Below are 57,042 nucleotides of genomic sequence, written 5' to 3'. Positions count from 1 at the left end.
TCAAACCAATGTTTGGACCTTCCGGCGTTTCGATAGGACATACACGACCATAATGGGTCGGATGTACATCTCGAACTTCAAAACCAGCACGTTCACGCGTCAAACCACCTGGGCCTAATGCGGAGATACGACGTTTATGCGTCACTTCTGATAACGGGTTGTTTTGATCCATAAACTGTGACAATTGTGAAGAACCGAAAAATTCTTTCACAGCCGCAGAGATAGGCTTAGCGTTGATTAGGTCTTGTGGCATGATAGCGTCTAAGTCACCAAGACTTAAACGTTCACGTACAGCACGTTCAACACGTACTAGACCAACACGGAATTGGTTTTCTGCCATTTCGCCAACAGAGCGAATACGACGGTTACCTAAGTGATCGATATCATCAGTCTCGCCTTTACCGTCACGAATGGCGATTAAGGTTCTCATTACTGAAATAATGTCATCGTTAGATAAAATGCCACTTCCAACATCGTCTGAATTGCCAACACGACGGTTGAACTTCATTCGACCAACGGTTGATAAATCATAGCGTTCTGGAGCAAAAAACAAGTTAGTAAATAACGTTTCTGCTGCATCTTTTGTTGGTGGCTCGCCTGGGCGCATCATGCGGTATATTTCAACTAAAGCTTCTAGCTTGTTTGAAGTACCATCAACACGAATAGTGTCAGACATGTATGAACCAACATCGAATTCATTCATATATAAAGTAGAAAGAACTTTATGGCCAGCTTGGCTTAGCTCTGCTAATAACTCTAATGTTATTTCAGCATTGGCTTCAGCAATAACTTCACCAGTAGACTCATCGATGTAAGCTTTAGATAAAACTTTACCTACGATGTACTCAGCTGGGACTTCTAGCTTTTCAAGATTTTCTTTCGACAATGAACGAATATGACGTGCAGTAATGCGACGACCTTGTTCTACTAATACATCACCATTTTTCAAACAAATGTCAAACGTTGCCGTTTCACCGCGTAAGCGCTCAGGGATTAAATCCATGATCAACTTATCGCCTTTGATTGAAAAGTCAGTGGTGTCATAGAACATGTCTAGAATTTCTTCAGTAGAATACTCTAAGGCACGTAAAATGATTGACGCCGGTAATTTACGACGACGGTCAATACGTACAAATAAATTATCTTTAGGATCAAACTCAAAATCTAACCAAGAACCACGGTAAGGAATAACGCGTGCGTTATATAATACTTTACCAGATGAGTGTGTTTTACCTTTATCATGATCGAAAAACACACCTGGAGAACGATGTAATTGCGAAACAATAACACGCTCAGTACCATTAATAACAAACGTACCGTTGTCTGTCATTAATGGGATTTCACCCATGTATACTTCTTGTTCTTTGATATCTTTAACTGTGCCTGCTGGCGCTTCTTTATCGTAAACTACTAAACGTAATTTAACGCGAAGCGGCGCAGAATAGGTTACACCGCGGATTTGACATTCTTTGACATCAAATAACGGTTCGCCAAGTCTGTAGCTCACATATTGTAACTCTGAGCTACCAGAGTAAGCTTTAATTGGGAAAATAGAATGAAACGCAGCCTCTAGGCCTGTTTCACCTGTTGGATCAATATCAATAAACTTACGGAAAGATTCGAGTTGGATTGATAACAAGAATGGATAATCCATTACTTGTATGCTTTTACCAAAGTCCTTGCGAATACGTTTCTTTTCGGAGTAAGAGTAAACCATGGGGTTCCTCAGCTTGCTGGTTATGGCCGATCTGCCTTTAAAATACCAATTGGACTAGACAACTTCAGTATAGCTTCATACTTTGTGTTAGCTAATCCAATTGGTATCAGACAGGATATTGCAATGATACTTAATACATTTAGTACCAATTATGCACTTTTTGGTTTAAAAAAAACCACTTTCTTTAGCGCAAAAAGGCCGGTGACTTTAAAGTCACCAGCCATTGCCTTTTCAGGCAAATAATCTGTTTAAAAACAGATTATTTGATCTCAACAGAAGCGCCAGCTTCTTCAAGAAGAGTCTTAAGAGCTTCAGCTTCAGCTTTGTCAACGCCTTCTTTAACAACGCCAAGAGCTTCAACTAAGTCTTTAGCTTCTTTAAGGCCTAAACCTGTAGCGCCACGAACTGCTTTGATTACTGCAACTTTCTTCTCACCGAAGCTAGTCATAACAACGTTGAATTCGCTTTGCTCTTCAACAGCTTCAGCTGGTCCAGCAGCGGCAACAGCAGCTGATGCAGATACGCCAAATTTTTCTTCCATTGCTTCGATTAAAGCAACAACGTCCATTACTGACATGTCAGCAACTGCGTTTAGGATATCGTCTTTAGAAATAGACATTTTAAATTTCCTGTTTTTTAATAAACAGCCTTTGGCTGTTTGAAATAACTATAAATACAAAAAGTGCGAATTGTGCTCTGCCTATGTTTAAGTAATAGCAGAGGTAAACAATTATTAAGCGGCTTCTTGTTCTTTCTGATCGCGTACTGCAGCAATCGTGCGGACTAATTTGCCTGCAGATGCTTCTTTCATTGCGCTCATTAAACGTGCAATCGCTTCGTCGTAAGTAGGTAGCTTAGCTAACACATTTACGTCTACTGAATTACCTTCAAATGCAGCTGCTTTTAAATCAAAGGCTTCGTTAGATTTAGCGAAGGCTGTGAATAAACGTGCAGCGGCACCTGGGTGATCAGATGAAAAAGCAATTAATGAAGGTCCTTTGAATACGTCAGAAACACATTCAAATTGAGTACCTTTTACTGCACGACGTGCTAATGTGTTACGGACAACTTTCATCCATACACCACTTTCACGTGCTTGCTTACGCAATGCAGTAATTGCTTCCACTCCAACACCACGGGCATCCGCGATTACAACTGAGTGAGCGCCACTAGCAGCTTCTTGAACTTCAGCAACAATTGCCTTTTTGTCATCAAGATTGATAGCCATTGGCTTTAACTCCTGGTTCACCGGTTAAATAAACCGGTATTTACTATCCCTAGTTTATATTCTTTCAAAGAAAGTAAACTAGGCCGTTACGGCGAGGACCAGAATTAGGAAATACTGGGTAATCACCATCTACGTAGGAAAAATTAAGTCTATTAAAGTAAATAATTACCTCATAAACTCCTACGGTCTTTGACGGGGTTGTTTAAACTTCTAAAAGAATAAAACAACACCTACCAAAATTTTTAAGGGCGAAATTATAGTCTATAATTTAACCCTTGTAAAGTGCAAAAAATGTGACTTTACTTAGAAACTGCTGTCAAACTAGCTTGGTTTACCGATACACCGGCGCCCATAGTAGTTGAGATAGAAAGTTTCTTAATGTACTGACCTTTAGCATTTGCTGGTTTAGCTTTCTTTAAAGCTTCCAATAAAAACTCTAGGTTTTCTTGTAATTTAGCATCGTCGAAATCAGCCTTACCAATAGTAGTATGGATGATACCGTTTTTATCATTGCGGTAACGGATCTGGCCCGATTTTGCATTGTTAATAGCGGTTACAACGTCTGGTGTTACAGTACCAACTTTAGGGTTAGGCATTAAACCACGTGGGCCTAAAATCTGACCAAGTTGACCAACAACACGCATAGCATCTGGAGAAGCGATTACAACATCAAAGTTCATCTCGCCTTTTTTAACTAATTCAGCTAAATCTTCCATACCTACGATGTCAGCACCAGCTTCTTTCGCTTTCTCAGCATTTGCGCCCTGTGTAAATACAGCAACACGAACATCACGGCCAGTACCATTTGGTAATACAGCTGCGCCACGTACGTTTTGGTCTGATTTACGAGCATCGATGCCAAGGTTTACAGCAACATCTACACTTTCACGGAAGTTTGCAGTAGCAAGTTCTTTTAATAAAGAAATGGCTTCAGCAATATCATAATCTTTTAATACGTCTACTTTTTCACGGATTAGACGAGCGCGTTTCGTTAATTTAGTCATTGATTAGTCCTCTACCACTAAACCCATTGAACGAGCAGAACCCGCAATGGTACGCACTGCAGCTTCCATAGAACCAGCAGTTAAGTCAGCTTCTTTTGTCTTAACAATTTCTTCAAGTTGAGCTGTAGTAACAGTACCCACTTTGTCAGTGTTAGGACGGCCAGAACCGCTTTTGATGCCAGCTGCTTTTTTCAATAAGTAAGAAGCAGGTGGTGTTTTTGTTTCAAATGTAAAAGAACGATCGCTGTATACAGTAATAACTACTGGTACTGGAGCGCCTTTTTCTAAAGATTCTGTTTTTGCGTTGAACGCCTTACAAAATTCCATGATATTCACACCGTGTTGACCTAAAGCAGGACCAACTGGCGGTGACGGGTTTGCTGCACCAGCAGCAACTTGTAGCTTGATTAGAGCTTGGACTTTCTTAGCCATTTTTCAATACCTTTAGTTTGGGTGTTAACGCTAAAATTTAATTCAGCTCCCCGTTGTTCGATTATCCTTACTTTTTCCTAAACGACGAAGTCACTTAAAAAAAATAGGCAGCGGATTATATATTAAAAAAGCCCTTTTACACAAGACTTTAATGAAATTCTTATTTATATGACTTTAGGGGAGTTGAACGGATTATATTGATATAACAAAAAAGGCTAGAGATTCACATCTCTAGCCTTTTCGAATTAATATTTATTACTGAGTGGTTAGCCTTTTTCGACTTGTCCGAACTCTAAATCTACTGGGGTTGAACGACCAAAGATTAATACCGATACTTTAATACGGTTTTTATCGTAATCTAATTCTTCAACAACACCGTTAAAGTCAGCAAATGGGCCATCAATAACACGAACCACTTCGCCGGGCTCAAACAATGTTTTAGGACGAGGCTTGTCGGTATCTTCTAGTCTTTGTAAAATACGGTCAGCTTCTTTTTGTGAAATAGGTGCTGGGCGATCACTGGTACCACCGATAAAACCTAAAACTCGTGGCACACTTTTAACTAAATGCCAGGCTTCAACATCCATTTCCATTTGTACTAATACATAGCCAGGGAAAAACTTACGTGAACTCTTACGCTTTTGACCAGCACGCATTTCAACGACTTCTTCGGTAGGCACAAGAATTTGACCAAACTTTTCATGCAATCCTTGAATTTCGATATGCTCAACCAATGTTTTTTGCACGCGTCCTTCATAGCCAGAAAAAGCTTGTACAACATACCAACGTAATTTCGGGTTTGTGTTAATTGCTTTTTCTTCGTTTTGTTCATTCTCTTCAGGAGATAAAATTTCTTCAGTCATGATTACACCTTCAAACCTGTAATAAAGCCAACTACCCAAAATAGCGTAGAATCAAGTCCCCACATCACTAAAGACATAATAAAAGTAGCGAACAATACGATACCTGTAGTTTGTATCGCTTCTTGGCGTGTTGGCCAAACAACTTTACGAATTTCAGTACGTGATTCTTTCGCAAATGCAACGGCGTTGTGACCTTTAACAGTTTGCATGGCGATTACACCAGCAATAACGATACCGACAACGGCACCTATCGCACGGTATAAAACGGATTCATCACCGTAAAAATAATTGGCGAAAACGACTCCGGCTAAAAGCAGGATAACGATCATCCATTTTAGCGAATCAAGAGATCCGTTTGGCTGGCTTTCTGTACTTGCATTCATAATATTGACCTGTAAATATTTGCCTATGGCATGTTAACTTCATCACTGAAGTTACTTCAAAAGTATTAAAAAATACTTTATAAAATATGGCAGGGGTAGAGAGATTCGAACTCCCAACCGTCGGTTTTGGAGACCGCTGTTCTACCAATTGGAACTATACCCCTAGTTTACTTTCCATCTAAGATGAAGAGTTACACTTCTCTGGTGAATCTTAGTTTGTTTGGGAATTTAAAGAGACTCAAGAAGTGAGGCGCCATTATACTAATGATATTACTTTTCTCAAGTGATATTTTCTTTTGTCTGCTGTTTGTTGGCTTCAAGGTTCTTTTTCTGATTATCTAGATGAAGCACTAGTAAATTTCAGCCGATGCACGTTAATATATTACCCATTAATAAGTAGATATAAGGTCTAACAATGAAAGCAAGTGTAAAATGGATGGGTGAAGAGTTATTCATGGGTACTTCGCAAAATGGTCATACGATTGTTTTGGACGCTGACGCCGGTGCATCTGCCCCTAGCCCGCTAGAGAATGTATTGATTTCATTGGGGGCTTGTTCCTCAGTAGATGTTGTCAGTATTCTTGATAAATCTAGGCAAAACGTCAGTGGTTGTAAAGTGGATATTGAAGCTAAGCGTGTAGACTCAGTGCCGAAACTGTTTTCTGATATTCATCTGCACTTTGTGATAACAGGTCAGGAAGTTTCAACAAAACACGTCGAGCGCGCCGTTAAACTCTCTGCTGACAAATACTGTTCAGTAGCATTGATGCTACATAACACTGTACGAATCACTCATGACTTTGAAATAGTCGAAGAGTAATACACGATGTGCTGTAATTTACTTTACAGCACAATTTACTACAAATCAGTCATCCAATCTAATTGCTTATTGGCGCGGTGCTTTTTCTCCATTAAATCTCTGATCAATGGTGTTAACAGTAATTCCATGGCAAGCCCCATTTTCCCACCCGGCACAACTAAGGTATTGATACGTGACATAAAGGCACCGTCAATCATCGATAAATAGTAAGGAAAGTCAACCCCGGTAGCTTCGCGAAAGCGTATCACCACAAAACTCTCATCAAGGCTTGGTATCGCTTTAGCACTAAAAGGGTTCGAGGTATCTACTGTCGGTACACGCTGGAAGTTGATATGTGTCTTTGAAAACTGTGGTGTTATGTAAGAGATATAGTCTTCCATACTACGCACTATACTTGCTGTTACCGCTTCTCGGCTATGTCCACGTTGATTAGTATCGCGTATTATTTTCTGTATCCACTCTAAGTTGACTATCGGTACCATACCAATTAGCAAGTCGACATGTTTTGCTACGTCATTTTTTTCAGTGACCACGCCGCCATGTAACCCTTCATAGAAGAGTAAGTCAGTGCCATCACCGAGTTTTTCCCAGGGTGTAAACGTACCCGGCATTTGGTTGTAGGGAACGGCTTCATCAAATGTGTGTAGGTATCGACGCATCTCGCCTTTACCCGTTTCAGAATAAGTGCTGAAAAGTTTTTCTAAGGCGTCGAAATCGTTAGCTTCATCACCAAAATAACTAATGTTTCTTCTGTCTTCTCTCGCCTTACGCTTTTCGAGGTCCATTTCTTGTCGAGAGTACCGATGAAAACTATCTCCTTCAACCGTAGCTGGAGTGATACCCAATGAACGAAATATATGTGCAAACGACTCTATCGTTGTCGATGTACCTGCTCCTGATGATCCGGTTACAGCAATGATAGGATTACGTGATGACATAATTGATTCTCTTAAGAGTGGGGGTAAATGTTATACGGAGAATTTGAAGGTTGGTCAAGTTTACACTAGGGTTGATTATCATTATTTTTAAAAACAAAAACGGAGCCGAAGCTCCGTTTTTAATTTTAAAGCAAATTTAGCTAGGCTAAATTAAGCTTCTGCTGACTCTTCAACTTCTTCTGCAACAACATCTGATGCAGGACGGTCTACTAATTCAACATAAGCCATAGGCGCTTTATCACCAGTACGGAAACCACATTTTAAAATGCGAGTATATCCACCTGGACGTTCTTGGTAACGTGCACCAAGTTCGTTAAATAAAATACCTACTACTTCTTTATCTTGTGTACGAGCAAACGCTAAACGGCGATTTGCAACACTGTCGGTCTTGGCCAATGTAATCAGTGGCTCTACAACGCGACGTAGTTCTTTAGCTTTAGCTACAGTCGTTTTAATAACGCCGTGCTTAACTAGTGAACTTGCCATATTACGGAACATCGCTTGACGATGACTGCTATTACGGTTTAACTGGCGACCGCTTTGACGATGGCGCATAAGTTAATCCTTCTCTCAAACTATTAAAAAACGATAAACGAATTAGTCGTTATCAGCGATGCTTTCAGGCGGCCAATTTTCAAGGCGCATACCTAAAGATAAACCACGAGACGCCAAAACGTCTTTGATTTCTGTTAAAGACTTCTTACCTAAATTAGGTGTTTTAAGAAGCTCAACTTCTGCACGCTGTACTAAATCGCCAATGTATTGAATTGCTTCTGCTTTTAAGCAGTTTGCTGAACGAACTGTTAATTCAAGATCATCAACTGGACGAAGCAAAATAGGGTCAAATAAAGGTTTCTCTTCTTTTGGCTCTACTTCTTTAATATCACGCAATTCTACAAACGCATCTAGCTGTTCAGCTAAAATTGTTGAAGCACGACGAATAGCTTCTTCTGGATCCAATGTACCATTGGTTTCCATATCAAGTACAAGTTTGTCTAAATCAGTACGCTGTTCTACTCGGGCAGAGTCAACATCGTAGGCAATTCTTACAACTGGACTGAACGAAGCATCAACTAACAAACGTCCGATTGCACGATCTTCATCCTCGGCATCGCGTCTAACTGAAGCAGGAACATAACCACGTCCCATTTCAATTTTGATGCGCATGCTGATAGAACCTTCACCTGTTAAATTACAGATTACATGATTAGGATTTGCGATTGTTACATCTCCGTCATGTTGGATATCAGCTGCCGTTACAGGGCCTTCACCGGATTTAGTTAAAGTAATAACAGCTTCGTTTTTACCTTCTAAACTTATAGCTAATCCCTTAAGGTTCAACAATATTTCGATGATGTCTTCTTGCACACCCTCTTTACTACTGTATTCGTGTAGAACGCCGTCAATCTCAACTTCAGTTACAGCACAACCTGGCATTGAAGATAGAAGAATGCGACGTAAAGCATTACCTAAAGTATGACCAAAACCACGCTCTAATGGCTCTAAAGTTACCTTAGCACGAGTCGCGCTAATGGTTTCAATACCAACCAATCGCGGTCTAAGGAATTCGGTTACAGAACCCTGCATATATTTCCTCTCTTAAGTGCTACTTTACTTAGAGTAAAGTTCAACAATTAACTGTTCATTAATTTCGGCAGACAAGTCAGAACGATCAGGAACACGTTTGAAAACGCCTTCAAGTTTCTTGTTATCTACTTCAACCCAGACTGGCTTCTCACGTTGCTCAGCTAATTCTAAAGCAGCGATGATACGCGCTTGAGTTTTAGATTTCTCACGAATAGAAACTGCATCTTCAGCTTTAACATTGAAAGATGGAATATTAACAACTACGCCGTTTACTACGATAGCTTTATGGCTAACTAGTTGACGAGCTTCAGCACGAGTGCTTGCATAGCCCATACGGTATACTACGTTATCAAGACGAATCTCTAAAAGTTGTAACAAGTTTTCACCTGTATTACCTTTCAAACGAGCCGCTTCTTTGTAGTAATTACGGAATTGCTTTTCTAGTACGCCATAAATACGACGAACTTTTTGTTTTTCACGAAGTTGAATACCGTAATCAGACAAACGACCGCGACGTGCGCCGTGCTGACCTGGTATTGTTTCGATTTTACATTTAGTGTCAATTGCTCTAACACCGCTTTTAAGGAACAAATCTGTTCCTTCGCGACGACTAAGCTTTAACTTAGGACCTAAATATCTAGCCATTTTCTTTCTCCAACTATCCTAAAAAAAGTACGATTAAACGCGACGTTTCTTAGGAGGACGACAACCATTATGAGGAATAGGCGTAACGTCAGTAATGTTGGTGATTTTAAAACCAGCAGCATTTAGGGCACGGATTGCAGACTCACGTCCTGGTCCAGGGCCTTTAACGAAAACTTCAATATTCTTCAAACCAAACTCTTTTGCAGCGGCGCCAGCGCGGTCTGCAGCTACCTGAGCAGCAAATGGGGTAGATTTACGTGAACCACGGAAACCTGAACCACCTGCAGTTGCCCAAGATAAAGCATTACCTTGACGATCTGTAAGAGTTACGATTGTGTTGTTGAAAGAGGCGTGGATATGAGCCATGCCATCAGCAACTTGTTTTTTAACGCGTTTACGCGTACGTACAGGTGTTTTAGCCATTGTCTAGTTCCTCTTACTTCTTAATTGGCTTACGAGGACCTTTACGGGTGCGCGCATTAGTTTTAGTGCGTTGACCACGTAATGGAAGACTGCGACGATGGCGTATGCCACGGTAACAACCTAAATCCATAAGACGTTTAATATTCATTGAAACTTCACGGCGTAAATCACCTTCTACGGTGTATTTATCCACTTCAGCACGTAGCAAATCTATTTTTGCTTCGTCTAATTCACTGATCTTCGTTGATTCTGCGATACCTGCTGCTGCACAAATTGCTTTTGCGCGAGTCGCTCCGATACCGAAAATCGCAGTAATGGCGATTACTGCATGCTTACGATCAGGGATGTTAATGCCAGCGATACGGGCCACTAACACATCTCCTATTTAAGGTTAAAATTATCAGGTTGGAAAGCCCGTTAGGATACCCAACCCGTCTTCTTTTCTGCAAATCGAAGCGGCATTATACAGAAATCTCTGCACAATGCTACTTCTAAAAGATATTGCTGTCAGCTTAGATGAATCTAAGCTTAACCTTGTCTTTGTTTGTGCTTTGGTTCTACACAAAGAATGCGTACTACGCCTTTGCGTTTAACCACTTTACAATTACGACAAATCTTTTTTACGGATGCACGTACTTTCATTTTATACTCCGTTTACCTATTGAGTTAAGTCTAACGACCTAACCTTTTAAGTTAGCTTTCTTAAGCACATTGTCATATTGATGAGACATCATATGCGTTTGTACTTGTGCCATAAAGTCCATAATAACCACTACTATAATAAGTAATGATGTACCACCGAAGTAGAACTGAACGTCCCATGCGATGATCATGAACTGAGGTACCAAACAGATAAAGGTAATATACAACGCACCCGCTAAGGTTAAGCGTGTCATCACTTTATCTATATATTTAGACGTTTGCTCACCAGGACGAATCCCAGGAATAAACGCACCTGATTTTTTTAGGTTATCTGCTGTTTCACGCGGATTGAAAACAAGAGCCGTGTAGAAGAAACAGAAAAATATTATCGCTGCGGCAAGTAACATAACGTACAACGGCTGACCTGGAGAAATAGCAATAGATACTTCTTGTAGAAAGTCAGCAACTGCACCTTCACCTTGTCCAAACCAACTCGCTAGAGTGCCGGGGAACAAGATAATACTTGATGCAAAGATAGGTGGTATAACACCAGCCATATTAACTTTAAGCGGTAAATGCGTGCTTTGCGCGGCGAAAACCTTACGGCCTTGCTGACGCTTAGCATAGTTAACAACAATACGTCGTTGACCACGTTCTACAAATACTACAAAAAAGGTTACAGCGAATACTATGACACACATCAGCAATAATACTAATAAGTGCAATTCACCTTGACGCGCCATCTCTGCTGTTTGTGCAACAGCTGAAGGCATGCCAGCAACAATACCTGCAAATATTAAGATAGATATACCGTTACCAATACCACGTTCAGTAATTTGTTCACCTAACCACATTAAAAACATGGTACCGGTTACTAAACTTACTACAGCGGCAAAGTAGAAACCAAAACCTGCGTCCATTACTAGACCCGGCATCATTCCTGGTAAACTTCTTGCAATTGCAATTGATTGTACTGTCGCTAGAACTAACGTGCCGTAGCGGGTGTATTGACTGATCTTACGACGTCCAGCTTCACCTTCTTTTTTCAGCTCTGCCATTGCGGGATGAACCACAGTAAGCAATTGCATGATAATTGAAGCTGAGATGTACGGCATAATACCAAGTGCCAATACAGAGGCTCGCTCAAGTGCACCACCAGAGAACATGTTAAACATTTCTACGATGGTGCCCTTTTGTTGTTCAAACAACTGAGCTAATACAGCGGCGTCAATACCAGGGATTGGCACAAATGATCCTAAACGAAACACAATTAGTGCGCCGAGAACAAACCATAATCTTTGCTTGAGCTCAGACATTCCGCCTGCGCCTTTACTACCTTTTGAAGGAGCCATTCCTGGTGTAGCCATGCTGTACTATTCCTCGATTTTTCCGCCAGCAGCTTCAATAGCTGCACGTGCGCCTTTAGTAACACCTAAACCACGAACCGTAATTGGACGGTTAATATCACCAGACAACATAATTTTTGCTGTTTTGATGTTACGTGTAATTAGGTTTGCATCTTTAAGAGCAAAGATATCGACAACATCACCTGTGATGTTGTTTAGTTCATGTAAACGTACTTCAGCGCGAACTAAAGATTTACGTGACGTGAAACCAAACTTAGGTAAACGTTGTTTCAATGGCATTTGACCACCTTCGAAACCTGGACGTACACTACCGCCAGAACGAGACTTCTGACCTTTGTGGCCACGTCCGCCTGTTTTACCAATGCCAGAACCAATACCACGCCCACAGCGCTTCTTAGCTTTCTTTGCACCTGGTGCAGGAGATAAAGTATTTAAATGCATAATTAATCCTCCACCTTAACCATATAAGATACTGTGTTAATCATACCGCGTACAGATGGAGTGTCTTCTAACTCGACTGTATGACGGATACGACGTAATCCAAGACCTCTTAATGTAGCTCTATGCTTCGGTAAACGACCGATAGAACTTTTCATTTGAGTTACTTTTACTGTTTTAGCCATGCTCAATTACCCCAGTATGTCTGCAACGGTTTTGCCACGCTTAGCTGCAACACCTGCCGGCGATTTCATATTCGCAAGAGCTGAAACAGTAGCACGAACTACGTTGATCGGGTTAGTAGAACCGTATGCTTTTGACAATACGTTCTGAACACCTGCAACTTCTAGTACTGCACGCATCGCGCCACCGGCGATGATACCTGTACCTTCAGAAGCTGGTTGCATGTAAACTTTAGAACCAGAATGCTTGCCAATAATGACATGCTGAAGAGTAGTACCCTTCAAATCTACGGTTACTATGTTACGGCGTGCTTTTTCCATTGCTTTCTGGATTGCAGCAGGCACTTCACGTGCTTTACCGTATCCAAAACCAACGCGTCCAGCACCATCACCAACTACTGTAAGTGCAGTGAAACTGAATATGCGACCACCTTTAACCACTTTTGAAACGCGGTTAACGGCAATTAGCTTTTCAGCCATATCACTTTGTTGTGAGTTTTCTTGATTATGATTAGCCATTATCAACTCCTAGAACTGCAGACCAGCTTCACGAGCTGCTTCTGCTAACGCTTTTACGCGACCATGATAACGGAAACCAGAGCGATCAAAAGCAATGCTAGTGATCCCTTTAGCTACTGCACGTTCAGCAATTGCTGTACCGACTGCAGTTGCTGCGGCAACGTTACCTGTTTTATCTAACTGAGCACTGATTTCTTTGTCTAAAGTAGACGCAGATGCGATAACTTCAGAACCCGTTGGAGCGATCAATTGCGCGTAAATATGGCGAGGAGTACGAAATACAACTAAACGATTCGCACCCAACTCGCTAATTTTTGCACGAGCGCGTTTAGCGCGGCGCAAACGAGATGTTTTCTTATCCATAGTATTATCCTACTTCTTCTTAGCTTCTTTACGGCGAACATGCTCGTCACTATAACGTATACCTTTACCTTTATAAGGCTCTGGCTTACGGTAAGAACGAATGTCTGCAGCAACTTGACCAACCAACTGTTTATCAGCACCTTTCAGTATGACTTCAGTTTGACTAGGAGTTTCAACAGTAATCCCATCAGGGATTGCGTGGTTAACTGGGTGTGATAAACCTAAAGATAAGTTTAAAGACTTACCATCAGCTTTTGCACGATAACCAACACCGTTTAATAACAATGTTTTTACATAACCTGTACTTACACCTTCAACCATATTCTGGATTAAAGCACGTGTAGTACCGGCTTGAGCCCAAGCGCCTTTAACATCGGCAACGATATTAGTAATGATGCTATTTTCTTCTTGAGAAATAACAACGTCACTATGGATCGTGCGAGATAATTCGCCCATTGGACCTTTAACTATAATGTCTTGACCTGATAACGTAACAGTAACGCCAGCAGGAACAACGACAGGTGCTTTTGCAACACGAGACATATATTTCTCCTTACGCTACGAAACCGATGATTTCACCGCCGATACCCGCAGAGCGAGCAGCGCGATCAGTCATCAGACCTTTAGAAGTAGATACGATCGCAATACCCATACCTGCAAGAACTTTAGGAAGTTCATCACAGCTTTTGTATATACGAAGACCAGGACGTGAAACACGCTTGATCGTTTCAATTACTTCTTTACCTTCAAAATATTTCAAAGTTACAGATAACTCAGGCTTAACTTCGCCTGATACTGAAAACTCTGATACATAACCTTCTTCTTTAAGCAAGTTTGCGATAGCAACTTTTACTTTAGAAGATGGCATTGTAACTGCAACTTTTGCTGCAGATTGACCGTTGCGAATGCGTGTAAACATATCCGCGATAGGATCAGTCATCATAACAATTTACTCCCGTGAATTACCAACTAGCTTTCTTAAGACCTGGAACTTCACCACGCATCATTGCTTCACGCAATTTGATTCGGCTTAAACCGAATTTACGTAAGAAACCATGAGGACGACCAGTAATGTTACAACGGTTACGTTGACGACTACTTGATGAATCACGAGGTAAACTTTGAAGTTTCAATACAGCATCCCAACGATCTTCTTCAGAAGAATTATCGTTAGAGATGATTGCTTTTAATGCACTACGCTTTTCAGCGTACTGTGCTACTAATTTGGTTCTTTTAGCTTCACGAGCTTTCATTGACGTTTTAGCCATAACTCTACACCTTGTTCTTAAACGGGAAGCTAAAGGCAGACAACAATGCGTGTCCTTCTTCATTATTCTTCGCGCTAGTAGTGATAGTAATATCCATCCCACGAATTTTATCGATTTTATCGTAATCGATTTCAGGGAAGATTATTTGCTCACGTACGCCCATGCTGTAGTTACCACGGCCATCGAATGACTTAGGGTTTAAGCCACGGAAATCGCGGATACGAGGAATAGAGATCGAAATTAAACGCTCTAAAAATTCCCACATACGTTCGCCACGTAGAGTTACTTTTGTACCAATAGGATAACCTTCACGAATCTTAAAGCCCGCAACAGATTTGCGTGCTACAGTCGTAACTGGTTTTTGACCTGAGATTGCAGTAAGATCATTTGTGGCATGGTCTAATACTTTTTTATCAGCAATAGCTTCACCAACACCCATGTTAAGGGTGATCTTTTCAATCCGAGGGACTTGCATGACACTTTTGTATTCGAACTTCTTCTGAAGGTCGTTTACAACAGTATCTTTGTAAAAATCATGCAGTTTCGCCATCGTTTACTCCAATAATTAAACTAGTTCGTTGTTAGATTTGAAGAAACGAACTTTTTTGCCGTCTTCAATTCTAAAGCCTACACGATCTGCTTTACCCGTTTTAGGGTTAACAATCGCTACGTTTGAAACTTGTAAAGAAGCTTCTTTTTCAATAATCCCACCAGGCTGCTGTAACTGAGGTACAGGCTTAGTGTGTTTCTTGATCAAGTTTATGCCTTCTACAAATACTTTGCCGTCATCAACAAGAACTTTAGTGACTTTACCAGTCTTACCCTTGTCTTTGCCAGCTAGTACAATAACTTCATCATCACGACGAATCTTAGATGCCATTATCGTGACTCCTTATAGTACTTCAGGTGCAAGTGAAACGATTTTCATGAACTTTTCATTACGAAGTTCACGCGTCACTGGACCGAAAATACGAGTACCAATTGGTTGTAAGTTAGCATTTAACATTACAGCCGCGTTTTCATCAAAACGGATGGTTGAACCATCTGAACGACGAACACCTTTCTTAGTGCGCACAACTACCGCAGTCAGAACATCACCTTTTTTAACTTTGCCGCGAGGATTTGATTCCTTCACTGCAATTTTAATGATATCACCGATACGCGCGTAGCGACGGTGCGAACCACCAAGAACCTTTATACACTGTACACGTCGAGCGCCGCTGTTATCAGCTACGTTCAGTTGTGATTGCATTTGGATCATTGAGTTTTACTCCGCTATTTATCTAAACAAACTTAGATATAATTTAAGGCCAGAAATTTGACCCGTCACTGCCTTCTACTGCCCCCATAAAAACGTCAGACGAATTCGGAGGGCGCGAGATTATAACACCACCAAAATGAAAGTGATACCTTATTTAGTTAAAAAATAAACAATTGCTAAGCATTCACCCTAGTAAAATATCCTTTAACACCATTGGCATCTCATCATCAAGCCATTAGTTGTCGGCAATATTTTAAGCAAAAAAAAACCCTATCACACTGTGATAGGGTTTTTATTTAACACGTTCGTTAAAACAAATTTACAAAAAGTAAATTATGCTTTTGTAATTACAGCAACTAAAGTCCAGTTTTTAGACTTTGAAATTGGTGCAACTTCACGAATTGTTACTAAATCACCAGCATTACATTGGTTAGTCTCATCATGCACTTTCAACTTAGTTGAACGTGTAAGGTACTTACCGTAAATAGGGTGCTTAACACGACGTTCAATTAATACAGTGATAGACTTATCCATTTTATCACTGACAACACGACCTTGTAGTGTGCGGATTTTAGCTTCGCTCATTACTTACCTGCCTTTTCAGTTATGATAGTCTTTACACGTGCAATATTGCGACGTACCGTTCTTAGCAAATGAGTTTGTGCTAATTGTCCTGTGCTTGCTTGCATGCGATAGTTAAACTGTTCGCGTAATAATGCAAGCATTTCAGTATTTAGCTCTTCAATGCTTTTATCTTTTAATTCACTAGCTTTCATTACATCACCGTTCTAGTTACGAAAGATGTTTTGAACGGAAGTTTAGCCGCTGCTAAAGCAAATGCTTCGCGTGCGATTTCTTCCGATACACCTTCCATTTCATAAAGAACACGGCCAGGTAGAATTTGGCATACCCAATATTCCACTGAACCTTTACCTTTACCCATACGAACCTCAAGAGGCTTTTTAGTAATTGGCTTATCAGGGAATACACGTATCCAGATTTTACCTTGACGCTTTACGTGACGAGTCATTGCTCGACGTGCCGCTTCAATCTGACGCGCAGTCATACGACCACGTTCCATTGATTTTAAACCGAAAGTACCGAAGCTAACTGAGCTACCGACGTGTGCAAGACCACGGTTGCGCATTTTAAATTGCTTACGGAATTTAGTACGTTTTGGTTGTAACATTACTTAGCTCCTACTTAGGCTTGCGGTTGTTTTTTCTTTTAGGTTTAGCCGCTGGTACTTCTGCCTGTAGAGGCATGTTACCAATGATTTCACCTTTAAAGATCCACACTTTGATACCAATAACACCATAAGTTGTGTTACCGCGTGCAATAGCGTAATCGATGTCAGCACGTAAAGTGTGTAGTGGTACACGACCTTCACGATACCATTCAGCACGTGCAATATCTGCACCGCCTAAACGACCACTTACTTGTACTTTAATACCCTTTGCGCCTAGACGCATAGCATTTTGTACAGCACGTTTCATAGCGCGACGAAACATCACACGACGTTCTAATTGACTAGCAATACTGTCAGCAACAAGCTGCGCATCCATTTCTGGCTTACGTACTTCAGCAATGTTGATTTGAGCAGGAACACCAGCAATTTTAGAAACTGCTAAGCGTAGTTTCTCAACATCTTCGCCTTTCTTACCGATAACAACACCCGGACGAGCCGTATGAATTGTTACGCGGATAGATTTAGCTGGACGCTCAATAACTACTTTTGATAATGATGCACGAACAAGCTTCTCTTTCAAATATTCGCGAACCAAATGGTCACCGCGTAAATTTTCAGCGAAGTCTTTGTTACTTGCAAACCACGTAGACGCGAAAGGTTTCGTGATACCTAAGCGAATACCGTTAGGATGAACTTTTTGACCCATACTAATATACTCCTAAGAATCAGACACGATCACAGTAATGTGACTTGTGCGCTTAATTATACGATCCGCGCGGCCTTTTGCACGAGGACGAATACGTTTCATTGTAGGACCATCGTCAACTGTAATAGTTTTTACGATAAGTTCATCAATGTCTGCACCTTCGTTATGTTCAGCGTTAGCAATTGCAGAGTTAAGTACTTTTTTAACTAATTCAGCAGCTGATTTGTTGCTAAAAGTTAAAATTTCAAGTGCTTTCTCTACATGTAAGCCGCGGATTTGATCCACAACTAAACGTGCTTTCTGAGCAGAACCGCGGGCAAATTTATGTATAGCGATAGCTTCCATTCAATTTCCCCTATTTCTTCGCTTTCTTATCAGCGATATGACCGCGATAAGTACGAGTTGGTGCAAATTCTCCTAATTTGTGACCGATCATTTCATCAGTTACAAATACAGGTACGTGTTGACGGCCATTATGGACAGCTATGGTCAATCCGATCATCGTTGGGATGATCATTGAACGACGGGACCAAGTCTTAATTGGCTTTTTATTCCCGCTTTCCAGAGCTTTCTCTACCTTCGTCAGCAAGTGTAGGTCTATAAATGGACCTTTCTTGAGAGAACGTGGCATGGTGAATCCTCTTTATTTACCCTTCATGTTGAACTTAACTTTACCGAAGTAAACCAAGCTCAAACAATCAGAGTATTAATTAAATGTACTATTTAGTACGACGACGCACGATAAATTTATCAGTACGTTTGTTTGAACGAGTCTTGTAACCCTTAGTTGGTACGCCCCAAGGGGATACCGGGTGACGACCGCCAGACGTTTTACCTTCACCACCACCGTGTGGGTGATCAACTGGGTTCATGGCAACACCACGAACAGTTGGGCGAACACCGCGCCATCTTGAAGCACCAGCTTTACCCAAAGAGCGAAGCATGTGTTCAGAATTGCCGATTTCACCTAAAGTAGCACGACAGTCAGACTCAATTTTACGCATTTCGCCAGAGCGAAGACGTAAAGTGACATATGCACCGTCTTTAGCAACTAGTTGAGCGTAAGTACCAGCAGCACGTGCTATTTGAGCACCTTTACCTGGTTTAAGTTCGATTGCATGCACAACACTACCTAATGGTGTGTTGCGTAAAGCCATAGTATTACCAGCTTTGATTGGAGCGTCAACACCTGACTGGACTGTATCTCCAGCGCTTAAGCCTTTAGGGGCTAGGATGTAACGACGTTCACCATCAGCATATAATACTAGTGCAATATTAGCAGAACGGTTTGGATCATATTCCAAACGTTCAACTTTTGCAGGGATACCATCTTTATTACGTTTAAAATCGATCATGCGGTAATGTTGTTTGTGACCACCACCAATATGACGAACTGTAATACGACCGTTATTATTACGACCACCAGACTTAGACTTAGTGTCTAGTAATGGTGCGTAAGGCTTACCTTTATGCAACTCCGTGTTTACCACTTTAACTACGTGGCGACGACCCGGAGAAGTAGGTTTACATTTAACTATAGCCATTTTCGTAAACTCCTATGATTCCGCGCCGACGAAGTCGATGTCGCTGCCTTCAGCAAGAGTAACGTATGCTTTTTTCCAGTCGCTTCTGCGACCAAAACGAGCACCAGTACGTTTCACTTTACCTTTAACATTTAATGTGCGAACACCGTCTACTGAAACTTCAAAAAGTTTCTCAACAGCAGCTTTGATTTCAGCTTTAGTAGCAGTAGTAACAACTTTGAAAACAACAGTGTTGTTTGCTTCAGATGCCATAGTGCTTTTCTCAGAAATGTTCGGTGCTAAAAGCACTTTTAACAAACGTTCTTCGCTTATCATCCTAACATCTCCTCAAGTTGTTTAACTGCAGTAGCAGTCATCAAAACTTTTTCGAAACCAACCAAGCTAACTGGGTCAATACCGTCTACGTCACGAACGTCAACTTTGTACAAGTTGCGTGCTGATAAGAACAAGTTCTCATCAACTTCTGGAGTGATGATTAATACATCTTTTAACTCCAAGCCGTTTAGTTTAGCTACTAATTCTTTAGTTTTTGGTGTTTCAACAGTAAAGTTTTCTACCACTACTAAGCGATCTTGACGAACAAGCTCAGATAGGATGCTTTTAATCGCACCACGGTACATTTTACGGTTTACTTTCTGGCTGTGGTCTTGAGGTTTAGCAGCGAATGTTACGCCACCAGAACGCCAAATTGGACCACGGCTAGTACCAGCACGAGCACGGCCAGTACCTTTTTGACGCCAAGGTTTTGCACCACCGCCACTTACTTCTGAACGAGTCTTTTGAGCACGAGTACCTTGACGAGCGCCAGCTGCATATGCAACTACTACCTGATGTACTAATGCTTCGTTAAACTCAAGTCCAAAAGTTGCTTCAGAAACTTCAAGAGCACCTGCAGCGTCTTTTAATGATAATTCCATCACGAATCTCCTGGACTAAGCTTTAACAGCTGGTTTGATGATTACGTTACCGTTGATAGCACCCGGAACCGCACCTTTAATAAGGAGCAAGTTACGTTCTGCGTCAACGCGAACCAATTCAAGGTTTTGTGTAGTACAGCGCACAGAACCCATGTGACCAGACATTTTTTTGCCTTTGAAAACGCGACCTGGTGTTTGACACTGACCTAACGAACCGTTTGAACGGTGAGAGACAGAGTTACCATGAGTAGCATCTTGCATAGTAAAGTTCCAGCGTTTAATACCGCCTTGGAAGCCTTTACCTTTAGATGTACCGGTTACGTCTACTAATTTAGTGTCATTAAAAATTGAAACAGTGATTTCACCGCCCAATTCTAAACCTTCGCCTTCATTTTCGTTTAAGCGGAATTCCCACAGGCCACGGCCTGCTTGAACGCCAGCTTTAGCGAAATGCCCAGCTGCTGGTTTTGTAACACGGCTAGCCTTACGGCTACCTGTTGTAACTTGAAGCGCCGAGTAACCGTCAGTTTCTAAAGTTTTCACTTGAGAAATACGGTTGGCTTCAACTTCTAGAACGGTTACAGGTGTTGAAACGCCATCTTCAGTGAAGATACGAGTCATGCCTACTTTACGTCCAACTAGACCAATAGTCATTGTTAAAACCCCTTAACCCAAGCTGATTTGAACGTCAACGCCAGCTGCTAGATCTAAACGCATTAATGCGTCTACAGTCTTTTCAGTTGGCTCTACGATATCAATCATGCGTTTGTGAGTACGAATTTCATACTGATCACGCGCATCTTTGTTAACGTGTGGAGAAGTCAAGATAGTAAAACGCTCTTTACGTGTAGGAAGTGGAATTGGACCACGAACCTGAGCACCAGTGCGCTTTGCAGTATCTACGATTTCAGCTGTTGATTGATCAATCAAACGATGATCGAACGCTTTCAAACGAATGCGAATTCTTTGATTTGACATTAATCAAATCCCCATTTTTAAAGAACAACAAAATACATCCCATCACCTTTTATATGTAAAAGGGGGGTGTATCGCTAATAACATTCAACTCCCTATCGGAGCTGCTGTAAACCTTAACCGTAAAGGCTAAGGTGAAAATCCGCACAAAGCGTGAGCGATGTGCGGATGCGTATTATACATAACTGATAATATTTATCAAGCCTAAATATTTTTTATCACTAAAGCTCAGATGCGGTGGCGATCAGACTAAATTGATCCCGACTCACATTGTTCAGTTCTCAATGATTTTTCAATAAGCAAGGGTCTAAGGAGTTCAGTGGTAATAATTTCTGAAACAATATTTTTAGACTGTTCTTCTTCGATCCAAATGGAAATATTATTATCATCATCAAAAGAGCGGTTCAATTTATAACTCAGGCCTGCTTTTAACGTTACGTCAAATTTAACGAAGGCATTCTTTTCACGAATGCTCATGCCATTTTGATAAATTTGCGCTTTTACCCATAATTGGTGATTACCTGCTTGATACTGCTTAGGTAGATTCCATTCAATTGGCCTTTTATACAGACACATAAGATGGATATACTCAAATTGCTTACCCCGTTCTTTTTCAAAGTTAACAAAGCGAAATTTACCTTCATCAACATCCGCTTTGATTTGATAAGCGCTACATCCAGCCAGTATTAATGATAACGCGGTTATAATTGTAAATTTATTCATCAGTTGTCTCCGTTATTGATTGTTAATATAGGTTATCTGCTTTTTAGTACAAATGGCTTTCCCTATTATCAGCTTAGTTTGAACTGTTTATCCGATCCAAAGCCTGTTGGGCTTGTGCTACAGAGCTCATATCTACTGACAAGAAGAAAGCAGGAAGATCTTTTTCTTGGTAAACCGCAACGAACTCACGTTGTTCATTTTCTCTTAAAATAAGTAATGTATAGACTTCATCCGCTTTTAGCTTTGCTATACCGGCTAAAAATTCACTTGGCCTGTTATCAATAAAAATGGTGTTGTTCAAAGCCAATATTTTATCTCCCGCCAACAAACCTGCCCGACTTGCCATGCTATTACTACTGACTTGTTTAACTAACAAGGCATAACCTGCTTGATAATCAGTCATCTTACCAATAAGGCCATACTTATTATCGAGCTTTTTCTCGCGGTAAATATCAACAATACCGGTGTTAATACCACTGACCTGATAATAAGAGGCCACTTCTAACAACAATTGATCTAACTCGTACTGAAGTGAAGGCGTTAAGGTCTGACTATTTATTAAGGACTGCGTTGTTAATGGCGGCGATAAAATTGCCGATAAGACAGTTTCAGCACAATCTATTTCACTTAACGTAGCTGTTGACGTAATTTCATAAATCGACTGTTTAGAATCAGTAGATTCCTGTGCTAGCGTTAATTTATATTGCTTAGCCTGTTCAACATTTAGGGTAACATTCAGTAATGGCCGCCCCATCATTGGCTCAATGATATAATCGTCGACTATCGTACCATTGGTTCTGGCTGAATTACGATCAGTAGGATTACCGAACCAACCATTAATCGAACCTGTTCTTGTACGGATTAAGGTTTTAATACCCGCTTCACCCGCTCGGCTACCGCCCGATATTCTTGGGGCAATATCAAGGGTACTCGCCATTTGAGTATTAATGGCACTAGTAGGTCGAGGAGAAAATACCGCTTGAAATCGATGAACGCCTGGCGACAGGCTTAACCTTGTTGGAGCTGAATTTCCATAAAGCTCACTCAGTGACTGACCATTGTGGCTAATTATCTTATAGCCTTTTATCCCCGTGAAGTATCGACTTAACGATGCACATTGCTTATCGTCGAATGAATCTACAATGGCAGTACCATTTATTTTATAGTGGCTTTCAGGCAATATTTTTGGCTGGTAATGACCTTTTAATAGCCGTTCTTTATTATCTCGTCGAACGGTAATCTCTATATCCTCGCCAATAGCTAAACGGTTAACATAGTGTTGAAACTTCTGATTGGGTGAAGCTTTTACCGTTAAGTCACTTTTATTGTTTAGATTTACAATCACATCACCACTGGCTAATTTTAAGGTATGGGCGACTGAGAAAGGATGAACGGTTAATACCTTCAACGTGTCATTGTTGGTATCATTACCTTGGTCAAACGTCAGACCAAAACTCCCCATTAATCTAAGCGGCACTATATTACTTGTTGCTACTGAACCCTTAATACTTGATGAGTTCTCAAGCGCTAACTTTCCCATTAAATTATATAAGCGTATCTCAAGATCTCCAGGTAAGGAGACCGAATTTATCATCTGGGATGTTAATGGCTGATGCTTAGCTACTAACACGCTGCGAGTGTCTGGATGACAATTTTGCAGATTTTTTTCTAAGACGAGTAAAGTTCCATCCTCTTTGTTTATCGGTAACAGTTGATAGTTAGCGTCGGCAACCACGGTTATTAAGAGCTGGTGGTCAACAGTTTTTTTAATCAATGCCTGCTGTTTATTTACATCAATACCATTGTGGTAACTGAGATAATCGGCTGTCCGCCAAGCCCTTACCTTTAAGCTATGTTGTCCTGGAGCGACAAACACGGTTTGGTAGCTATTATCTAAATAGGCGTTGTTATCAATCGCACTATTGTTATGTGACAACAGCTGGTAGGTTATCGCCTGGTTTTGTTGATTATTAGCGGTCAGCGCTAGCGTTGCACATTCATGAGTTGGTGGCGTTGCGGCGAATAAGGGCTTTGATAAAAGCAGCACTAATAACACACCACTATACTTATTAGTGAATAAGGCCTTAAATACTAAACTCATCGTTACCTCCTTGTTGATACTCGAGCACTTGTTGCATTAATGCGCTCCTGTATTTTAATATCGCTACCTTAACTTTCAAAGATGGTTCGTTAAGCAGCTTGGCTTCCACTGCAGAGATTTCTTGCAATAGATAGTATTGATTTACTTGTAGCTGGCTATATTCAGCGAGTTGTAATTCCATGCTTTGGTTTGTTTTTAATGCCATAACTAACTGTTGTTGTAATTGATAGTTATACCAACTCAAGCCACCTATAAATATAAATGACAGCGACGCAGCCATAGCGAGTAACGGTTTTTTCTCTGTAAATATATTTGTAGATTTACCCTGCCCCCTTGTACGATGAGTTGAAGCGGCTAAACGATGATTAATTTTCTGCCAATTGAGTTCATCGGGTGTTTCTAGCGCTATTTCATCTGCCGACTGTTGCAATGCAGTTATTTCTTTACGTACCGAATCAAGGGTTAAATATGAATCAAGCTGACGCGTTTGCTCAGTTAAGTCATCACCATTTATTTTGCTAATTAGCATACTTTTTTACCTCTGCATTCGCCCTTAACTTTTGTAAACATCGACAGACAACTGATTTTGAATAACTTGGCGTTTTTCCAATAACTTCCGCTATTTCGCTATGCTTATATTGCTCTGCTATATATAGCCACATAATCAAACACTCCATTTCGGACAAACGCTCGAACAAGTAAAGTAATAAATTGCGGTTCTCATAGTCGCTTTCCATACTATTTTCTAAAGACACCGCTTCGGATAAATGCTCAATGCCAATCGTTAAGCGTTTAATTTTTTTTAAAAAATTAAAGGTATTATTAAAGGCTATTCTTTTTAGCCAAGCAATAAAAGGCACCTGTTGATGAAAAGAAGCTAAATTGTCAAAAGCATCTACAAAGGTATCTTGTAATAGGTCATTAGCATCATGGCGGTTTTTACAAATCTTAAGAATTGCAGTAAAGATAATAGGAGAGAGTAACCGGTAACATTGTTCTAATGCCACCTCATCACCCTGCTTCATACTTTCCAGTAGCTTGTCATTCCATTTCGTCAAAACTGATCCCTTTTTAGCTGTCTTAATAAGTATAACAATTGGGGCGTGTAAAAGGTCGCAATTATGTTAGTTAAGGTATCATTAAAAACAGCTATCGCACCTTATCAAACAAGCTATTAAAGTCTTGGCCGTCGACAACTCGCTATAATTCGATAATTAATGCCATAAATTCACGATAAAACACCGTCAGATCAGCCCAACTTTTTATCACTGTTATTAATTAATTTTCATTTTTTATTTTTGTTTGAACTTACTAATGGTATACTCGCGCGCAAATTTTCAACAATTCCGCTTTTTTAGTAGCGACTTAAATAGAGTAAAGTAATGGCAGATTTATCTAAATATAGAAATATTGGTATCTTCGCTCACGTTGATGCTGGTAAAACCACAACAACTGAACGTATCCTTAAATTAACCGGTCAGATCCATAAAACTGGTGAAGTACATGATGGTGAATCTACCACTGACTTCATGGAACAAGAAGCTGAGCGCGGTATTACCATACAGTCTGCTGCGGTAAGCTGTTTTTGGAACGATCACCGTTTCAATGTCATCGATACTCCTGGTCACGTTGACTTCACTGTTGAAGTTTACCGTTCACTTAAAGTACTTGATGGTGGTATCGGCGTATTCTGTGGTTCTGGTGGTGTTGAACCACAATCAGAAACTAACTGGCGTTACGCGAACGACTCAAAAGTTGCTCGTATTATCATGATCAACAAACTTGACCGTTTAGGCGCTGATTTCTACCGTGTTTGTAAGCAAGTTAAAAACGTTTTAGGTGCTACGCCACTTATTATGACTTTGCCAATTGGCGAAGAAGATGACTTTGTTGGTGTTGTTGACCTTCTTAGCGAAAAAGCTTACATCTGGGATGACACAGGTCTTCCAGAAAACTATGAAATTACTGATATTCCAGCGGATATGGTAGAAAAAGCTGCTGAGTACCGTATACAGTTAATCGAAACAGCTTTAGAAGTTGATGAAGATATGTTGATGGAGTTCTTAGAAGGGGAAATGGTTCCTACTACAGAACAAATCAAAGCGTGTATCCGTACTGGTACTCGTGATATGACTTTCTTCCCAACTTACGGTGCATCTGCATTTAAAAACAAAGGTATTCAATTAATTCTTGATGCTGTTGTTGATTACTTGCCTTCACCTACGGATGTTAATCCTCAACCACTTACTGATGAAGAAGGCACGCCTAATGGCGAATTCGCAATCGTTTCTGCAGAAGAAACATTCAAAGCGTTAGCATTCAAAATCACTGATGACCGTTTTGGTACATTAACTTTCGTACGTATCTATTCAGGTACATTGAAGAAAGGCGATACCATTCTTAACGCTGCTACAGGTAAAACTGAGCGTGTTGGACGTATGTGTGAAATGCAAGCTGATGACCGTAACGAACTTACTTCAGCACAAGCTGGTGATATCATCGCGATTGTTGGTATGAAGAGCAATGTTCAGACGGGCCACACATTATGTGATCCTAAGCACCCTATCGTTCTAGAAGCTATGGTATTTCCTAAGCCGGTAATTTCAATCTCTGTAACACCTAAAGATAAAGGTTCAACTGAGAAGATGGGTCTAGCTATCGGTAAAATGGTTGCAGAAGATCCTACTTTTAAAGTTGAAACTGATATCGATTCAGGTGAAACGATTTTATCTGGTATGGGTGAGCTTCACTTAGATATCAAAGTAGATATTTTAAAACGTACTTACGGTGTTGAATTAGAAGTTGGTAAGCCACAAGTTGCGTACCGTGAAACAATCACTACCGCAATTGAAGATTCTTACACACATAAGAAACAATCTGGTGGTTCTGGTCAGTTTGGTAAAATTGATTACCGTATTAAGCCCGGCGAACCTGGTACTGGTTTCGTATTCAGCTCTGTTGTTGTTGGTGGTAATGTTCCTAAGGAATTCTTCCCAGCAATCGAGAAAGGCTTCAAAGGCATGATGGATACTGGTGTTCTTGCTGGCTTCCCTGTACTTGACGTTGAAATTGAATTATACGATGGTGGTTTCCACGCGGTTGATTCATCTGCTGTTGCCTTTGAACTTGCTGCTCGTGGTGCTTTCCGTCAGTCAATTCCAAAAGCTGGTGCACAGTTAATCGAACCTATCATGAAAGTTGATGTGTTTACGCCTGATGATCACGTTGGTGATGTTATTGGTGATTTAAACCGTCGTCGTGGCATGATCGCAGGTCAAGACGCAGGTGTTTCTGGTGTTCGTATTAAAGCTGACGTACCTCTTTCAGAAATGTTTGGTTACATCGGAACATTACGTACAATGACATCAGGTCGTGGTCAATTCTCAATGGAATTCTCTCACTACATGCCTTGTCCTAATAACGTAGCAGAAGTTGTTATCGCTGAAGTTAAAGCAGCTAAAGAAGCAAAAGATGCTGCTAGAAAATAGTAAGCATTAAAGTAAGAAAACAAAAAAAGGACGCTTAGGCGTCCTTTTTTATTGTCTTAAAAACCAAACGTAATTAACGTTTAGTATCACTAAGCTTTATTTTTTAACATCATTTTCTATGTCTGTTACTGCAATAACGGTTGCCCATGGATCACCCGATTCATCGATTTCTTTTGGTAAAGCTGTTTTCGTCGACGTGGCTACCGCTGCATTAATTTCAACCATTTCCGCTGTGGTTAAGTCTCGCCATTGTCCTGGTCGTAAATCACCCAGCTCGACACTCATAATACGCGAACGTTTCAGCTGTAAAACCTCGTAATCTAAATATTCACACATCCGACGAATTTGACGATTTAAGCCTTGCGTTAAGATAATACGAAAAACAAATTTACTTTCTACTTTAACAAGACAGGGTTTAGTGATGGTTCCCAGTATAGGTACACCTTTTGACATCCGTTGGATAAAGCGCTCACTGATGGGTTTATCAACCGTGACAATATACTCTTTGTCATGGGCATTTTCAGCGCGCAAAATTTTATTAACGATATCACCATCACTGGTCAAGAAAATTAATCCTTCTGAAGGCTTATCTAAGCGCCCTATCGGAAAGATCCTTTCTTTGTGACCAATAGCGTCAATAATATTACCTCTAACATGTAACTCGGTCGTACAGGTAATACCCACTGGCTTGTTATAAGCAATGTAAACCCGGTCAGATTTATTAGCCGGCATAGCACCAATTTGCTTACCATCAACAAAAACCACATCACCCGCTTGTACCTTAGTACCTAACTCAGGGGTTTTACCATTGATCGTAACTCGACTTTCTTCAATCAACTTATCAGCAGCTCGGCGCGAGCAGTAACCTGATTCACTGATAAATTTATTCAGTCTTTTTTCTTGATCGCTCACGAGATATTCCAAAGTTATGCAAAGTAATAAACGCCATTTTACCTGAACTTTAACAGACAGTGAAAAAGCATTATGGTTATTTAGCCTTATTTGACAGTTTTTGATTAATATTTACTGTAAATATCCCTCTTTGGTAACAACAACAGGGTAAGTCTACTTACTTAACTTGCTAAGTGTTTTCACTATGGCGTTATAAAAGCAAAGACTTTAACGTTATTTAGCTTTGTTCCACAGCTTTTGATTAATATTTACTGTAAATATCCCTCTTTGGTAACAACAACAGGGTAAGTCTACTTACTTAACTTGCTAAGTGTTTTCATTATGGCGTTATAAAAGCAAAGACTTTAACGTTATTTAGCTTTGTTCCACAGCTTTTGATTAATATTGACTGTAAATATCCCTCTTTGATAACAACAACAGGGTAAGTCTAATTACTTAACTTGCTAAGTGTTTTCACTATGGCGTTATAAAAGCAAAGACTTTAACGTTATTTAGCTTTGTTCCACAGCTTTTGATTAATATTGACTGAAAAGAATTCTCCTGGCTGCCAACAGCGAGGAAGTAGATCTAGTTGTTTACGCTCATGGGAGTTTGACACTAACAACTCTAAGATTTCATGGAGGCGCTCTTTACTGATAGTAGAGAAACTTTTAGCGGTTTCAGTAAAATATAAATTAGCAGATTTTTTAATGACTATCTCTTGTCCATGACTTATGAAGGCTAAGTTGCGTGTTGCCGTTCGGCAAATAGGATAATCAGCATTTGCAGGATAAAGCTGGCTAACGATGGCATATTCATAGCGGTCGTTAATATCTTGCTCATACGGGACATAGGTAACACCATAACCTTGTGGAAAATGGCCAGTAATTTTTGTCAGTGCATTAACCACTGCTTGACAACAAGCTCCCCGCTCCGCGTTTTGATTAAGAACATAATAAACTTTCGGTAATAATTTGTAGTTATAGCTATCTTTTGTCGACAAGATAATAGAACTGTATATTTGTGGTACTTTAAGAAGGTTGCCAATACCCTTTTTTGGGTTGACGGCACTTTTGAGTAAATGCTTAATGAACAATAATTTTTTATGCTCAACGACATTGTGCTCGTCGCGATCTTTTTTTGAATTACCAATATATATACCGGCGCCAATACCATCAATAAGATACTTAACCGTTTCTCGATAATTTATTTGTAAGAGTGCTTTACGCTCTTCAATAGGTAAGGTTCGATGAGGATCTTTTTGATAATCTGCACCACGCAAAATGGCTAGCGACTCGGGGTGGCTATTACCGATATCTTGTAATAGCGCCGCCATGACCAGTGGAATTTTTACTTTCTCTACAAAGGCTTGATAGGCCTCGGGATTATCTTCAGCCAACGTTTGATATTGCTCTGCGTTGATATCCCCCAAAGCACTTTTGATATAGGGCTCAACAATATGTTGATCCATGCATAGTCGGTCAAGTAAACGCAAACATAACACGCTTTTATAAAGCGGTTTATGTTGCTCGTTGGTTAAAGCAATTTTTCGCCCCTGGGTGGGGCTCACTAATTGTATGGTACCTAAAAGCTGGCTAGATTTACGATTACTGTCTTCAAAGCAATCACCCTCAGACAACTTGATGATCTCTTTACAGAGTTTATAGAGGTGTTGATGACGCTCATTACGTTCAAAGCGCAATTCCTCGTAATAATTGCGTTGTTCACGTTCGAGTCTTACCCGTAAAGCTTTAGCTTTATCCGTGGCTGTTTGCCGACTAACTTTTTCAATATTTTGCTTGAGCTCATCTAACTTATGCTCAATAAAAGATTGTTTTTCATAGTACTCAATCGCACGCTCAAGAACGGAATCATTTAATTGGCTGTGGCCATAAATTCTGCTTAAAAGACTTTTTACTTGGCTGGTAAAATAGCTGTCGCTATAGGTTTTATTTTCCATGTAAATACAACTTGGTGCCTGTGCTAAGTAGCTACTTTTTTTAATTATCTAAATGCTAGTTAATAATGCGATAACAGACAAGTGTTTATTAGTATCGATTGAGAAAAAGCACAACCTACAAGTTGTGCTTTTTCTCATTTAGCGTATTAATGCCTTAGTGTAGTAATAATGATGATAGCTAGATTATGCTAATTTAACTTAGACCTTTGATTTTAACTTGGTGTTTTTTACCGGCCAGTTGCTGGCAAATACTCACTAAGTCTGAATGTAGGCCACCCGCGGTAACATCACGACCCGCGCCTGGTCCACGAATAATAAGGGGGTTATCTTGATACCAATGGCTCTTAATTAAAAAGATATTATCACCCGGAGTTAAAGAGGCAAAAGGATCATTCTTAGCAAGCGTCGCAAGATAAACCTTAGCGCTCAATTGGCCTTGTTCGTTGACACAGAATTTTGCAATATAACGAATACAGGCTTGCTGTTTAGATGCGCTAGTGAGTTGTTCAGCAAAGTAACTGTCCAAGTCTGCTGACTTTGCTAAAAATTCTGTCGTTGATAACCCTTGTAAGGATTCTGGCACTAAATTTTCGCATTCAATATCATCAAGTGATAATTCAAAACCTGCCATACGCGCTAAGATCAGTAATTTTCGTTGCACGTCTCGCCCAGACAGATCTTCTCGTGGATCGGGTTCAGTGATCCCTTGAGATAAGGCATCCATTAATAAGGTTGAAAACGGTACACTGGCATCATAGGTTTCAAATAGCCAAGAAAGCGTGCCTGAAAAAATTCCTGATATTTCCGTTATCTTATCGCCACTTTTCAATAAATCGTTAATGGCAAAGTTAACCGGTAAACCGGCGCCAACAGTAGTACTGCCTAACCATAAGCTTTTATTTTCAGCCGCGGTTAATACTAAGTCATTATAACGAGCGGTACTGGCAGAAGCCGCCCATTTATTGGCACCAATAACATGAATACCTTCTTTAAAGAACTCACTGTATAAATCACTAAAATGTTCGCTAGGGGTGATATCGACAACAATTAATTCGTCGTAAGGATGGTTCGTTAACCACGACATCAATAAGACATTATCACAAGGCGTAGCATCTCTTTCATAAAGCGACATTGCTTGATTAACATCGATACCATCGGTATTAAGCAGTGCTTTTTTAGAAGTGACTAAACCGACTAAATGAACGTTCTCTAACACAGAGACTCGATTGAGTTGCGCGGGTAACAAGTCTAAAAATCGTTGACCTATATTACCAAGCCCTGAAACAACAACACCTATGTGTCGAGCGTCTTTAGTCATATCATAATGAACATTATTAAGTAACTCACCGGTACAACTCTGCTGAAGAATGGCGATAATACTATGCTCACTTAACGAGTTCACCACCTGCAGTACATGAGTATGTTTAAGGGCACGTTTAAAACGCGCTTGGATATTACCTTGATTTACCACACTATGACCAACAATCGCTATAATCGACACCGGTGTGAATGATACTTCGGTATCATGACTCGCCAGCCACTGACTCACTAATTTTTGTTGTGTTTGGTGGATAACCATAAAGCCTTGCTGAACATCACTACATATCGCAGAAAACTCATTACTGGCTTGTTCACCAAACGAACCGGCTAAACTGGTCGATTTTACCAGTAACAGATCGTTAAGCGAGGTAACCGACAATTCCTGTTTAGCAATTTGACCAAATTTTCCTATCTCTGTACCAGAAATTTCAGGATCAAAGCTACTTGCTACATGAAGGTGTGTGCTGTGGTTAGTGAGCGGCTGTAAGGTTTTTGCATGCAGAACCGGGTTACCTAAGCGGCCTAATTCTTTCGCGACACCATTAGGTAAGCGATGTAATTTACGGGCAAGTGGTACAATACGAGGATCGGCACTATAAATGCCATCAACGTCAGTCCATAGGGTAACATTCAGCGCGCCCGACAGTGATGCAATAATTGTTGCTGAATAGTCACTACCATTACGACCTAAAGTACAGGTTTCACCTTGAGAATTTTTAGTGATATAGCCAGTAATAACCGCCAACTTTCCTTTTTGTAAGTTCTGCTGAAAATTTTGACTACTTTGCTGATTGTCGACTGCACAGTCTTTATCATTATTGATAACCAGAAAGTCACGCGCATCAATAGCATAACTTGGACAAACTTTTTCACTTAACACCGCCGATAATAAACGCGCCGACCACAGCTCACCAAATGCCAGCATATCTGCATGGTGTTGGCTTGGCTGATCAGATAACCAAGCCGTTAATTGTGTTATATCATCAGACAAAACCTTGATAAGGTCTGCTGCACTGCTAGGGTTCAATAACTCACCAATTAATGTGCTTTGTGATTTCTCTAGTGTTTCAATAGCCAAAAACAGCTCGTCACTTTCTTCAAGTGCGAGTTTATAAATATTGAATAAGTCATCCGTAGTGTTTCCATTTGCCGAAACAACAACTAAATCATTTAATTGACAGTTTTGACGAATAATATCAACCACACGTTCAATACATTGGGTAGTTGCTAAGCTACTGCCACCAAATTTATGTACATGAATAGCATGCTTCGCCAGTTGATTATTCCCTGATGATAATTGTTCTACTGTATTTGACTGTGTCATTTTCACTCATTAATTCTTCTACTAAAAATAGTCTACAACTTTAAATTTGGCTTGCCGATAAAGCTTGTTCTAAGTCATTAATAATATCACTAACATCTTCAATACCGACAGAAATTCGGATTAAAGATTGAGTAATACCCGCTGCAATTTGTGCTTCAATTTCCATACCTGCATGGGTCATCGTTGATGGATGACTGATTAAACTTTCAACGCCACCTAATGACTGTGCCAAGGTAAAGAGTGATAAGTTGTCAAAGAGTACTTTAACCGCTTCAACACCACCTTTTATTTCGAAACTCATCATAGCGCCAAAATCTTTTTGCTGACGCTTAGCAATTTCGTGTCCCGGGTGATTTTTTAAACCAGGAAAGTATACCGCGTTAATTGCTCGATGATTTTCTAAGTATTTTGCAACAGCATTAGCATTTTCTTGATGCTGTTTCATGCGCAGTGGTAAGGTTTTTAAGCCACGTAATGCCAGATAACTGTCGAAAGGTGAACCCGTAATACCAATACAATTTGCCCACCACGCTAGCTCTTCACCCAGTTCTTTTTCTTTTGTTACTAACACCCCACCCACAACATCACTATGACCATTAATATATTTAGTTGTCGAGTGAAAAACAATATCAGCACCTAATAATAGCGGTTGCTGTAACAAGGGAGAAAGAAACGTATTATCTACTGCCACTAAAGCACCAACAGCATGACTGGCTTGAGTAACCTTTTTTATATCAACCAGCCGTAATAATGGGTTACTGGGTGACTCAATCAAAACTAATCTTGGCTTTTGTTCAAGCGCTTGCGCTAACGCTTGATCATCGTTTTGATCAACAACAAGCACATTAAATAAGCCACGTTTTGCTAGGTGGGTAAACAAGCGATAACTTCCACCATAGCAATCATGTGGAATAACAACCGTATCTTTTGTTGTCAGTAACTGACAAATTAAGTGCACCGCTGACATTCCTGTGCTGGTAACAATGCCTACAGCACCCTGCTCTAAATCAGCGATAGCTTGTGCAAACGTGCTTCGAGTGGGGTTGCCTGTTCTGGAATAATCAAATTGGCGCTTATTGTTGAAGCCTTTTAAAGCATAAGTACTCGATAAATGAATGGCAGGAACAACCGCACCGTGATGTTCATCACTATTAATGCCGGCTCTAACAGCTAATGTTGCTGGTTTTTTGCTTGTCATTTTTTGCTCCAATCGGGCAGTAAAATCAAATAGATGTTTGGACGTCTATAACTCTAAACGCTTTACTTTTGTCGGTCAAGAACTTTAGACTTCTAAACTTCTACACATTCGTTATTGACTCAACGCCAACAACCAGTAAAATCTAACTTATAAAAAGTAATTTAGCTAAACAAAGGTAATTAAATGGCAAAGTGGAATGGCGATTATATAAAACCATACGCCGAACATGGTAAAAAAAGTGAGCAAGTTAAAAAAATCACGGTCTCAATCCCGTTGCGGGTACTGAAAGTGTTAACGGATGAACGTACTCGTCGGCAAGTTAACAACTTACGCCATGCAACTAACAGCGAATTGTTATGTGAAGCTTTTCTGCATGCTTTTACCGGACAGCCTCTTCCTGATGATGGCGATTTAACAAAAGACAATACAGAGATGCTACCTAAAAGTGTGCGCGAAGCCTTAATAGCAAAAGGTATTACCGACTTCAGTCAATTTGAAATTGAAGACGAGTAGCTAAGGGTCTTAATACACTTCCTCAAAAAGACGCTCTGGCGTCTTTTTTTATGCCCATACGGTAAGCATCTACAATAGCCAATAACCAACAAGTTAGTAGTGTATAGGTTAATATACTCATTAAGATAGGGTCAACAATAATGGGATTTTTTGACATCTCTGCGATCAGTGCTTGGCTATTGAGCGCAACGTCACCTGATTTAACTTTATTAATAAGTGGCTGATATTGCCTCATCACTTCTTCAATATACAAATATACTGTCACAGAAAAACTTAAAATAAATAACGTAGCCCGTCGATAAGCGTGACACATTAGTTGGCCAATACCCGGGTAAACAAGTGCTGAGAGTAAAACGGCTTTCGTTGAAGTTTTCATTGTTATTCGTCCTACTCAATATTGTTATGCTTTGCCATCGGTGACATTATCTACAGAGGTGCAAGTATTAATGATTTGTCAGGAATATAGATGACGTACAAGAGGTAACTGCTCCTGCGTTACCCTATTTCTTAATTCCTACTTTCTGCGTCCATGTAGTCACTGCACCATGACCTACTATTTGTCATAAATAAAAAAAGGAGAGTCGAGCTCTCCTTTTACAGCGTTATTAATAAATACTACTGATTATTCCATATAGTTTTCAGGTAATTCTAGGGCTGCCACTCCAGACTCAACCGCCGCTTTAGCAACGGCAAGCGCTACTCGACCACACAAACGTGGATCCATCGGCTTAGGAATAATATACTCCTTACCAAAGGTCAAACTTTTCTCACCACTAGCATCTAACACTTCTTGCGAAACAGGTTCCTTTGCTAATTCACGAATTGCATGGACAGCGGCAATTTTCATCTCATCGTTAATCGTTCTAGCGCGAACATCTAAAGCGCCACGAAAAATAAAAGGAAAACATAACACATTATTGACCTGGTTAGGGTAATCAGAGCGACCTGTAGCAATAATAAGATCATCACGAACAGCAAGCGCTAATGAGGGTTTTATTTCAGGATCTGGGTTTGAACAAGCAAAGATAATTGGATTGGGTGCCATTAATTTTACATGCTCAGCAGAAAGTAGATTAGGTCCAGAAACACCAACAAATACATCTGCGCCATCGATAACATCTTCAAGGGTACGTTTATCAGTATTATTAGCAAACATACGCTTATATTCGTTAAGATCATCACGTCGGGTGTGAATGACACCTTTAGTATCAAGCATGTAGATTTTTTCGCGCTGAGCGCCACATTTGATTAATAGTTCCATACAAGCAATCGCTGCTGCGCCTGCGCCAAGACAAATAATGTTGGCATCTTTAATACTTTTACCTTGGATTTCCAAGGCATTGATCATTCCAGCAGCGGTAACAATAGCTGTACCATGTTGGTCATCGTGAAATACCGGTATTTTACAACGTTCAATAAGTGCTTTTTCAATAGCAAAACACTCTGGTGCTTTAATATCTTCTAAATTAATACCACCAAAACTGTCAGCGATATTGGCGACCGTATTTATAAATTCTTCAACTGTCTTATGTTTAACTTCGATATCAAATGAATTAATACCTGCAAATCGCTTAAATAATAATGCTTTGCCTTCCATTACCGGCTTAGCCGCCATACCACCTAGATTACCTAACCCTAAAATAGCGGTACCATTGGTAATAACAGCGACGGTATTGCCTTTGCCCGTATATTTGTAAACATCATCGGGATTTGCCGCAATTGCGCGAACCGGTTCAGCAACACCTGGGCTATAGGCGAGTGCTAAATCACGGCTAGTTTCAGCGGCCGTGGTTAATTCAACACTTATTTTTCCAGGTGTTGGGAATTGATGGTAATCAAGTGCTTGTTGGCGAAAGTCAGTCATGATTGATCCTATGCGTTAGGTGAATTTATTGTCTTATATATGCCATTTTTCACGTTTTATTTTGTTTATATACAGCATAGTTTTATAGACTCGTTATCAATCAAGATACACCTTTGTCTGTGATCTTTAAAAAGTAACGGGTATATACTATTGTAATCTTACATTTTGTTCCAACGTTATTCTTATATAAAAAAGTGCTAGAAGCTATAACAAACATACCCTTAGCCCTTTTGTATTGCACATCATAAAACTAAATATTCGCTATACAGCTTAATCTATTCACCGTATTTTATGACCACTTTTATAAACTTCTTTGACTTAAAAAATTTAGCCATCGATTTTTCTTTTTTTCAATACACAACAACGAATTTATCGGTTAAGTTATCCAATTAATAATTAATCTTCATCAACGTTGTCACTATCGCTTATAACCTTGATTAATTGCTTTTGAATTTATATTCAATAATGGCCATTGAAATAATTTATTTTAGGTAAAAAAAAACCACCTCAGGGGTGGTTTTATTCGTCTTATTTTAGAAAAAAATTATTCGCTCTAATTACTCAGCAAACGGGTTTACTAAAATAATGGTTTCATTACGATCTGGGCCTGTTGAAATAATATCAACCGGTACACCTGTTAATTCTTCAATACGCTTAATGTAAGCGATCGCATTAGCAGGTAAAGCGTCACGAGAAGTTGCGCCAACAGTAACTTCAGACCAACCTGGCATTTCTTCATAAACAGGTGTAATTCTGTCATAACCTTCAGCAGCTGTAGGCGGTACAGTAATAATGTCGCCAGCTTCAGTGCGGTAACCTGTACATATTTTAAGGGTTTTTAAACCGTCTAAAACATCAAGTTTAGTTAAACAAAATCCTGTTACGCTGTTAACTTGAATGGCACGGTGCATAGCAACCGCGTCAAACCAACCACATCGACGTTCACGTCCAGTAGTCGCGCCAAATTCATGGCCTACAGTACCTAAATGTTCACCGATTTCGTCATCTAATTCTGTAGGGAAAGGACCAGAGCCAACACGTGTTGTGTATGCTTTAGTAATACCTAAAATATAATCTAAATGACGAGGTCCAAAACCACAACCAGTAGCAACGCCACCTGCAGTAGTGTTTGAAGAAGTTACATAAGGATAAGTACCGTGATCAATATCAAGTAAAGTACCTTGAGCACCTTCAAACATAATTGATTCGCCGTTTTTACGGGCTTGATCAAGAATTTCAGCGACATCGGCAACCATTTTAAGAATAACGTCACGAACTGATAAAGCATCAGCAAGCACAGTGTCATAACAAACGGGTGCAACTTTGTAGTAATGCTCTAAAGAGAAATTATGGTAATCAACAATTTCTTTTAATTTAATCGCAAATGACTCAGCACAAACTAAATCGCCAACACGTAAACCACGGCGAGCAACTTTGTCTTCATAAGCTGGACCAATACCACGCCCTGTCGTACCAATAGGCTTATTACCGCGAGCGATTTCTCGCGCAGCATCTAGAGCATTATGATAAGGAAGAATTAACGGACAAGCGTCACTAATAAGTAAACGTTCACGTACAGGAACGCCTTTGGCTTCTAACATTGCGATTTCTGTCATCAAGGCTTTCGGGCATAAAACTACGCCGTTGCCGATTAAACATTTCACATTGTCACGTAATACGCCCGATGGAATTAAATGAAGTACGGTTTTTTCACCGTCTATTACCAAAGTATGACCTGCATTATGGCCTCCTTGATAACGTACGACGTACTTAGCTTTATCTGTGAGTAAATCAACAATCTTACCCTTACCTTCGTCACCCCATTGGGTGCCTAGAACTACGACGTTTTTGCCCATGTTTTCAATTTCGATAAAAAATTAGGCGGGGATTTTATCAAAAATCAAATAGTAGTCCAAGTAATAAATGATGATTTTTAATGCAATTTAAAAATATTCAATTAACTAAAGGGGTTATGAAAAACTTTTATGTCATTCTTTAGTCTAATAACTCAGTAACCATAAAATAAATGTGCCTACGACGAGTAAGCTAATGCCAATATTACGAATAGATAAGCTTGATTGTTGCGCTAACTTTTCCATAGTGTCGCGCCACTTATTTGGAAAAAGTGCAGGAATAAGCCCCTCAATAATCAGTACCAAAGCAAATACCGTTAATAGTGTCTCTACCATGTTATTACTCCTCAATTACTTCTATAGGTAACTAGCAGATACGAAAAAGCCATGACAAGTCATGGCTTTTTTATCAAAAAAGTAGCTTACTTTTTAATTGTAGCGCCTTCTTTTAAGTAGTTAAAGAAATCACTATCGGGTTTAACCACCAAGATATCACTTTTACTACTAAAACTTTTTTCATATGCTTCAAGACTACGGTAAAAACTGAAAAACTCAGGATCTTGTCCATATGAATCAGCATAAACTTTAGCCGCTAACGCATCGCCTTCACCACGCATTTCTTGTGCTTCTTTTTGTGCTGTCGCTAACATAACAGTTACTTTAGAATCTATCGTAGCACGGATAATTTCCGCTTGCTCTTGACCTTTAGAACGATGCTCTTTTGCTACAGCTGTTCGCTCTGCTCGCATACGGTCATAGATAGAAGCACTGACTTCAGCGGGTAAGTTAATCGCTTTAATACGTACATCAATAACCTCAATACCTAAGTCTTCACGACTACTTGAGGCACTTGCTAACGCTTTAGCCATAATGCCGTCACGGTCACCTGAAACAATTTCTTTAATGGTGCGCGTACCAAACTCAGTACGTAAACCATTATTTACTTTTTGTTTCAATAACGCACGAGCATTTTCTACTGAGCCAGAAGTACGTAAGTAGAACGTTGAAAAGTCAACAATACGCCACTTAACAAATGAGTCGACCATTAAATCTTTTTTCTCAGATGTTACAAAGCGATCAGGCGCTTCATCGAGCGTTTGAATACGAGCATCAAGTCTGCGAACGTTGTTAATAAAGGGTATTTTAAAGTGTAAACCCGGTTCATAAACAAGCATTTCACCTGAATTAGCATCACGTTTAATTTTTGTAAACTGAAAAACGATACCACGTTGTCCTTCAAAAACAATGAAAACAGAAGAGACGGTTAATACTGAGAATAATACAATTAGGGCAATAATAAAGTTTTTCATTGCTTAATTTCTCCCTTCGTTAAATCTGTCTGCACGACCTGATAAATCAGGCGCAGTACTTTGGGTATTAATCGATTGCGTCGCTCGCGTTTGACTCTCAGGTAAAGTACGTTGACCAGAAGACTGATTTTGCATCATTTTATCTAATGGTAAATACATCATGTTATTGCCACCTTCAACATCAACCATAACCTTACTGGTATTGGCATAAACATTTTCCATTGTTGATAAATACATACGCTGGCGAGTAACTTCTGGAGCAGCAAGGTATTCTGGAAGTAATTTATTGAATTTAGCAACTTCACCTTCGGCATCTAATACCGTTTGTTGTTTATAAGCGATGGCCTCTTGTTCCATACGTTTCACTCGGCCACGTGCTCTTGGTTCAATACCACGGGCATAGGCTTCGGCTTCACGTAAAAAACGAACTTCATCTTCTTGTGCTGAAATAGCATCGTCAAAAGCATCTTTGACTTCTTCAGGAGGACGAGCATCTTTAAAGTTAACATCGACAACAATTAAACCAAGATTATACGGGGCAATAATGTCATCTAATTCTTTCCAGACATCTTGACGCACTTTTTCACGGCCACTTGTTAAAATATCATCCATTTTAGAGTCACCAATAACGAAGCGTAAAGCACTGTCTAGTGACTGGCTTAAACTGTCGTCAGCATTAGTAACACTGAAAATATAATCACGGGCATCAACAACACGATACTGTATCTGCATTTCAACACGTACCACGTTCTCATCTTTGGTTAGCATAAAACCAGATGCAGGTAAGTCGCGTGTTGTTTGCATATCAACAGGAATAATACGTTCGGCGAATGTCCATTTCCAGCGTAAACCTGGTTCAACTGTGCCATCGTATTGCCCGAAACGTAATACGATACCTTTTTCAGCTTCTTTAATGGTGTAGAAACCACTAAAAGCATAAACAAGAATACCCACGATTAGCGCAATAGCGATACCAACATTCGATGCGCCTTTCTTGCTGCCATCTTTTGATGATTTTCCGCCAAAAATACCGCCAAACTTATTACCAATATCTTTTAGTAAATCGTCTAAATCTGGTGGGCCTTGATTCTTATCATCTTTCTTTTTCCAGGGGTCTTTATCATTATTCCCCGGTTCATTCCACGCCATGGTCTTCTCCACTAACTATAAATTTAAATAAGTGCTAAAACTACTATTTACCCATTACGGTAATATATCAGTCTGTTTACGTTCAATAAAGCCTTCTATATCAGCTTCACTCTGTTTAATTAATCTATCCCACTCTCTTGCAGGTAATTTAATTTTCAATAAACAATTTCCATCTTCGTCATACCGTTCATCAACAATAGAATTTAATTGATAAAACACACCACGTAGTTTACCTTCGCTAGGAGGTAAGCATAAGTTATGCTTGACTATTTTCTTGCCGAGTCGTTCAGCTAGCGCTTGAAAAAGTAATTCAATCCCTATGCCTTTTTGTGCAGATAACCATACTCGTATAGGTAGACCTGTATCGTCTCTGTCAATGCGTGGTTCAATATCTTCCAAAGCATCTATTTTGTTACAAATTAATAATTGCGGAACATCGCCCGCTTCGATCTCTTTTAAAACCGTTTCAACTTGTTCAATATTTTCAGTTCGCCTATCATCTGAAATATCAATGACATGCAATAATAGTTCAGCTTCACGGGTTTCAGTCAATGTTGCTTTAAAAGCGGCGACTAAATCATGAGGTAAATGACGAATAAAGCCAACGGTGTCAGCTAAAATTGCTCGGCCAACATCCTCAATTTCAATTTTTCGTAATGTGGGATCTAAGGTTGCAAATAATTGATCTGCTGCGTAAACGTCTGCCTGAGTAATAATATTAAACAGCGTCGATTTACCTGCGTTGGTATAACCCACTAAAGAAATTGTCGGTATTTCAGCGCGTGTTCTTGCTCTTCTACCTTGCTGGCGTTGCTTTTCCACACGTTCTAAGCGTTTACGAATATTTACCATACGGTCGCGAAGTAAACGACGATCAGTTTCTAACTGAGTTTCACCAGGCCCGCGGAGGCCAATACCACCTTTTTGCCTTTCAAGGTGTGTCCAGCCACGGATCAAACGCGTACTCATATGACGTAATTGCGCAAGTTCTACTTGCATCTTACCTTCATGTGTTCGAGCGCGCTGGGCAAAAATATCTAGGATGAGTGTTGTTCGGTCAACAACGCGGCACTCACACAATGCTTCAATATTTTTTTCTTGTGAAGGAGAAAGTGCATGATTAAAAAGTACCACATTGGCTTGATGTAACTTTACCGCCTCGGCAACTTCTTCAGCTTTACCACTACCAACAAAGAATTTAGTATGAGGTGTAGTACGTTTACCTGTAACAATTGCAAGCGCGTTAACGCCCGCAGAGCTAACAAGCATTTCAAATTCTTGTAAGTCTTCGCGCGCATTTTCATCAGGGAAATCGAGGTGAACAAGAATAGCTTGTTCACCTGCTTGATAACGATCAAACAATTGAGTATTACCTATAAACTAAATAGTTAAACCAAAAGAAACTTTTGGACACGTAATATTTGGTGTACAACCAAACTCAACGAAATCATTAATCTTGCTGTTCCTGACTATAATCACCAGTTTGTGGTGCTGGCATCGTAGAAACTGCCCGTGAAGGAACAACAGTAGAAATGGCGTGTTTATAGACCATTTGACTCACTGTATTTTTAAGTAAAATAACAAATTGATCAAAGGACTCTACTTGTCCTTGTAGTTTAATGCCATTAACTAAATATATTGCTACCGGAATGCGATCACGTCGTAAAGCATTCAAAAATGGGTCTTGTAAAGATTGCCCCTTTGCCATTGTTTGGCCCCTTTTTTGTTATTTTTAATAAATGTATGTAAGAGTTTTTTCTCTAGAAAACTAGTTACTTACTATGCAACTGTTTTTATTATACATCAAGGTTTAAAGTTTGCTTACTGAAGACATAATTAGTTTTAAATTATTTTCGTCTTCCATATGCAACCATTGTAAATTTGGCCAATTTCTCAACCAAGTTAACTGTCGTTTAGCCAGTTGTCGCGTCGCACAAATGCCTTTGAAAACCATTTCATCATGGTCGACTTCACCATCTAAATATTCCCACATCTGTCGATAACCCACACAACGAATAGCGGGTAAATTTTCATGCAAATCGTCACGCTGCTTTAACTTAACAACTTCTGATTCAAAATTTTGTTCAATCATCTGTTCAAACCTAAGCGCAATACGACCATGTAAATCTTTACGCTCTTTCGGTGAGATAGCAAATTGTAAAACATCACCACTGAGTCGTTCACCCTTAACTTTCGTTAAGTCGGTGATACTTTTGCCCGTTAGGCGGTAAACTTCTAATGCCCGCATTAATCGTTGCGGATCATTTTTGTGAATACGTTCGGCAGAAACCGGGTCTACGCTAGCAAGTTGTTGATGGATGTTCTCCCAGCCAAATTGTTCAGCTTCGTCAGCTATGCCTTGGCGAATTTTTACATCGGCCGCCGGCAGAGGCGAAATACCATCAATCAGGCTTTTAAAATACATCATAGTACCGCCAACCAATAAAGGTATGCGGTTATTCGCCCTAATTTTCTCAATTTCTAGTAAAGCGTCACGGCAAAAATCAGCGGCAGAGTAACTTTCACTGGCATCAATTAAATTAATTAATCGATGCGGATACTTTGCTAATTCTTCTGCTGTTGGTTTTGCAGTACCAATGTCCATATCACGATAAACAAGCGCAGAATCAACACTGATAATATCGCATGGCAAGGCATCATGTAATGCCATTGCTAACGCTGTTTTACCTGATGCAGTAGGCCCCATCAAACAAATGACTGGCGGTAATTTACGGTTTTTACTGTCAATATTGTTTGTTGATAAAGCGTCAGGCATCAATTTAAGTAGCATTCGTTAACATTCTTATTGATGATGTGAGGTCTATCAATACCGAATTCAAGCGTAGCTGCTGCTCAAAGGTAGGATTTAATTGTTGCTGACTCAAACGGAGTAGGCTTTTAGCTTGTTGGTTATCGTAAGAATCAGCGGATAATAAACTTGCAAAGGCTTGTTGCCAATCACTATTTGTTAATTCTTGTCCATCTTCTAAACACAAATGTGTTAAGAGCTTATTAACACTTAAATTTACATCTTTATTTCTTAACAAGGCCGGAAACTCTCGTACTTGTATGCTGCTCTTAGATAAAACACTCGCGACAATACCTATTTTTTTCAGTGCATCAGTCTGCGCTTCAACAAAAGTGACTTGTGCATGCGTTAACGATATCTTAATTGGCAATAGTAACGGCTGGCTAACAAAATTATGCTGCCATCTGTTTTTTACTTCGAAGAATTTAACCGCTTGCTCTATTTTGTTTAATGCCAATAAACGTAGTTCATTGTCTAACGTTATCACCGCATATTTTTCATCAATAATCTTGGTTAACACTAAGTGCTCATTTTCATTCACCTCGTGTATTGGCAGAGCGGCACTGTCTTCATCTGACTTTCCACTAGACAAAGGCGTCATCAATGTTTGATAAGCTTGCGCAGCATTTCTGCTCACTTGGTTATTACTGTGCGTATAAGATGAATAATTCTTTTGACTACTTGGCTTGCTACCTTGATAGGGTTCGCTTTGAACATCGGTAACTTTCGTCAATGGCTTAATATAATCACGCGTTAATTGCTGCCCGGTTTCATCTGACTCAAGCTGATTGTCTTGTCTATAATTTACCGCATGGCTTTCAGGCTGAAGTGGTAAAGTAGCCGAGGGTTGATCTTCTGATTCAGGCAATAAGCCAACATTAGCATTTTCGCTTAACGCGTTATGACAAACCGAATAAATAAAATCATGAATATAACGCCCTTGATGAAACCGTACTTCATGTTTTGCTGGATGAACATTTACATCGACTTCTCGGACATCAAGCACCAGAAACAGCACAAAAGCCGGATAAGTATCCGCAGGTAACAGATGACTATAAGCTTGACGAATGGCGTGATTAATTAACTTATCTCGCATCATACGGCCATTTACGTAACTAAAGCATAAATCATTTTGGTTACGGGCAAAGCTTGGTAGCCCTACCCAACCTGATAATTGTAAATCGCCATGCTGGCAGTCAATTTCCAGTGAATGCTCAATAAACTTTTGACCACAAATTTGTGCTACCCGTTTTGCGTATAAGCTTTTATTATTGACTGATTTAAAATGCTTAATCACTTTCTGATTATGTGACAAAATAAAACTAACATCAAAGCGCGCCAAAGCGATACGCTTAATAACCTCTTCAATATGAGTGAACTCTGTTTTTTCAGTACGAAGGAATTTTCGTCTCGCGGGGGTATTAAAAAACAAGTCGACAACATCAATGGTCGTGCCATTAGGATGTGCAGCGGGTTGTAAGGCTACCGCCATATCTCGCCCTTCGGCAATGGCTTGCCAAGCTGATTCTTGCTCAGCAGGTTTTGACGTCAACGTTAAACGTGAGACTGAGCTAATACTTGCCAGTGCTTCGCCACGAAACCCTAAACTACAAATACCTTCTAAATCATTTAAATCTTTAATTTTACTGGTCGCATGACGACTTAGCGCTAACGTTAGTTCATCTTTAACAATACCCGAGCCATTATCACTAATACGAATACGTTTAGCGCCACCTTTTTCAATGTCTATTTTAATGGTCGTTGCGCCAGCATCTAAGCTGTTTTCAACTAACTCTTTCACCACTGATGAAGGACGTTCTACGACTTCACCGGCAGCAATTTGGTTAGCTAGGCGTGCTGGAAGGATTTCTATGGTCATAAATTTTGATCTGTTAACTATTTATAATAAATTAATCGGCGCGAGGTATGGTTAAGGTTTGACCTATGCGAACGGTATTCGAGGTTAAACTATTTGCCATTTTTAATTCTCGTACTGAAACACTATAGCGTTGTGCAACCACAGATAAAGATTCACCGCGAGTAATTTTATGTTGTCGTGTTTCAATAGAGGCATAATAACTGCCCATCGGCGGTTGAATCATAAAATGGTCTTTAATACCTTTAAAAATACCTTTAGCGAGCTTGCGCTGATGAGCACTAGAGTTTAAATTCTGTTCTTCTCTATGGTTAGAAATAAAACCTGTTTCAACTAAAATCGAAGGGATATCTGAAGATTTTAACACACCAAAATTACCATGTTGGGGAACTTTCTTGTGCATTTTAGTAATTTTTTTCAGTTGTTTTAGTACGCTATTCGCCATGCTAATACTGACACCCTGCGAATGCTCTTTATTCATATCTGCTAAGGTTTTTGCCAAGTTATCATCGCGGGTATTTTTAATAACACCACCGCCACCACCTAAAAGCTCGGAGTTGTTCGAGCGGTTACGCAGCCATTTGGCCATTTCTGACTCAACCCGTTTGTGCGATACAATCCAGACTGAGGCTCCGTTAGGTTGAGGTGTTCTAAAGGCATCGGCATGAATTGACACTAAAAAATCCACTTGGTTTTTTCTGGCTATTTCACTACGTCGACCGACCGAAACATAATAGTCTCCATCGCGCACCATTACCGCCTTCATGCCTTTTTCATTATTAATATAGGTAGCAAGTTTTTTAGCAATCGCTAACGTAACACGTTTTTCATAGCTGCCTTTACCCCCTATAGAACCAGGATCCTCACCACCGTGGCCAGCATCAATGGCAATAAGAATATCTCGATGATCGTTTTTGGGGGTATGGTCGCCTTGGTTGATTTTTTCTTCATCGAATAAATCAATCACTAAACGGTTACCGTATTGTCCAGCTGGTGCAAGCGGAAAAACAGCCAAAGAGTAATTATCCGCTAATTCTAATACTAAACGTGTTGTGCCTTTAATACGCGATTTACTGGTGCGGATCAGTTTTATGCGTTTATCCTTTTTAAGGATATTCTTAAACGAAACATGATTCTTACTGTTGTTAAAATCTATGACTAAACGCTGAGGATTCTGTAAACTGAAATACTTATAATCAGGCTGTTCACTGAGATCAAAAACAATACGGGTATTTTCCGGGGCTGGCCAGACACGAACGCCATCGATGCTATTACCCTGCGCTTCAAAGAAAACACTAACGGTTAATAACATAGCTAATAATAACGATCGAATATTCATTTACTGCTGCCCTTTCCTTTTGCGTCTATTAGCGCACATTAACTAAGCGCATTTACTACGAGCTCACCCAAAGGGGTCTTTGCTTGTATGTTGATGGTTCTTTGCTCTTCACTATACGCTAAGTCGATACGCAAATCAGGTGCCTTGATCATACCTAGCCCCTTTTCTGGCCACTCAATAAAGCAACAGCAGTTATCTGCAAAATAATCTCGAATGCCCATATATTCTAGTTCTTCAGGATCTGACAAGCGATATAAATCAAAATGATAAACTAACCAGTCATGTAATTCATAAGGTTCAACGAGAGTATAGGTTGGGCTTTTTACGTGGCCAATATGCCCCATACCTTGCACAAAACCTCGAGTTAAGGTGGTTTTTCCCGCACCTAAATCACCGTAAAGATATACAACAATACCTTGTTTTAGTTCTTTTTTTACAATATCAGCTAATTTATTACCCATAGCTATAGTTGCTGATTCATCAGCTAAAAAGTAGTTTTTGTTTGTAAGCATTTCTTTCATCAATTATTTTCTAAAATTTATTATTTATAAGCTGCCGTATAACTGGCAATAGGTCACTTGCTAGCATACCAATTTTTCCATGCTTTTGCGCAATAATGTCAGCAGCCTTACCATGAATATAAACGGCCAAGGCTGTAAGCTTTGCAAAATCAGTTCGCTCTTGCAGTTCCTCCCCTTTTTCTGACGAGCTTTTTTGCATTAGCAATGCCGCAATAATACCTGATAACACATCGCCCATGCCTCCGCTTGCCATGCCTGAATTACCCGTTGTGTTCACCCAAACCTGTTGACCATCACTTATCAAACTCCCTGCACCTTTCAATACGCTCACGCATTGATATTGTTGGGCTATTTTTTTTACGGCGCTAAAACGATCTCGCTCTATTTCTGTCACAGTGCAATTTAACAGCGTTGCAGCTTCACCGGGATGTGGCGTTAAAACCCAATGGTTACTATTAATTTTATCCGTTAATAAATTTTGTTGGTAAGCTTGCGCCAACAAACTCAAACCATCGGCGTCAATTACACATAATTTTTTTTGAGCCAGCACTAAATCAAATAATGCCTGACTCCACTCATTTTGACCCAAACCAGGGCCAAGCACATAAGCCTTAGCTTTACTTAATGTCATTGATCCCACAAGTTGTTCTGCGCAACTAGGCGCTAACATTAATTCTGGGCGGCCATTAAAGACTAATGCTCGATTATTTTTATGACAACAAACACTCACTAATGCAGCGCCACTGCGCAATGACGCCTCTGCCGACAAACGTATCGCACCAGCAAAACCTTCTCCGCCCCCAACAGCCAGTAATAATCCAATATTTCCTTTGTGACTGCTTGCTTTGCGTTTAGGTAAAGCAGCAAAAAAGTCGTTGCCAAAAACCATGATATTGGTCTTCACTTGATCTGTAAATGCTTGACCTAATGCTAAATCAGCAAAATAGATTTCCCCAACATGGTTAATGGCTTGTCCCGTCACTAAACCGCACTTTAGAGCAATAAAAGTGACAGTACTGTTAGCAATGACTGCCGTATTTTCAACAACACCTGTAGTTGCACATAAACCTGAAGGCACATCAACACTAATCACTTTTGCCAAATGCTGGTTAATAGAAGTAACTAATGTCACTAGAGTTTCTGGTAGGCGTCCTTTAAAACCAATACCAAATAGTGCATCAATAATTAACTTCCCTTGAAAATTCGCTACCATTTCAACATTAGCCGTTTTTTGATCAAATATAATCAAGCCATTTTCAACTTTATTAACATTGATGTAAGCTTGGTAAGCGCGTAAAGCATCGCCGGATAATTCTTCTGGTTTTGCCGTTAGTAGCACAGAAACCTGAAAACCAGCTTGCACAGCTAAACGTGCAATCACAAACCCATCACCACCGTTATTACCTTTTCCACAAATAACTAACAGCTTTTGGCTAGCTATTTTTTGACCTATATCATTTTCATTTTGAAGATATTTTTGCTTTATATGCTGAAAAACAGCCTGACCTGCATTTTTCATCAATGAATACATTTCAATATTTTCTATAGCAGCAACTTTTGCTTCATTAGCTAACACTTGCTTCGCGGAAAAAGCAGCTTGTGGTAAGCTTGCACTCAACAGTTTTATTTCCATTTCTATCTCCCTTTACCAAATTGTACTGCGATGACATGTTAACTATGACAACACCTAATATTAACTATCAAGAATTAGCTGAAAAAATCAAGCTTTGGGGTCAAGAATTAGGCTTTTCGCAAATAGGTTTCAGTGATATTGACTTATCAAGTCATGAACAAGCCTTAACAACGTGGCTAGAAAATAATTATCACGGTGAAATGGATTACATGCAAAAGCATGGTTTAATGCGAGCACGCGCCCAAGAGCTTGTTGAAGGAACAACGCGGGTGATTAGTGTTCGCATGGATTATTTACCCCCCGAAGCAAAATTTGCCCGTACGCTCAAAAAGAAAGACCATGCTTATATCAGCCGCTATGCCTTGGGGCGAGACTATCATAAATTAATGCGCAAACGCCTCAAACAACTCGGTGATAAAATTAGTGAGTACTGTGAAACCTTCAACTTTCGCCCATTTGTTGACTCAGCACCGATCTTAGAGCGACCTTTAGCAGAAAAAGCAGGGTTAGGCTGGGTCGGTAAACATTCGTTATTAATTAACAAAAGTGCCGGTTCATGGTTTTTCTTGGGTGAACTATTAGTTGATATTCCGTTACCGACTAATGAAAAAACAGCCAATGAATGCGGTAGTTGTGTTTCTTGTATTAAAATTTGCCCAACCCAAGCGATAGTGGCTCCTTATGTCGTAGACGCTCGCCGTTGTATATCTTATTTAACCATCGAATTACGTGACTCAATTCCAGAAGAGTTTAGGCCGTTAATTGGCAATAGAATTTATGGCTGTGATGATTGCCAACTCATTTGCCCATGGAATAAATTTGCTAACATCAGTCACGAAGGCGACTTTTCCCCTCGCCAAAATCTTGATGATGTTGAATTATTAACCGTATTTAGCTGGGATGAAGCGACCTTTCTCAATAAAACAGAGGGGTCTCCTATTCGCCGTATTGGTTTTAATAGCTGGCAACGAAATATTTCCGTTGCCATCGGTAATGCGCCATATAGTGCAGAAAATGTTAACGCGTTAAATAATAAGTTAGCAACCGCAGAGCCTATGGTTGCTGAACATATTAATTGGGCATTGCATCAACAAGACAATAAGCGAATCGCTGCAGAACAGCAAAGTGACTTTCCAATAAAAAATCAACGATTAACCGAGCGCTTGATCCGCAGTGTTGAAAAAGGTTTACCTAGAGATGCTTAGCAGGCTCAGCTGATTCAGCTTGCTGCCACTTTATTTTTAACTGCTCTATAGACTCAACACCGCTGCCTTTAATGTTCGCAGACAAGAGTAAAGCAAACGCATCATCGCCCAGTTTTTGATGACTTTCATCAAATTCATTACTTTGTTTAATCACCACCAATATTTTTAACATACGCATCGTTAATTTAATATTATGAGGTGTTAATCTTAGAGCTTGCTGAATAGCCTTAAGCGCGGGCTGTAAACGATTTTTTTCGAAATGTTCAATCGCCATATCGTTCAGTTGTTTGGGTGAAAAATTAATTTCAGCACGCTCAAGACTTTCTTGCTCAATATATTTATTGATCACTTGGCTCGTTAATGAATCACCTGAGACTTGTTTACCGATAATCTCTAACATTTTCAGCGCTTCTTCGCGCATACCCAATTCGTGAAAGACTTTCACTTTATCTAGGTTGTCTTCAATTTGCGGTGACGCAATAAAATTAACATGGTTTTCAACAAGTTTAGTGGCCTTCTCTTTTTGTTCACGAACAATATATAACCGTGCTTGGATCACTAATAACTGCTGTTTAAACTCATTTGCGTCGCTATAATCATTTTGAAGTTGTTTAATATGCTTGTCTGTTTGCTGCAAAACTTTAAAGGATCGTTCGTCAGTAATAGCCGCCGCTAAATCAATGCCTGAACGAATAACATTTAAGAGTAATTCGGGTGAATCATGAATAGAATTTTTCGCTTGCTGGGCGATATTTCGTGTCGCTATATATTGTCCTTCATGGTCATGATTGAGTCGTGCTAAATCCCATGATTTTTTATTACGTTCAATATTTCGTGGCGACAACGCAGTTGCTTTTTTTATCTCATCGTAGGCTCTTTCATATTGCTCATGCTCAATATAATATTGCGCCAGCATATCATGAGCCCCAAATCGAGTAGCGGGCTTATTAATTAACTTTTCAATCAGTTCATTAATTTCGTTTATACGCCCTTGCTTTAACAAAGACTTTACATAGCCTAAATAAACCCAAGCGTAGGTATAGGTTTTCAATAGGCTTTTAAAAAAAGATTCTGCCGTTTCAAATTCTAAAAGACTTAAGTAAGCCTCACCTTTCATCCGCAATATATTGGGGTGATATTGGTGTAAACTTTGATTAACAAGATGGCGGTCAGCAAAATATATAACTTTCGAAAAACTCTTAGTATCAGTCGCTCGATACATATTGAATAATTGCTTTTTAGTTTGCAAGGTATGGATTAAACGTTGTTGCACTGTTTTAGGGGCGAGTGGTTTTACCCAAAAGTCATCGGGCTGTAATTCGACAATTGAATTAACAAGAGACTCATTCGTTTCAGTACTGAGAAAAATAAGAACTGTGGTTTTGTTAACATGACCTCTGAATTTTAATTCTTCGAGTAAATGAAAACCGTCTTTATCACTATTTACATTGAATGAGCAAATAACAATATGAAAACGTGTTGTTTCACATAACCTTATACCGTAATAAGCACTTTCTGCACATTTTACGTGATTAATGCCGATATCATACAATCCTCTTTTTAAGGTGTCATGAACTAACCGGTTATCGTCTATTATCAGCACGGTAAGTTGTGAAAAATCGTCTAATTCACTTTGTTCAGTAATTTCCATTTAACTTTTACCTTAATCGTGCTTCTTTTGAATCACTATTCGTCTTTGTTGACAGTTGTTAATTACCGTTATTTTTTCTTTACTTTTATAGCTTGTCCACGCCAAAATCTCATCAATATGGCGGAAACAACCAAGGCAGATATCATCGGCATTTAAACAGCAATTTCTTACACAAGGACTAGCAACATCCATTTCTTTTTCAACTTTAAAACTCATTTAACTAGTATCCCTGTAAACACATTAACCAAGCATTTAAACAGCAGTATCTTACACAAGGACTAGCAACATCTATTTCTTTTTCAGCTTTAAAACTCATTTAACTAGTATCCCTGTAAACACATTAACCAAGTATTTAAAAAAATTCCAACACAAGGGCTAGCAACATCCATTTCTTTTTCAACTTTAAAACTCATTTAACTAGTATCCCAGTAGTCATATCATATTGCCTCAGCAAACTCATTTAACAGGCGTTGCTGTTCGCTTAATTGACCAAATAACGACATAACTTGTTGATGTTCTATGACCGTATTTGACGTAAGACTAAATAATAGCTGTTGGCTAATATCAATAAAGTCGTTAGCGGTTAATATTTTACTGGTTGTAAACATGCCACTCGTTAGACTCATCGCTAATGGGTAATTATGTACCGCTAGTGCCGTTGATAATTTTTTCATCGCGTCATCAATATCAGCAAGGTAGTCATCTAGCATCAACATTGCCAATTCTGCAGAGCCCTGATTTTTTGCATAGTGTTCAAGGTTAAAAGGTTCAGGTTGATTTGTTTTCGCAGCGGGTGTTAAATCTAAGTTTGATAATACGCTATCAAGCTTTTCAGTTGTTTTTAACAGTTCAACGTCAATATTATTATGCTCTTTAGTCTTATTACTTTGTGCTTTTACTGTATTAATAGCAACCACTTTAGTTGGCTTTGCTTTTAACCAAGGCTGTAAAAGTAGCACCAAAGCATCGACATCATGCAAAGCAGGTAAAATAGAAACAGCCCACTTATCTGCCAATTTTGGTGAGTCTTCAACGGAGAAATCACTTTGATTAAAAGTAAAAATGTCACGGCGTACACTTTTTCCAGCAGACATTTTAATAAAAGGTGATTGTTCAAATTCGGTAAATAACAATAAGTATCTTCCAGAGCTCCACAATTGAGTCATCGTTTTAGGCTGACAGACAATTTTTACCTGTAGTCCTAACCATTGTAAAATACGCAGCAAAGTTAACTGTTTACTGGGATTTTCCACCGCAAAAAGCACTTCAACTTGGGTCGATAAATACTGATGTTTATTAAACACACTGGCAGAAAGTTGATGGTTAGTCGTTTGTTCTGTCGTTAAAAAATCAGCTAAGCTTTGCTGAAGTGTGAGTATTTGCAATGGCGTTTCTGTCTGTTCAAACAAGCCATATCGCTCTAAAGGCGCATTAAGATAAGGTTGCATAACAAAAAGCTTTGGCCGAATATCTATCGATAAACTTGATATCTGTTGCTGTATTTTTTCAACTGATTTTACATAAAGGTCACTGGCCAACATAACGACATCAATGCTTTTATCAATTAACTGCGCGGTACTCAGTTGTTCAATAACTTGTTCCGGATCAGCTAAGGTAGTTATTATGCCATTAGCTGAAGTGATCGCTTTTTCTGTAATACTGCAAATGTCGGCATCACTTGATAACAACAAAATATTGGCTTGCTTTAAATTAATACGCTCTACCGATATCTCTTGTGCTACATCAGCAAAACCTATCGGCAGAGTAAAGCAGAACTGGTAACCCTTTTCTTGTAACTGCACATTTTTATCTGTGACGTTAAGTGAATCAAACAGTAAGCATAAGTAATCAAGGGTATCGTTTGTATTGGTTTTTGCTGACTCAAGGCGCTCGTCTAATAATAAGCACTCGAGAGCCTCGGGGAGTTTTGCGATTGTTTTTTTACTGGTCACAGAAAAATCAAAACGAACAATTTGTTGGCCTTCATTTTTATCGATAACAAGGGTACTAATATGTAAATTAGCTTTAAATAAATCAGCAAGCAGTAATCGGCATAGGCCACTTAACAGCCGGTGAAATAAGCGTACGTCAACTTTCGCAGCAGTTAACAATTGTGGATCTTGTTGGTAATAAATTTTATTACGCTGTAAATGGGCATCGGCAATAATATTAAGTAAAGCCGCGTCAATTTCGTTGTGTAAAGCAACATCACTTAGCGTCATAGGTTTGACCGCAGATAAAAATTCACTTCGAATTTTATGTTGTTGACAGCAATCAAAAATACGCGCGAGTTGTCGATAAACTTGTACCGAAGTAACACCAGCACCAATAGAAACACTTTGGCTTTGCAACATACTGCGCACCACCATATTGGTTAACTTTGTGGTGTTTTCATTGTCTTGTGATTGTCGCTCTAAAATTTGCGTATTATGGGTTAATGAGAGTTGCTGTAGGGACGCTTTTAATTTCTTAATCTCTTTATTTTGTTGATTTATATTGTCATTAGCGGCTTGCTGCTCACTAAGCTGTTGCTGATACTCTTGCTCACTGTGCTCAGGGTTAATCATTGTTTCGAGCGCGGTTTCAAGCTGTTCGGCAATTTTTTTATTTTCCATTGAATTAAAACCGTTGGGGGTCAGTTTTTCATCACTATCCTTTGTTCTTTTTTCAATGAACTGCCTAAATAATTGCACACTCTCTTGGCCATATTTTTTTATTTTGCTTTTACTTTTAAATAACATCGACAATAACAGCAGAAATAGTAGTGCGATCAAACTAAGCACAGTCACTTGTAAATCTTGATTGTTAACATTGAGGTTTTGCTTTTCTAAAAAATCATTTATCTCAGTAGGCAGCCAATCGATTAATCGTAATTTTTTATCTGCAGATAAAGACCCTGGTGATATAGATTCAAGCACTAGCAGCTGTAATTTTTGTTGTTGTTGCTCAATAAATTCGACATATAAACGAGATAACCGTAAATGACTGCGCCACTTCGCTACCGAATTCTGTTGTGAAAATAATAATTGCTCTAAAGTATTAAGTTGCAGCGTTAATAACACACCCTGTTGGCTAACCGTGCTTTCTTCTGGGAGAAAGCTCGTTAATACTTGTTTTAGCTCGGTACTAACATCATCAAAATCTAAAATAGAAGACTGTAAATTCAATTGTTGAAAGGCTAATAGTGCACGGATAATGGTTTGTTGTAATTGTTGTAAGTCACTCAATTCTGTAATTTGCTTTACATAGGCCTTAGCGCGGGTTGCGGTGACTTTATCAGTGTATTTATCTGAATTGAGTTGCTGTAACAGCAGACTTTTTTGTCGCTGTTTTTCCTTAATCTCAACCGTTAATTGATCATTAATTAACTGCAGTTGAATAATGGTATTTTGCTTAAGTTGAGTGTTTCTCTGATGATTTTCACTAAGTTTATCAATAACACCTGAAAATTCTTTATGGCCAACATACATCAAATCAAGCTGAGCTTTATTATTTTTTACCAGTAAAGATATTTTATTAATTTGCTGTTGGGCGACCTCATAGTCAGCAGATAAATTTTTGGCATCAATACGTTTAGTTAAATTTTCTAAGGCTAGATAAGTGATTAAAATTTGTTGTTGTTGTTTATGCTTATTCGCTAACGATGGCAGTTCGTTCTCTACTAACGAGGTCACTTGATTATCACGAAGAACTAACAGAGCAGTTAAGGCGCTAAAAAGAATAAATGAAAGTAAAGCAATCCGAAAAAATCGTCCTGATAATTGCTGAAAAAAGTAACGAGTAGCGTCCATATTGATCAATACCTTCAACGGTAAATTTAGTTAAAAATACAGTGTAAGGAATTGTCACTAAGAATCAACGGTTTTTAATAACGATATGAGTAAGCTGTTTTAAAAATAACGCGCCTCATAGCCGACTAAGGTCAAATCAATCAGCGCGTTTACAGGTTCTTTTTATCTTATCAAACTTAACGTCTTTTGGTTACCCAAGCCCACTCCATTTCACAAACAATAGGCTGTTGATCAGATTCATCGGTAATCTCGACACTGACCATCAAACTGCCTTTATCCGAATTTTCTATTTGTTCAATGTCAGCGAGGCTTAATACAGCTACCGCAGACAAATTTCCCTGCATTCGCCTTTGAAAATGAAATGTCATACTTTTCAATAGCGGTACACAAGTGTCGGGAACATTCATCCCAAAAACGATACCCGTCGCCGACTCTGCCAATAATGCCGCAGCAATGGCATGAACACCACCAATATGGTTTTGTACTTTCTTTTTGTTTTCTAACGATAATACCGCTTTGGTATGAGAAACAGAAATCAACTTTATTGATGAAGTACCAGCATACTTTACTGTCGAACAGAAAATTTTAGTCAGTAAAAAAGAGCGCATAAAGCGCGGCATTCTATTAACTTTACTGATTATTTTTCCAAATTTGTTCGCCATAATTTATTTGCCTGCTGTTAATTTTAATTAAGTGTCGCGTAAACTGGTCTGACCTTCAAGTTTTTTTACCCTGTGGCAAACTTATAGTGAGTGTCCAGATAAAGGCGCGTGACAAACTTATAGTGAGTGTCCAGTTAAAAACGTGCATAAAAAAAGCGCCCTAAGCGCTTTGATTTATACATTATTACTGAGCGCTATAGTTTAAAGAAATGTTCTTGATAAACTTTCATTTCAGCAATTGACTCTAAAATATCATCAAGCGCTAAATGAGCACCCGTTTTTACCACTTTATCTAACACTTCAGGTTTCCAGCGACGCGCTAATTCTTTAACGGTGCTAACGTCTATATTCCGGTAATGAAAGTAATCTTCAAAATCAGGCATATATTTATTAATAAAGCGTCTGTCCTGTCCAATGCTATTACCACACATCGGTGACTTACCTTTTGGC

At 39.5% G+C, this 57,042-nt stretch carries 66 protein-coding genes and 1 tRNA gene (2 of these 67 only partly in view); 4 read left to right on the top strand and 63 right to left on the bottom strand.

The window, feature by feature from the left end; translation table 11 throughout:
• The 8 genes from rpoB to H4J69_RS02545 form a co-directional block, all read right to left on the bottom strand.
• Nucleotides 1-1,717: the 5' end (the start) of a DNA-directed RNA polymerase subunit beta gene (gene rpoB, locus H4J69_RS02580; RefSeq protein ID WP_070375047.1), read on the bottom strand. The gene continues 2,312 nt to the left of window position 1, outside the view; 1,717 of the gene's 4,029 nt are visible here — the first part of the coding sequence; the start codon lies at nt 1,715-1,717; the stop codon falls past the left edge of the window.
• A 259-nt stretch (nt 1,718-1,976) separates the two neighbouring features.
• Nucleotides 1,977-2,336 (bottom strand): 50S ribosomal protein L7/L12, encoded by a 360-nt coding sequence (gene rplL / locus H4J69_RS02575; protein WP_070375048.1) that lies wholly within the window; start codon nt 2,334-2,336, stop codon nt 1,977-1,979.
• 114 nt (nt 2,337-2,450) lie between these two features.
• On the bottom strand, nt 2,451-2,945 hold the full coding sequence (rplJ, locus tag H4J69_RS02570) for a 50S ribosomal protein L10 (protein ID WP_182217228.1): 495 nt from the start codon (nt 2,943-2,945) through the stop codon (nt 2,451-2,453).
• Between the two features lie 299 nt (nt 2,946-3,244).
• Entirely contained in the window at nt 3,245-3,949 is a 705-nt protein-coding gene (gene rplA / locus H4J69_RS02565) for a 50S ribosomal protein L1 (RefSeq protein ID WP_070375050.1), read from the bottom strand.
• A gap of 3 nt (nt 3,950-3,952) precedes the next feature.
• Nucleotides 3,953-4,381 (bottom strand): 50S ribosomal protein L11, encoded by a 429-nt coding sequence (gene rplK / locus H4J69_RS02560; protein WP_070375051.1) that lies wholly within the window; start codon nt 4,379-4,381, stop codon nt 3,953-3,955.
• A 266-nt stretch (nt 4,382-4,647) separates the two neighbouring features.
• Entirely contained in the window at nt 4,648-5,244 is a 597-nt protein-coding gene (nusG, locus tag H4J69_RS02555) for a transcription termination/antitermination protein NusG (protein WP_197517671.1), read from the bottom strand.
• Nucleotides 5,245-5,246: 2 nt separating this feature from the next.
• The gene (gene secE, locus H4J69_RS02550) at nt 5,247-5,627 is read right to left on the bottom strand and encodes a preprotein translocase subunit SecE (RefSeq protein ID WP_070375052.1); all 381 of its coding nucleotides are present in this window, start codon (nt 5,625-5,627) and stop codon (nt 5,247-5,249) included.
• An 87-nt stretch (nt 5,628-5,714) separates the two neighbouring features.
• Nucleotides 5,715-5,791, bottom strand: a tRNA-Trp gene (locus H4J69_RS02545).
• Between the two features lie 251 nt (nt 5,792-6,042).
• Between H4J69_RS02545 and H4J69_RS02540 the strand changes: the two genes are divergently transcribed.
• The gene (locus tag H4J69_RS02540) at nt 6,043-6,447 is read left to right on the top strand and encodes an OsmC family protein (RefSeq protein ID WP_182244291.1); all 405 of its coding nucleotides are present in this window, start codon (nt 6,043-6,045) and stop codon (nt 6,445-6,447) included.
• A gap of 38 nt (nt 6,448-6,485) precedes the next feature.
• Here the strand turns inward: H4J69_RS02540 and H4J69_RS02535 are convergent, their stop codons facing one another.
• The 33 genes from H4J69_RS02535 to H4J69_RS02375 all read right to left on the bottom strand — a co-directional run bounded on the left by H4J69_RS02535 (nt 6,486) and on the right by H4J69_RS02375 (nt 25,293).
• Nucleotides 6,486-7,385, bottom strand: a complete 900-nt coding sequence (locus tag H4J69_RS02535) for a phosphoribulokinase (protein ID WP_182244292.1) — start codon at nt 7,383-7,385, stop codon at nt 6,486-6,488.
• 150 nt (nt 7,386-7,535) lie between these two features.
• Nucleotides 7,536-7,940 carry a 50S ribosomal protein L17 gene (gene rplQ, locus H4J69_RS02530; RefSeq protein ID WP_070375055.1) on the bottom strand — a complete coding sequence of 135 codons (405 nt, stop codon included), beginning with the start codon at nt 7,938-7,940 and terminating at the stop codon, nt 7,536-7,538.
• 42 nt (nt 7,941-7,982) lie between these two features.
• Entirely contained in the window at nt 7,983-8,972 is a 990-nt protein-coding gene (locus H4J69_RS02525; RefSeq protein ID WP_070375056.1) for a DNA-directed RNA polymerase subunit alpha, read from the bottom strand.
• A 24-nt stretch (nt 8,973-8,996) separates the two neighbouring features.
• Complete coding sequence (gene rpsD, locus H4J69_RS02520; protein WP_070375057.1) at nt 8,997-9,617, bottom strand: 30S ribosomal protein S4; 621 nt, start codon at nt 9,615-9,617, stop codon at nt 8,997-8,999.
• 33 nt (nt 9,618-9,650) lie between these two features.
• A complete protein-coding gene (gene rpsK / locus H4J69_RS02515) occupies nt 9,651-10,040 on the bottom strand; it encodes a 30S ribosomal protein S11 (protein ID WP_070375058.1) in 390 nt (129 codons plus the stop codon).
• Between the two features lie 13 nt (nt 10,041-10,053).
• Complete coding sequence (gene rpsM / locus H4J69_RS02510) at nt 10,054-10,410, bottom strand: 30S ribosomal protein S13 (RefSeq protein ID WP_070375059.1); 357 nt, start codon at nt 10,408-10,410, stop codon at nt 10,054-10,056.
• 158 nt (nt 10,411-10,568) lie between these two features.
• A complete protein-coding gene (rpmJ, locus tag H4J69_RS02505) occupies nt 10,569-10,682 on the bottom strand; it encodes a 50S ribosomal protein L36 (protein ID WP_083277954.1) in 114 nt (37 codons plus the stop codon).
• A gap of 38 nt (nt 10,683-10,720) precedes the next feature.
• Entirely contained in the window at nt 10,721-12,049 is a 1,329-nt protein-coding gene (gene secY, locus H4J69_RS02500; RefSeq protein WP_070375060.1) for a preprotein translocase subunit SecY, read from the bottom strand.
• Between the two features lie 6 nt (nt 12,050-12,055).
• Nucleotides 12,056-12,490, bottom strand: a complete 435-nt coding sequence (rplO, locus tag H4J69_RS02495) for a 50S ribosomal protein L15 (RefSeq protein WP_070375061.1) — start codon at nt 12,488-12,490, stop codon at nt 12,056-12,058.
• Nucleotides 12,491-12,492: 2 nt separating this feature from the next.
• The gene (gene rpmD, locus H4J69_RS02490; RefSeq protein ID WP_070375062.1) at nt 12,493-12,672 is read right to left on the bottom strand and encodes a 50S ribosomal protein L30; all 180 of its coding nucleotides are present in this window, start codon (nt 12,670-12,672) and stop codon (nt 12,493-12,495) included.
• Nucleotides 12,673-12,678: 6 nt separating this feature from the next.
• Complete coding sequence (gene rpsE / locus H4J69_RS02485; RefSeq protein ID WP_070375063.1) at nt 12,679-13,188, bottom strand: 30S ribosomal protein S5; 510 nt, start codon at nt 13,186-13,188, stop codon at nt 12,679-12,681.
• A gap of 9 nt (nt 13,189-13,197) precedes the next feature.
• A complete protein-coding gene (rplR, locus tag H4J69_RS02480; protein ID WP_070375064.1) occupies nt 13,198-13,551 on the bottom strand; it encodes a 50S ribosomal protein L18 in 354 nt (117 codons plus the stop codon).
• Nucleotides 13,552-13,560: 9 nt separating this feature from the next.
• Nucleotides 13,561-14,094 carry a 50S ribosomal protein L6 gene (gene rplF, locus H4J69_RS02475; RefSeq protein ID WP_070375065.1) on the bottom strand — a complete coding sequence of 178 codons (534 nt, stop codon included), beginning with the start codon at nt 14,092-14,094 and terminating at the stop codon, nt 13,561-13,563.
• 10 nt (nt 14,095-14,104) lie between these two features.
• Nucleotides 14,105-14,494 carry a 30S ribosomal protein S8 gene (rpsH, locus tag H4J69_RS02470; RefSeq protein ID WP_146799770.1) on the bottom strand — a complete coding sequence of 130 codons (390 nt, stop codon included), beginning with the start codon at nt 14,492-14,494 and terminating at the stop codon, nt 14,105-14,107.
• 19 nt (nt 14,495-14,513) lie between these two features.
• Entirely contained in the window at nt 14,514-14,819 is a 306-nt protein-coding gene (gene rpsN, locus H4J69_RS02465; protein WP_070375066.1) for a 30S ribosomal protein S14, read from the bottom strand.
• Nucleotides 14,820-14,823: 4 nt separating this feature from the next.
• Nucleotides 14,824-15,369 carry a 50S ribosomal protein L5 gene (rplE, locus tag H4J69_RS02460; RefSeq protein ID WP_070375067.1) on the bottom strand — a complete coding sequence of 182 codons (546 nt, stop codon included), beginning with the start codon at nt 15,367-15,369 and terminating at the stop codon, nt 14,824-14,826.
• A 15-nt stretch (nt 15,370-15,384) separates the two neighbouring features.
• Nucleotides 15,385-15,699: a 50S ribosomal protein L24 gene (gene rplX, locus H4J69_RS02455; RefSeq protein ID WP_070375068.1), complete on the bottom strand. Its 315-nt coding sequence runs from the start codon at nt 15,697-15,699 to the stop codon at nt 15,385-15,387.
• Nucleotides 15,700-15,711: 12 nt separating this feature from the next.
• A complete protein-coding gene (gene rplN, locus H4J69_RS02450) occupies nt 15,712-16,080 on the bottom strand; it encodes a 50S ribosomal protein L14 (RefSeq protein WP_070375069.1) in 369 nt (122 codons plus the stop codon).
• 333 nt (nt 16,081-16,413) lie between these two features.
• Nucleotides 16,414-16,665: a 30S ribosomal protein S17 gene (gene rpsQ, locus H4J69_RS02445; RefSeq protein WP_070375070.1), complete on the bottom strand. Its 252-nt coding sequence runs from the start codon at nt 16,663-16,665 to the stop codon at nt 16,414-16,416.
• Nucleotides 16,665-16,856, bottom strand: a complete 192-nt coding sequence (gene rpmC, locus H4J69_RS02440; RefSeq protein ID WP_070375071.1) for a 50S ribosomal protein L29 — start codon at nt 16,854-16,856, stop codon at nt 16,665-16,667. Before rpmC ends, rpsQ begins: the two co-directional genes overlap by 1 nt.
• On the bottom strand, nt 16,856-17,269 hold the full coding sequence (rplP, locus tag H4J69_RS02435) for a 50S ribosomal protein L16 (protein WP_070375072.1): 414 nt from the start codon (nt 17,267-17,269) through the stop codon (nt 16,856-16,858). The genes rpmC and rplP overlap by 1 nt, the downstream gene beginning before the upstream one ends.
• 10 nt (nt 17,270-17,279) lie before the next feature.
• Entirely contained in the window at nt 17,280-17,975 is a 696-nt protein-coding gene (gene rpsC, locus H4J69_RS02430) for a 30S ribosomal protein S3 (protein ID WP_070375073.1), read from the bottom strand.
• A 12-nt stretch (nt 17,976-17,987) separates the two neighbouring features.
• On the bottom strand, nt 17,988-18,320 hold the full coding sequence (gene rplV / locus H4J69_RS02425) for a 50S ribosomal protein L22 (RefSeq protein WP_070375074.1): 333 nt from the start codon (nt 18,318-18,320) through the stop codon (nt 17,988-17,990).
• Nucleotides 18,321-18,330: 10 nt separating this feature from the next.
• A complete protein-coding gene (rpsS, locus tag H4J69_RS02420; protein WP_070375075.1) occupies nt 18,331-18,606 on the bottom strand; it encodes a 30S ribosomal protein S19 in 276 nt (91 codons plus the stop codon).
• A gap of 88 nt (nt 18,607-18,694) precedes the next feature.
• Nucleotides 18,695-19,519 carry a 50S ribosomal protein L2 gene (gene rplB, locus H4J69_RS02415; protein WP_070375076.1) on the bottom strand — a complete coding sequence of 275 codons (825 nt, stop codon included), beginning with the start codon at nt 19,517-19,519 and terminating at the stop codon, nt 18,695-18,697.
• Between the two features lie 12 nt (nt 19,520-19,531).
• Complete coding sequence (gene rplW / locus H4J69_RS02410; protein WP_070375077.1) at nt 19,532-19,834, bottom strand: 50S ribosomal protein L23; 303 nt, start codon at nt 19,832-19,834, stop codon at nt 19,532-19,534.
• Entirely contained in the window at nt 19,831-20,436 is a 606-nt protein-coding gene (gene rplD / locus H4J69_RS02405; protein ID WP_070375078.1) for a 50S ribosomal protein L4, read from the bottom strand. Before rplD ends, rplW begins: the two co-directional genes overlap by 4 nt.
• A 15-nt stretch (nt 20,437-20,451) precedes the next feature.
• Nucleotides 20,452-21,090 carry a 50S ribosomal protein L3 gene (gene rplC, locus H4J69_RS02400; RefSeq protein WP_070375079.1) on the bottom strand — a complete coding sequence of 213 codons (639 nt, stop codon included), beginning with the start codon at nt 21,088-21,090 and terminating at the stop codon, nt 20,452-20,454.
• 12 nt (nt 21,091-21,102) lie between these two features.
• Nucleotides 21,103-21,414, bottom strand: a complete 312-nt coding sequence (gene rpsJ, locus H4J69_RS02395) for a 30S ribosomal protein S10 (protein ID WP_070375080.1) — start codon at nt 21,412-21,414, stop codon at nt 21,103-21,105.
• Between the two features lie 246 nt (nt 21,415-21,660).
• Nucleotides 21,661-22,134: a hypothetical protein gene (locus H4J69_RS02390; RefSeq protein WP_182217232.1), complete on the bottom strand. Its 474-nt coding sequence runs from the start codon at nt 22,132-22,134 to the stop codon at nt 21,661-21,663.
• 73 nt (nt 22,135-22,207) lie between these two features.
• On the bottom strand, nt 22,208-24,235 hold the full coding sequence (locus H4J69_RS02385; RefSeq protein WP_182244293.1) for a hypothetical protein: 2,028 nt from the start codon (nt 24,233-24,235) through the stop codon (nt 22,208-22,210).
• Complete coding sequence (locus H4J69_RS02380) at nt 24,219-24,764, bottom strand: hypothetical protein (RefSeq protein ID WP_182244294.1); 546 nt, start codon at nt 24,762-24,764, stop codon at nt 24,219-24,221. Before H4J69_RS02380 ends, H4J69_RS02385 begins: the two co-directional genes overlap by 17 nt.
• Nucleotides 24,754-25,293 (bottom strand): RNA polymerase sigma factor, encoded by a 540-nt coding sequence (locus tag H4J69_RS02375; RefSeq protein ID WP_182244295.1) that lies wholly within the window; start codon nt 25,291-25,293, stop codon nt 24,754-24,756. Before H4J69_RS02375 ends, H4J69_RS02380 begins: the two co-directional genes overlap by 11 nt.
• Nucleotides 25,294-25,617: 324 nt before the next feature.
• Between H4J69_RS02375 and fusA the strand changes: the two genes are divergently transcribed.
• Entirely contained in the window at nt 25,618-27,723 is a 2,106-nt protein-coding gene (gene fusA / locus H4J69_RS02370; protein WP_070375085.1) for an elongation factor G, read from the top strand.
• A 96-nt stretch (nt 27,724-27,819) separates the two neighbouring features.
• On the opposite strand, the gene rluF is transcribed toward fusA, so the two are convergent.
• The 4 genes from rluF to metB all read right to left on the bottom strand — a co-directional run bounded on the left by rluF (nt 27,820) and on the right by metB (nt 34,416).
• Nucleotides 27,820-28,635, bottom strand: coding sequence for a 23S rRNA pseudouridine(2604) synthase RluF (gene rluF / locus H4J69_RS02365; RefSeq protein WP_083277955.1), 816 nt, complete (start codon nt 28,633-28,635; stop codon nt 27,820-27,822).
• A 487-nt stretch (nt 28,636-29,122) separates the two neighbouring features.
• Entirely contained in the window at nt 29,123-30,574 is a 1,452-nt protein-coding gene (locus tag H4J69_RS02360) for a hypothetical protein (protein ID WP_182244296.1), read from the bottom strand.
• 193 nt (nt 30,575-30,767) lie between these two features.
• Nucleotides 30,768-33,218: a bifunctional aspartate kinase/homoserine dehydrogenase II gene (metL, locus tag H4J69_RS02355; protein WP_182244297.1), complete on the bottom strand. Its 2,451-nt coding sequence runs from the start codon at nt 33,216-33,218 to the stop codon at nt 30,768-30,770.
• 40 nt (nt 33,219-33,258) lie between these two features.
• Nucleotides 33,259-34,416 (bottom strand): cystathionine gamma-synthase, encoded by a 1,158-nt coding sequence (metB, locus tag H4J69_RS02350; protein ID WP_182221530.1) that lies wholly within the window; start codon nt 34,414-34,416, stop codon nt 33,259-33,261.
• Nucleotides 34,417-34,599: 183 nt separating this feature from the next.
• On the opposite strand from metB, the gene metJ reads away from it, so the two are divergent.
• Nucleotides 34,600-34,929, top strand: a complete 330-nt coding sequence (gene metJ / locus H4J69_RS02345) for a met regulon transcriptional regulator MetJ (RefSeq protein WP_070375088.1) — start codon at nt 34,600-34,602, stop codon at nt 34,927-34,929.
• 22 nt (nt 34,930-34,951) lie between these two features.
• Here the strand turns inward: metJ and H4J69_RS02340 are convergent, their stop codons facing one another.
• From H4J69_RS02340 to H4J69_RS02280, 13 genes are all read right to left on the bottom strand, one after another.
• Complete coding sequence (locus H4J69_RS02340; RefSeq protein WP_182244298.1) at nt 34,952-35,305, bottom strand: hypothetical protein; 354 nt, start codon at nt 35,303-35,305, stop codon at nt 34,952-34,954.
• Between the two features lie 246 nt (nt 35,306-35,551).
• Nucleotides 35,552-36,793: a malic enzyme-like NAD(P)-binding protein gene (locus tag H4J69_RS02335; protein WP_182217248.1), complete on the bottom strand. Its 1,242-nt coding sequence runs from the start codon at nt 36,791-36,793 to the stop codon at nt 35,552-35,554.
• A gap of 557 nt (nt 36,794-37,350) precedes the next feature.
• Entirely contained in the window at nt 37,351-38,649 is a 1,299-nt protein-coding gene (locus tag H4J69_RS02330; protein WP_182216102.1) for an adenylosuccinate synthase, read from the bottom strand.
• Between the two features lie 144 nt (nt 38,650-38,793).
• Nucleotides 38,794-38,982, bottom strand: a complete 189-nt coding sequence (locus H4J69_RS02325) for a DUF2065 domain-containing protein (protein WP_182244299.1) — start codon at nt 38,980-38,982, stop codon at nt 38,794-38,796.
• Between the two features lie 86 nt (nt 38,983-39,068).
• Complete coding sequence (gene hflC / locus H4J69_RS02320) at nt 39,069-39,956, bottom strand: protease modulator HflC (RefSeq protein ID WP_182216100.1); 888 nt, start codon at nt 39,954-39,956, stop codon at nt 39,069-39,071.
• 3 nt (nt 39,957-39,959) lie between these two features.
• Nucleotides 39,960-41,105 carry an FtsH protease activity modulator HflK gene (gene hflK, locus H4J69_RS02315; RefSeq protein WP_182216098.1) on the bottom strand — a complete coding sequence of 382 codons (1,146 nt, stop codon included), beginning with the start codon at nt 41,103-41,105 and terminating at the stop codon, nt 39,960-39,962.
• Between the two features lie 54 nt (nt 41,106-41,159).
• On the bottom strand, nt 41,160-42,467 hold the full coding sequence (gene hflX / locus H4J69_RS02310) for a ribosome rescue GTPase HflX (protein WP_182216096.1): 1,308 nt from the start codon (nt 42,465-42,467) through the stop codon (nt 41,160-41,162).
• A gap of 88 nt (nt 42,468-42,555) precedes the next feature.
• Nucleotides 42,556-42,813, bottom strand: coding sequence for an RNA chaperone Hfq (gene hfq, locus H4J69_RS02305; RefSeq protein WP_070375096.1), 258 nt, complete (start codon nt 42,811-42,813; stop codon nt 42,556-42,558).
• Nucleotides 42,814-42,915: 102 nt separating this feature from the next.
• Nucleotides 42,916-43,881, bottom strand: a complete 966-nt coding sequence (miaA, locus tag H4J69_RS02300; protein ID WP_182244317.1) for a tRNA (adenosine(37)-N6)-dimethylallyltransferase MiaA — start codon at nt 43,879-43,881, stop codon at nt 42,916-42,918.
• A gap of 4 nt (nt 43,882-43,885) precedes the next feature.
• On the bottom strand, nt 43,886-45,793 hold the full coding sequence (gene mutL, locus H4J69_RS02295) for a DNA mismatch repair endonuclease MutL (RefSeq protein ID WP_182244300.1): 1,908 nt from the start codon (nt 45,791-45,793) through the stop codon (nt 43,886-43,888).
• 31 nt (nt 45,794-45,824) lie between these two features.
• The gene (locus H4J69_RS02290; RefSeq protein ID WP_182230691.1) at nt 45,825-47,129 is read right to left on the bottom strand and encodes an N-acetylmuramoyl-L-alanine amidase; all 1,305 of its coding nucleotides are present in this window, start codon (nt 47,127-47,129) and stop codon (nt 45,825-45,827) included.
• 38 nt (nt 47,130-47,167) lie between these two features.
• A complete protein-coding gene (gene tsaE, locus H4J69_RS02285) occupies nt 47,168-47,641 on the bottom strand; it encodes a tRNA (adenosine(37)-N6)-threonylcarbamoyltransferase complex ATPase subunit type 1 TsaE (protein WP_404842494.1) in 474 nt (157 codons plus the stop codon).
• Between the two features lie 19 nt (nt 47,642-47,660).
• Nucleotides 47,661-49,283, bottom strand: a complete 1,623-nt coding sequence (locus tag H4J69_RS02280; protein WP_182244301.1) for an NAD(P)H-hydrate dehydratase — start codon at nt 49,281-49,283, stop codon at nt 47,661-47,663.
• Between the two features lie 44 nt (nt 49,284-49,327).
• Between H4J69_RS02280 and queG the strand changes: the two genes are divergently transcribed.
• Nucleotides 49,328-50,488, top strand: a complete 1,161-nt coding sequence (queG, locus tag H4J69_RS02275) for a tRNA epoxyqueuosine(34) reductase QueG (protein WP_182244302.1) — start codon at nt 49,328-49,330, stop codon at nt 50,486-50,488.
• On the opposite strand, the gene H4J69_RS02270 is transcribed toward queG, so the two are convergent.
• The 5 genes from H4J69_RS02270 to orn form a co-directional block, all read right to left on the bottom strand.
• The gene (locus tag H4J69_RS02270) at nt 50,475-52,139 is read right to left on the bottom strand and encodes a response regulator (protein ID WP_182221521.1); all 1,665 of its coding nucleotides are present in this window, start codon (nt 52,137-52,139) and stop codon (nt 50,475-50,477) included. The two genes, queG and H4J69_RS02270, sit on opposite strands and share 14 nt — an antisense overlap.
• A gap of 12 nt (nt 52,140-52,151) precedes the next feature.
• The gene (locus tag H4J69_RS02265) at nt 52,152-52,355 is read right to left on the bottom strand and encodes a DUF1289 domain-containing protein (protein ID WP_182244303.1); all 204 of its coding nucleotides are present in this window, start codon (nt 52,353-52,355) and stop codon (nt 52,152-52,154) included.
• Between the two features lie 221 nt (nt 52,356-52,576).
• Entirely contained in the window at nt 52,577-55,930 is a 3,354-nt protein-coding gene (locus tag H4J69_RS02260) for a hypothetical protein (protein ID WP_182244304.1), read from the bottom strand.
• A gap of 176 nt (nt 55,931-56,106) precedes the next feature.
• Nucleotides 56,107-56,592, bottom strand: a complete 486-nt coding sequence (locus H4J69_RS02255) for a DUF4442 domain-containing protein (protein ID WP_182230698.1) — start codon at nt 56,590-56,592, stop codon at nt 56,107-56,109.
• A gap of 194 nt (nt 56,593-56,786) precedes the next feature.
• Nucleotides 56,787-57,042: the end of an oligoribonuclease gene (orn, locus tag H4J69_RS02250; protein WP_182216055.1), read on the bottom strand. The gene runs 290 nt beyond the window's last position; only the last 256 of its 546 coding nucleotides appear in the window; its start codon lies beyond the right edge, outside the window — the gene reads right to left on this strand; its stop codon occupies nt 56,787-56,789.

Origin of the sequence: Colwellia sp. BRX10-9, assembly GCF_014077405.1 — a bacterium.
Lineage (GTDB): Bacteria > Pseudomonadota > Gammaproteobacteria > Enterobacterales > Alteromonadaceae > Colwellia_A.
The sequence above is the reverse complement of the archived record's forward strand: the minus strand, read 5'-3'. Positions and strand labels throughout refer to the sequence as shown.

Excerpts from the sequence above, each read along its gene's own strand:
- rplL (WP_070375048.1), bottom strand. The coding sequence starts at position 2,336 with ATGTCTATTTCTAAAGACGATATCCTAAACGCAGTTGCTGACATGTCA.
- rplJ (WP_182217228.1), bottom strand. The coding sequence starts at position 2,945 with ATGGCTATCAATCTTGATGACAAAAAGGCAATTGTTGCTGAAGTTCAA.
- rplA (WP_070375050.1), bottom strand. The coding sequence starts at position 3,949 with ATGACTAAATTAACGAAACGCGCTCGTCTAATCCGTGAAAAAGTAGAC.
- rplK (WP_070375051.1), bottom strand. The coding sequence starts at position 4,381 with ATGGCTAAGAAAGTCCAAGCTCTAATCAAGCTACAAGTTGCTGCTGGT.
- nusG (WP_197517671.1), bottom strand. The coding sequence starts at position 5,244 with ATGACTGAAGAAATTTTATCTCCTGAAGAGAATGAACAAAACGAAGAA.
- secE (WP_070375052.1), bottom strand. The coding sequence starts at position 5,627 with ATGAATGCAAGTACAGAAAGCCAGCCAAACGGATCTCTTGATTCGCTA.
- H4J69_RS02540 (WP_182244291.1), top strand. The coding sequence starts at position 6,043 with ATGAAAGCAAGTGTAAAATGGATGGGTGAAGAGTTATTCATGGGTACT.
- H4J69_RS02535 (WP_182244292.1), bottom strand. The coding sequence starts at position 7,385 with ATGTCATCACGTAATCCTATCATTGCTGTAACCGGATCATCAGGAGCA.
- rplQ (WP_070375055.1), bottom strand. The coding sequence starts at position 7,940 with ATGCGCCATCGTCAAAGCGGTCGCCAGTTAAACCGTAATAGCAGTCAT.
- H4J69_RS02525 (WP_070375056.1), bottom strand. The coding sequence starts at position 8,972 with ATGCAGGGTTCTGTAACCGAATTCCTTAGACCGCGATTGGTTGGTATT.
- rpsD (WP_070375057.1), bottom strand. The coding sequence starts at position 9,617 with ATGGCTAGATATTTAGGTCCTAAGTTAAAGCTTAGTCGTCGCGAAGGA.
- rpsK (WP_070375058.1), bottom strand. The coding sequence starts at position 10,040 with ATGGCTAAAACACCTGTACGTACGCGTAAACGCGTTAAAAAACAAGTT.
- rpmJ (WP_083277954.1), bottom strand. The coding sequence starts at position 10,682 with ATGAAAGTACGTGCATCCGTAAAAAAGATTTGTCGTAATTGTAAAGTG.
- secY (WP_070375060.1), bottom strand. The coding sequence starts at position 12,049 with ATGGCTACACCAGGAATGGCTCCTTCAAAAGGTAGTAAAGGCGCAGGC.
- rplO (WP_070375061.1), bottom strand. The coding sequence starts at position 12,490 with ATGCATTTAAATACTTTATCTCCTGCACCAGGTGCAAAGAAAGCTAAG.
- rpmD (WP_070375062.1), bottom strand. The coding sequence starts at position 12,672 with ATGGCTAAAACAGTAAAAGTAACTCAAATGAAAAGTTCTATCGGTCGT.
- rpsE (WP_070375063.1), bottom strand. The coding sequence starts at position 13,188 with ATGGCTAATCATAATCAAGAAAACTCACAACAAAGTGATATGGCTGAA.
- rplR (WP_070375064.1), bottom strand. The coding sequence starts at position 13,551 with ATGGATAAGAAAACATCTCGTTTGCGCCGCGCTAAACGCGCTCGTGCA.
- rplF (WP_070375065.1), bottom strand. The coding sequence starts at position 14,094 with ATGTCTCGTGTTGCAAAAGCACCTGTCGTTGTTCCTGCTGGCGTTACT.
- rpsH (WP_146799770.1), bottom strand. The coding sequence starts at position 14,494 with ATGATGACTGATCCTATCGCGGATATGTTTACACGCATTCGCAACGGT.
- rpsN (WP_070375066.1), bottom strand. The coding sequence starts at position 14,819 with ATGGCTAAAACGTCAATGAAAGCTCGTGAAGCTAAAAGAACCAAATTA.
- rplE (WP_070375067.1), bottom strand. The coding sequence starts at position 15,369 with ATGGCGAAACTGCATGATTTTTACAAAGATACTGTTGTAAACGACCTT.
- rplX (WP_070375068.1), bottom strand. The coding sequence starts at position 15,699 with ATGGCATCTAAGATTCGTCGTGATGATGAAGTTATTGTACTAGCTGGC.
- rplN (WP_070375069.1), bottom strand. The coding sequence starts at position 16,080 with ATGATCCAAATGCAATCACAACTGAACGTAGCTGATAACAGCGGCGCT.
- rpsQ (WP_070375070.1), bottom strand. The coding sequence starts at position 16,665 with ATGAGCGAAGCTAAAATCCGCACACTACAAGGTCGTGTTGTCAGTGAT.
- rpmC (WP_070375071.1), bottom strand. The coding sequence starts at position 16,856 with ATGAAAGCTAGTGAATTAAAAGATAAAAGCATTGAAGAGCTAAATACT.
- rplP (WP_070375072.1), bottom strand. The coding sequence starts at position 17,269 with ATGTTACAACCAAAACGTACTAAATTCCGTAAGCAATTTAAAATGCGC.
- rpsC (WP_070375073.1), bottom strand. The coding sequence starts at position 17,975 with ATGGGTCAAAAAGTTCATCCTAACGGTATTCGCTTAGGTATCACGAAA.
- rplV (WP_070375074.1), bottom strand. The coding sequence starts at position 18,320 with ATGGAAGCTATCGCTATACATAAATTTGCCCGCGGTTCTGCTCAGAAA.
- rpsS (WP_070375075.1), bottom strand. The coding sequence starts at position 18,606 with ATGCCACGTTCTCTCAAGAAAGGTCCATTTATAGACCTACACTTGCTG.
- rplB (WP_070375076.1), bottom strand. The coding sequence starts at position 19,519 with ATGGCTATAGTTAAATGTAAACCTACTTCTCCGGGTCGTCGCCACGTA.
- rplW (WP_070375077.1), bottom strand. The coding sequence starts at position 19,834 with ATGATAAGCGAAGAACGTTTGTTAAAAGTGCTTTTAGCACCGAACATT.
- rplD (WP_070375078.1), bottom strand. The coding sequence starts at position 20,436 with ATGGAATTATCATTAAAAGACGCTGCAGGTGCTCTTGAAGTTTCTGAA.
- rplC (WP_070375079.1), bottom strand. The coding sequence starts at position 21,090 with ATGACTATTGGTCTAGTTGGACGTAAAGTAGGCATGACTCGTATCTTC.
- rpsJ (WP_070375080.1), bottom strand. The coding sequence starts at position 21,414 with ATGTCAAATCAAAGAATTCGCATTCGTTTGAAAGCGTTCGATCATCGT.
- H4J69_RS02390 (WP_182217232.1), bottom strand. The coding sequence starts at position 22,134 with ATGAATAAATTTACAATTATAACCGCGTTATCATTAATACTGGCTGGA.
- H4J69_RS02385 (WP_182244293.1), bottom strand. The coding sequence starts at position 24,235 with ATGAGTTTAGTATTTAAGGCCTTATTCACTAATAAGTATAGTGGTGTG.
- H4J69_RS02380 (WP_182244294.1), bottom strand. The coding sequence starts at position 24,764 with ATGCTAATTAGCAAAATAAATGGTGATGACTTAACTGAGCAAACGCGT.
- fusA (WP_070375085.1), top strand. The coding sequence starts at position 25,618 with ATGGCAGATTTATCTAAATATAGAAATATTGGTATCTTCGCTCACGTT.
- H4J69_RS02360 (WP_182244296.1), bottom strand. The coding sequence starts at position 30,574 with ATGGAAAATAAAACCTATAGCGACAGCTATTTTACCAGCCAAGTAAAA.
- metL (WP_182244297.1), bottom strand. The coding sequence starts at position 33,218 with ATGACACAGTCAAATACAGTAGAACAATTATCATCAGGGAATAATCAA.
- metB (WP_182221530.1), bottom strand. The coding sequence starts at position 34,416 with ATGACAAGCAAAAAACCAGCAACATTAGCTGTTAGAGCCGGCATTAAT.
- metJ (WP_070375088.1), top strand. The coding sequence starts at position 34,600 with ATGGCAAAGTGGAATGGCGATTATATAAAACCATACGCCGAACATGGT.
- H4J69_RS02340 (WP_182244298.1), bottom strand. The coding sequence starts at position 35,305 with ATGAAAACTTCAACGAAAGCCGTTTTACTCTCAGCACTTGTTTACCCG.
- H4J69_RS02335 (WP_182217248.1), bottom strand. The coding sequence starts at position 36,793 with ATGACTGACTTTCGCCAACAAGCACTTGATTACCATCAATTCCCAACA.
- H4J69_RS02330 (WP_182216102.1), bottom strand. The coding sequence starts at position 38,649 with ATGGGCAAAAACGTCGTAGTTCTAGGCACCCAATGGGGTGACGAAGGT.
- H4J69_RS02325 (WP_182244299.1), bottom strand. The coding sequence starts at position 38,982 with ATGGTAGAGACACTATTAACGGTATTTGCTTTGGTACTGATTATTGAG.
- hflC (WP_182216100.1), bottom strand. The coding sequence starts at position 39,956 with ATGAAAAACTTTATTATTGCCCTAATTGTATTATTCTCAGTATTAACC.
- hflK (WP_182216098.1), bottom strand. The coding sequence starts at position 41,105 with ATGGCGTGGAATGAACCGGGGAATAATGATAAAGACCCCTGGAAAAAG.
- hfq (WP_070375096.1), bottom strand. The coding sequence starts at position 42,813 with ATGGCAAAGGGGCAATCTTTACAAGACCCATTTTTGAATGCTTTACGA.
- miaA (WP_182244317.1), bottom strand. The coding sequence starts at position 43,881 with ATGCCTGACGCTTTATCAACAAACAATATTGACAGTAAAAACCGTAAA.
- mutL (WP_182244300.1), bottom strand. The coding sequence starts at position 45,793 with ATGACCATAGAAATCCTTCCAGCACGCCTAGCTAACCAAATTGCTGCC.
- H4J69_RS02290 (WP_182230691.1), bottom strand. The coding sequence starts at position 47,129 with ATGAATATTCGATCGTTATTATTAGCTATGTTATTAACCGTTAGTGTT.
- tsaE (WP_404842494.1), bottom strand. The coding sequence starts at position 47,641 with ATGCTTACAAACAAAAACTACTTTTTAGCTGATGAATCAGCAACTATA.
- H4J69_RS02280 (WP_182244301.1), bottom strand. The coding sequence starts at position 49,283 with ATGGAAATAAAACTGTTGAGTGCAAGCTTACCACAAGCTGCTTTTTCC.
- queG (WP_182244302.1), top strand. The coding sequence starts at position 49,328 with ATGACAACACCTAATATTAACTATCAAGAATTAGCTGAAAAAATCAAG.
- H4J69_RS02270 (WP_182221521.1), bottom strand. The coding sequence starts at position 52,139 with ATGGAAATTACTGAACAAAGTGAATTAGACGATTTTTCACAACTTACC.
- H4J69_RS02265 (WP_182244303.1), bottom strand. The coding sequence starts at position 52,355 with ATGAGTTTTAAAGTTGAAAAAGAAATGGATGTTGCTAGTCCTTGTGTA.
- H4J69_RS02260 (WP_182244304.1), bottom strand. The coding sequence starts at position 55,930 with ATGGACGCTACTCGTTACTTTTTTCAGCAATTATCAGGACGATTTTTT.
- H4J69_RS02255 (WP_182230698.1), bottom strand. The coding sequence starts at position 56,592 with ATGGCGAACAAATTTGGAAAAATAATCAGTAAAGTTAATAGAATGCCG.